The sequence below is a fragment of the Mesorhizobium sp. M1050 genome (assembly GCF_040318715.1).
GTDB lineage: Bacteria > Pseudomonadota > Alphaproteobacteria > Rhizobiales > Rhizobiaceae > Mesorhizobium.
Map to the genome: position 1 here is coordinate 1 of NZ_JAMYMV010000032.1, position 57,671 is coordinate 57,671.

General features: G+C 59.9%; 44 protein-coding genes and 4 pseudogenes (1 of these 48 running past the window's edge). 27 read left to right on the top strand and 21 right to left on the bottom strand.

Going from position 1 to position 57,671, the window contains the following annotated elements:
- Positions 1–122 (top strand): annotated as a pseudogene (locus NKH57_RS18245) (IS481 family transposase); the annotation flags it as partial.
- Between the two features lie 738 nt (positions 123–860).
- A pseudogene (locus NKH57_RS18250) lies at positions 861–1,531 on the top strand (transposase); the annotation flags it as partial.
- A gap of 175 nt (positions 1,532–1,706) precedes the next feature.
- Here NKH57_RS18250 and NKH57_RS18255 read toward each other — a convergent pair.
- From NKH57_RS18255 to NKH57_RS18275, 5 genes are all read right to left on the bottom strand, one after another.
- On the bottom strand, positions 1,707–3,770 hold the full coding sequence (locus tag NKH57_RS18255) for a carbamoyltransferase family protein (RefSeq protein WP_352735293.1): 2,064 nt from the start codon (positions 3,768–3,770) through the stop codon (positions 1,707–1,709).
- Positions 3,771–4,813: 1,043 nt separating this feature from the next.
- Complete coding sequence (locus tag NKH57_RS18260; RefSeq protein ID WP_352734530.1) at positions 4,814–7,024, bottom strand: xanthine dehydrogenase family protein molybdopterin-binding subunit; 2,211 nt, start codon at positions 7,022–7,024, stop codon at positions 4,814–4,816.
- 3 nt (positions 7,025–7,027) lie between these two features.
- Positions 7,028–7,486 carry a (2Fe-2S)-binding protein gene (locus NKH57_RS18265; RefSeq protein WP_023708041.1) on the bottom strand — a complete coding sequence of 153 codons (459 nt, stop codon included), beginning with the start codon at positions 7,484–7,486 and terminating at the stop codon, positions 7,028–7,030.
- Positions 7,487–8,642: 1,156 nt separating this feature from the next.
- Entirely contained in the window at positions 8,643–9,542 is a 900-nt protein-coding gene (locus tag NKH57_RS18270; RefSeq protein WP_352945882.1) for a dihydrodipicolinate synthase family protein, read from the bottom strand.
- 52 nt (positions 9,543–9,594) lie between these two features.
- Positions 9,595–10,827, bottom strand: coding sequence for a trans-sulfuration enzyme family protein (locus NKH57_RS18275; RefSeq protein ID WP_352734536.1), 1,233 nt, complete (start codon positions 10,825–10,827; stop codon positions 9,595–9,597).
- 83 nt (positions 10,828–10,910) lie between these two features.
- Between NKH57_RS18275 and pdxR the strand changes: the two genes are divergently transcribed.
- The 4 genes from pdxR to NKH57_RS18295 all read left to right on the top strand — a co-directional run bounded on the left by pdxR (position 10,911) and on the right by NKH57_RS18295 (position 16,464).
- On the top strand, positions 10,911–12,407 hold the full coding sequence (gene pdxR, locus NKH57_RS18280; protein WP_502907302.1) for a MocR-like pyridoxine biosynthesis transcription factor PdxR: 1,497 nt from the start codon (positions 10,911–10,913) through the stop codon (positions 12,405–12,407).
- A gap of 160 nt (positions 12,408–12,567) precedes the next feature.
- Positions 12,568–13,059, top strand: coding sequence for an MOSC domain-containing protein (locus NKH57_RS18285; protein WP_352734540.1), 492 nt, complete (start codon positions 12,568–12,570; stop codon positions 13,057–13,059).
- Between the two features lie 6 nt (positions 13,060–13,065).
- Complete coding sequence (locus tag NKH57_RS18290; protein ID WP_023697831.1) at positions 13,066–14,016, top strand: PDR/VanB family oxidoreductase; 951 nt, start codon at positions 13,066–13,068, stop codon at positions 14,014–14,016.
- Positions 14,017–14,067: 51 nt separating this feature from the next.
- Entirely contained in the window at positions 14,068–16,464 is a 2,397-nt protein-coding gene (locus tag NKH57_RS18295; protein ID WP_352945886.1) for a thiamine pyrophosphate-binding protein, read from the top strand.
- Positions 16,465–16,632: 168 nt separating this feature from the next.
- Here NKH57_RS18295 and NKH57_RS18300 read toward each other — a convergent pair whose 3' ends face one another.
- From NKH57_RS18300 to gmd, 3 genes are all read right to left on the bottom strand, one after another.
- Entirely contained in the window at positions 16,633–18,054 is a 1,422-nt protein-coding gene (locus tag NKH57_RS18300; RefSeq protein ID WP_352945888.1) for a phosphomannomutase, read from the bottom strand.
- Between the two features lie 352 nt (positions 18,055–18,406).
- On the bottom strand, positions 18,407–19,351 hold the full coding sequence (fcl, locus tag NKH57_RS18305) for a GDP-L-fucose synthase (protein WP_023689384.1): 945 nt from the start codon (positions 19,349–19,351) through the stop codon (positions 18,407–18,409).
- Positions 19,351–20,421, bottom strand: coding sequence for a GDP-mannose 4,6-dehydratase (gmd, locus tag NKH57_RS18310; protein WP_352734548.1), 1,071 nt, complete (start codon positions 20,419–20,421; stop codon positions 19,351–19,353). Before gmd ends, fcl begins: the two co-directional genes overlap by 1 nt.
- A gap of 972 nt (positions 20,422–21,393) precedes the next feature.
- On the opposite strand from gmd, the gene NKH57_RS18315 reads away from it, so the two are divergent.
- Both NKH57_RS18315 and NKH57_RS18320 read left to right on the top strand, forming a co-directional pair.
- The gene (locus NKH57_RS18315; RefSeq protein WP_352945890.1) at positions 21,394–22,380 is read left to right on the top strand and encodes a nodulation protein NodZ; all 987 of its coding nucleotides are present in this window, start codon (positions 21,394–21,396) and stop codon (positions 22,378–22,380) included.
- 239 nt (positions 22,381–22,619) lie between these two features.
- Complete coding sequence (locus tag NKH57_RS18320; protein WP_352945972.1) at positions 22,620–24,035, top strand: mannose-1-phosphate guanylyltransferase/mannose-6-phosphate isomerase; 1,416 nt, start codon at positions 22,620–22,622, stop codon at positions 24,033–24,035.
- Between the two features lie 201 nt (positions 24,036–24,236).
- On the opposite strand, the gene NKH57_RS18325 is transcribed toward NKH57_RS18320, so the two are convergent.
- Positions 24,237–24,617, bottom strand: coding sequence for a hypothetical protein (locus tag NKH57_RS18325; protein ID WP_352945892.1), 381 nt, complete (start codon positions 24,615–24,617; stop codon positions 24,237–24,239).
- A gap of 178 nt (positions 24,618–24,795) precedes the next feature.
- On the opposite strand from NKH57_RS18325, the gene NKH57_RS18330 reads away from it, so the two are divergent.
- A complete protein-coding gene (locus NKH57_RS18330) occupies positions 24,796–26,352 on the top strand; it encodes an ISL3 family transposase (protein WP_352945894.1) in 1,557 nt (518 codons plus the stop codon).
- Between the two features lie 81 nt (positions 26,353–26,433).
- Here NKH57_RS18330 and NKH57_RS18335 read toward each other — a convergent pair whose 3' ends face one another.
- Positions 26,434–26,964 carry a hypothetical protein gene (locus NKH57_RS18335; RefSeq protein ID WP_352945896.1) on the bottom strand — a complete coding sequence of 177 codons (531 nt, stop codon included), beginning with the start codon at positions 26,962–26,964 and terminating at the stop codon, positions 26,434–26,436.
- A 20-nt stretch (positions 26,965–26,984) separates the two neighbouring features.
- Between NKH57_RS18335 and NKH57_RS18340 the strand changes: the two genes are divergently transcribed.
- From NKH57_RS18340 to NKH57_RS18370, 7 genes and pseudogenes are all read left to right on the top strand, one after another.
- Complete coding sequence (locus NKH57_RS18340) at positions 26,985–27,524, top strand: hypothetical protein (RefSeq protein WP_352945898.1); 540 nt, start codon at positions 26,985–26,987, stop codon at positions 27,522–27,524.
- A 278-nt stretch (positions 27,525–27,802) separates the two neighbouring features.
- Positions 27,803–28,320, top strand: a pseudogene (locus tag NKH57_RS18345) (tyrosine-type recombinase/integrase); the annotation flags it as partial.
- Between the two features lie 80 nt (positions 28,321–28,400).
- On the top strand, positions 28,401–28,874 hold the full coding sequence (tnpA, locus tag NKH57_RS18350) for an IS66-like element accessory protein TnpA (RefSeq protein ID WP_352945900.1): 474 nt from the start codon (positions 28,401–28,403) through the stop codon (positions 28,872–28,874).
- Positions 28,855–29,208 carry an IS66 family insertion sequence element accessory protein TnpB gene (gene tnpB, locus NKH57_RS18355; RefSeq protein WP_023762979.1) on the top strand — a complete coding sequence of 118 codons (354 nt, stop codon included), beginning with the start codon at positions 28,855–28,857 and terminating at the stop codon, positions 29,206–29,208. Before tnpA ends, tnpB begins: the two co-directional genes overlap by 20 nt.
- A 54-nt stretch (positions 29,209–29,262) precedes the next feature.
- Positions 29,263–30,834 carry an IS66 family transposase gene (gene tnpC / locus NKH57_RS18360; protein WP_352945903.1) on the top strand — a complete coding sequence of 524 codons (1,572 nt, stop codon included), beginning with the start codon at positions 29,263–29,265 and terminating at the stop codon, positions 30,832–30,834.
- A 71-nt stretch (positions 30,835–30,905) separates the two neighbouring features.
- Positions 30,906–31,019, top strand: a pseudogene (locus NKH57_RS18365) (integrase); the annotation flags it as partial.
- A gap of 277 nt (positions 31,020–31,296) precedes the next feature.
- Positions 31,297–32,040, top strand: a complete 744-nt coding sequence (locus NKH57_RS18370) for a hypothetical protein (protein WP_352945906.1) — start codon at positions 31,297–31,299, stop codon at positions 32,038–32,040.
- Positions 32,041–32,314: 274 nt separating this feature from the next.
- Here NKH57_RS18370 and NKH57_RS18375 read toward each other — a convergent pair whose 3' ends face one another.
- The 4 genes from NKH57_RS18375 to NKH57_RS18390 all read right to left on the bottom strand — a co-directional run bounded on the left by NKH57_RS18375 (position 32,315) and on the right by NKH57_RS18390 (position 34,530).
- Positions 32,315–32,515 carry a hypothetical protein gene (locus NKH57_RS18375; protein ID WP_352945909.1) on the bottom strand — a complete coding sequence of 67 codons (201 nt, stop codon included), beginning with the start codon at positions 32,513–32,515 and terminating at the stop codon, positions 32,315–32,317.
- Positions 32,505–32,858: an SLATT domain-containing protein gene (locus NKH57_RS18380; RefSeq protein ID WP_352945912.1), complete on the bottom strand. Its 354-nt coding sequence runs from the start codon at positions 32,856–32,858 to the stop codon at positions 32,505–32,507. The genes NKH57_RS18375 and NKH57_RS18380 overlap by 11 nt, the downstream gene beginning before the upstream one ends.
- A 25-nt stretch (positions 32,859–32,883) precedes the next feature.
- Positions 32,884–33,765: an SMODS domain-containing nucleotidyltransferase gene (locus NKH57_RS18385; protein ID WP_352945915.1), complete on the bottom strand. Its 882-nt coding sequence runs from the start codon at positions 33,763–33,765 to the stop codon at positions 32,884–32,886.
- A 489-nt stretch (positions 33,766–34,254) separates the two neighbouring features.
- Positions 34,255–34,530, bottom strand: a complete 276-nt coding sequence (locus tag NKH57_RS18390; RefSeq protein WP_502897181.1) for a sunset domain-containing protein — start codon at positions 34,528–34,530, stop codon at positions 34,255–34,257.
- Positions 34,531–34,761: 231 nt separating this feature from the next.
- Between NKH57_RS18390 and NKH57_RS18395 the strand changes: the two genes are divergently transcribed.
- Positions 34,762–36,492 (top strand): DNA methyltransferase, encoded by a 1,731-nt coding sequence (locus NKH57_RS18395; RefSeq protein ID WP_352945918.1) that lies wholly within the window; start codon positions 34,762–34,764, stop codon positions 36,490–36,492.
- Positions 36,493–37,015: 523 nt separating this feature from the next.
- On the opposite strand, the gene NKH57_RS18400 is transcribed toward NKH57_RS18395, so the two are convergent.
- From NKH57_RS18400 to NKH57_RS18415, 4 genes are all read right to left on the bottom strand, one after another.
- Positions 37,016–38,209 (bottom strand): IS91 family transposase, encoded by a 1,194-nt coding sequence (locus tag NKH57_RS18400; RefSeq protein ID WP_352945921.1) that lies wholly within the window; start codon positions 38,207–38,209, stop codon positions 37,016–37,018.
- A 2-nt stretch (positions 38,210–38,211) separates the two neighbouring features.
- Complete coding sequence (locus NKH57_RS18405) at positions 38,212–39,120, bottom strand: tyrosine-type recombinase/integrase (protein WP_352945924.1); 909 nt, start codon at positions 39,118–39,120, stop codon at positions 38,212–38,214.
- Between the two features lie 394 nt (positions 39,121–39,514).
- Positions 39,515–39,973 carry a hypothetical protein gene (locus tag NKH57_RS18410; protein WP_352514708.1) on the bottom strand — a complete coding sequence of 153 codons (459 nt, stop codon included), beginning with the start codon at positions 39,971–39,973 and terminating at the stop codon, positions 39,515–39,517.
- The gene (locus NKH57_RS18415) at positions 39,970–40,812 is read right to left on the bottom strand and encodes a hypothetical protein (RefSeq protein WP_352945927.1); all 843 of its coding nucleotides are present in this window, start codon (positions 40,810–40,812) and stop codon (positions 39,970–39,972) included. Before NKH57_RS18415 ends, NKH57_RS18410 begins: the two co-directional genes overlap by 4 nt.
- Positions 40,813–41,161: 349 nt before the next feature.
- Here NKH57_RS18415 and NKH57_RS18420 point away from each other — a divergent pair, with 349 nt between their 5' ends.
- Positions 41,162–42,505 (top strand): DUF4365 domain-containing protein, encoded by a 1,344-nt coding sequence (locus NKH57_RS18420; protein WP_352514706.1) that lies wholly within the window; start codon positions 41,162–41,164, stop codon positions 42,503–42,505.
- Positions 42,502–43,950 carry an argonaute/piwi family protein gene (locus NKH57_RS18425; RefSeq protein ID WP_352514705.1) on the top strand — a complete coding sequence of 483 codons (1,449 nt, stop codon included), beginning with the start codon at positions 42,502–42,504 and terminating at the stop codon, positions 43,948–43,950. Before NKH57_RS18420 ends, NKH57_RS18425 begins: the two co-directional genes overlap by 4 nt.
- A 100-nt stretch (positions 43,951–44,050) precedes the next feature.
- Here NKH57_RS18425 and NKH57_RS18430 read toward each other — a convergent pair whose 3' ends face one another.
- The 3 genes from NKH57_RS18430 to NKH57_RS18440 all read right to left on the bottom strand — a co-directional run bounded on the left by NKH57_RS18430 (position 44,051) and on the right by NKH57_RS18440 (position 49,193).
- Positions 44,051–46,570, bottom strand: coding sequence for a DEAD/DEAH box helicase family protein (locus tag NKH57_RS18430; RefSeq protein ID WP_352945932.1), 2,520 nt, complete (start codon positions 46,568–46,570; stop codon positions 44,051–44,053).
- A gap of 518 nt (positions 46,571–47,088) precedes the next feature.
- Positions 47,089–48,282 carry an IS91 family transposase gene (locus tag NKH57_RS18435; protein WP_352945921.1) on the bottom strand — a complete coding sequence of 398 codons (1,194 nt, stop codon included), beginning with the start codon at positions 48,280–48,282 and terminating at the stop codon, positions 47,089–47,091.
- A gap of 2 nt (positions 48,283–48,284) precedes the next feature.
- On the bottom strand, positions 48,285–49,193 hold the full coding sequence (locus tag NKH57_RS18440; RefSeq protein WP_352945924.1) for a tyrosine-type recombinase/integrase: 909 nt from the start codon (positions 49,191–49,193) through the stop codon (positions 48,285–48,287).
- A 308-nt stretch (positions 49,194–49,501) separates the two neighbouring features.
- Between NKH57_RS18440 and NKH57_RS18445 the strand changes: the two genes are divergently transcribed.
- The 8 genes from NKH57_RS18445 to trbL form a co-directional block, all read left to right on the top strand.
- Positions 49,502–51,532 carry a conjugal transfer protein TraG gene (locus NKH57_RS18445; RefSeq protein ID WP_352945935.1) on the top strand — a complete coding sequence of 677 codons (2,031 nt, stop codon included), beginning with the start codon at positions 49,502–49,504 and terminating at the stop codon, positions 51,530–51,532.
- A gap of 119 nt (positions 51,533–51,651) precedes the next feature.
- A complete protein-coding gene (locus NKH57_RS18450) occupies positions 51,652–52,065 on the top strand; it encodes a CopG family transcriptional regulator (RefSeq protein WP_023692456.1) in 414 nt (137 codons plus the stop codon).
- Positions 52,062–53,030: a P-type conjugative transfer ATPase TrbB gene (gene trbB, locus NKH57_RS18455; protein ID WP_023692455.1), complete on the top strand. Its 969-nt coding sequence runs from the start codon at positions 52,062–52,064 to the stop codon at positions 53,028–53,030. Before NKH57_RS18450 ends, trbB begins: the two co-directional genes overlap by 4 nt.
- 11 nt (positions 53,031–53,041) lie before the next feature.
- Positions 53,042–53,350 (top strand): TrbC/VirB2 family type IV secretion system protein, encoded by a 309-nt coding sequence (locus NKH57_RS18460; protein ID WP_023689362.1) that lies wholly within the window; start codon positions 53,042–53,044, stop codon positions 53,348–53,350.
- A complete protein-coding gene (locus NKH57_RS18465; protein WP_023689361.1) occupies positions 53,350–53,622 on the top strand; it encodes a VirB3 family type IV secretion system protein in 273 nt (90 codons plus the stop codon). The genes NKH57_RS18460 and NKH57_RS18465 overlap by 1 nt, the downstream gene beginning before the upstream one ends.
- Positions 53,616–56,066, top strand: a complete 2,451-nt coding sequence (trbE, locus tag NKH57_RS18470) for a conjugal transfer protein TrbE (protein ID WP_352945939.1) — start codon at positions 53,616–53,618, stop codon at positions 56,064–56,066. The genes NKH57_RS18465 and trbE overlap by 7 nt, the downstream gene beginning before the upstream one ends.
- Complete coding sequence (gene trbJ / locus NKH57_RS18475; protein ID WP_352945942.1) at positions 56,063–56,788, top strand: P-type conjugative transfer protein TrbJ; 726 nt, start codon at positions 56,063–56,065, stop codon at positions 56,786–56,788. Before trbE ends, trbJ begins: the two co-directional genes overlap by 4 nt.
- Positions 56,789–56,824: 36 nt before the next feature.
- Positions 56,825–57,671: the 5' portion of a P-type conjugative transfer protein TrbL gene (gene trbL / locus NKH57_RS18480; protein WP_352945945.1), read on the top strand. 479 nt of this gene lie beyond the right edge of the window; 847 of the gene's 1,326 nt are visible here — the first part of the coding sequence; its start codon is at positions 56,825–56,827; the stop codon falls past the right edge of the window.

Here is a 57,671-nt window from a genome sequence, read left to right on the forward strand (position 1 = left end):
CCGAACTGCCGGTCTGGCTGCACAGATATAATTGGCATCGCCCCCACGGCAGCCTAAAGTCAAAACCGCCCATCAGTCGCCTCGCCTTAACCGAGGACAACCTGTTGAGGCTCCACACCTAGCCCGCCTTGACGCACGGCAATAGCTTTTGACGGCCTGAAGCGACGCTGTGGTCACCGTTGTGATACTTTTCCACGCGCCTGGTCAGGCGGCAGGATTGCTCCGTCGTGACCGACGGGTTCGTTTCAGGCGCCTGCGCCCCCTCGTATGTCGGCGACCAGCCGCGCAGCGGTTTTGAATGAGGCGCAATCGCACGCGTTTCGAAGCCACGTACCTTGGGCGGCAAGCTCGACCATGCGCTCGACGCAGCTCCAAGTGCGGCGCCGTCAACGATCTCCTTGAACCTGCGGAACTTGCCCGAAAGCACTTCTCTTACGGGAGATGATTGGCTTTGTCGCCGAACCGACTGATGGAGATGGTGGCGGCGCCGCCGTAGCGATCAGACCCGCCTTGCAGCGCAATGGCTACCCGGGCGCGACTGGGAGATGCGGGCGGGACTGTGGAGCTGCGGAGACGGAGCGGATCGGCACGGAGCCGTGACCGCTTGCGATCTGGCTCTGGAACGAGTTAAGGAAGCGCGGACTTCCGATCGTGTCAAGCGCCGCCCTCTCGATGATGCCGAACAAATCGGGCCGCCACGAGCGGGGATGGTTTAAGCAGGTTCGCACCAAGAGCCACGGCACCTGTGTCGTGCGGGTGCTGCTGTCGGCACGCGACCTTCTCGTCAGCCTAGTAGGCAAAATCGAGAACAGATGCCTGGGCTTCCTAAGGCCTTCGGCGTCATATTCGGCAAGAAGATCGATGCCCAGGTGATCCTACACATGCTCAGGATCCAGGCGACGCAGGTCTACCATGATCCGCTGCGAGCCGGCATCAACGACGTGCAGGAACTGTCGAAGACACATGAAGCGATCGCCAGGGCCAAGACCGAGATCCAGCACCGCATCCTGACACACTACCTGCCGCCGTATTTTCCCGAGATCGATCGCTTCCGGGGGAACAGCCGCAGCGATTGATTCTTTGCCTTCCTCCATGCCTTTCCGACCCCAGCAAGCATCACGGCGCTGACGAAGGAGGAGTTTGTGGCAGCAGCTTGGGATGTCGTCGGCCGCAAAGTCAGCAAGACACATATTCTGATGGATATTTTCGAGACGGCGCGCCCATCGATCGGATTGCCGCTGCACTTGATGCGCCTGCCATTCGCATGTTCCGGATGGTCATTGACGAAGCACGCAGCCTGATCCGGCAACGCAATGAGATCGAAGCACAGGCCGACGATCTGCTGCGGCACAGCCAGGATTATCAGCTCCTGCGACAAATCCCGGGCATCGGACCGATCAAGGCATTGACCGTCATTGCCGAAGCCGGCGATCTTCGCCGCTTAGGTCATCATCGCCAGTTTCTAAAGTTCTGCGGGCTGGACCTCTCGACACAGAAGTCCGGTCAATATCGAGGCCAGACCCGCCTTTCCAACCCAGTCTCCCCGGTTCGGTCCGAATGGACAACCTCCCGAAAACTCACGGCAAGCACACGACCCATTCAATAGCATTCCTAAGCATACTGACCAGGGCGACCTCGACCCCCCTAATCACAGCGGTGAGCTCGCAGGCGGGGTCGATGAAGGCCGAGCTTGAGCGGCATCTCTATCACATTGATAGCCTATTAGGCTGGTCCGGCGTTTGATCGGACCCATGATCCATCCGAGCAGCTTGTGAGGGATGCAGCCGAACCAGGCGCTGCTCCCACAGTCTTCGCAGGTCCTCCATCAGAGCTTCATGCTCAGCCTGATCCGGCGCAATTATATTGAGGTGATCGCTTAACACGGCTTCGCCCTCAATCCGCATCAGCAGATTAAACAGGTCGTTTGAAATTCGCACACTGTCAATGCTGAAGTGGTTCGGAATAATCTCGCAGACAGTCTCCTGATGATCTCGCGCTGTGTAAGCACGGGTTTGATGGAGGGAGACTGAGGGAGGCAATGAAATCGCAAGCGCAGTCCAATCCTGCAGCGTTGCAGCCCGTTTTTTTACCAGGAAGGGCCCGACCACAAGTCCATCCAGCTCTGTCGTCAAAAATGTGGCAATCGCGTCTGCAACCGTATCCACGATCGGTTCAGCATTGTTGTTAAAGGACGTATTGAGCAGAATTGGAGTGCCTGTCCGCTTCTTGAACGCATTGATGACCTCCCAGTAAGCGGGGTTGGCATCGCGCGATACTGTTTGCAGCCGAGCCGTACCGTCGACGTGCGTAATGGCACCCAACAAGGCGCGCTTTGAGTCACGCACGCGAACGACGAAATTCATGAAAGGAAATTCGTGCTTACCGTCCGGGAGGTCGAAAAATTCGCTCGCATCCTCTTCCAGCACAGATGGTGCGAAAGGCCTATAGCCTTCGCGCTTCTTGACCATGGCATTGATCCGGTCCTTGTTTGCAGCGGGCCGAGGGTCGGCAAGAATGCTGCGGTTGCCCAGCGCACGTGGCCCAAACTCCGAACGACCCTGCACCCAGCCGATCACGGCGCCGTTGGCGATCCAGTCGGCTGCACTGCTCGCTACGTCGTCAGAGCGTTCAACCTCGAGATGTCCGGCCCATGCATTCAGTTCCTGTTCCACGGCGCGGTCGCTCCCGAGATCAGGACCCCAATAGACCTCCTGCAGTCGCTCACGCGGCGCGGGGCGGCCCATCTCGTTAGAGACTATCAGCGCAGCTCCCAATGCGCAGCCAGCGTCGTGAGACGCGGGTTGCACGAAGATGTCTTCGAAAAGCCCTGAATACAGCAGCTTGCCGTTCATCGTGCAGTTGTGGGCTACCCCTCCCGCCAGACACAACCGCTTCATGCCGGTGGCCTCACGGTGGTGCCGGAGAATGTGGAACACGATCCGCTCAAGCGCTTCCTGCAGTGACGCACTCACATCTCGATGCTGCTGGGTGAAAGGCATTCCCTTTCGCCTGATCTCGATGTTGCGGAGCAACGCCGGACCGATGCGGTCGAGGTGAACACGGTAGCCACCGTTGGCGGAGAGCTCGTAGAACTGCTCGAAGAGCTCGCGATAGGGAGCGGGGTCGCCATAGGGCGCGAGTCCCATTACCTTATACTCGTCGAACAGGCCGTAGCCGAGACAGCGGATCGTCTCGAGATAAAACAGCCCAAGAGAATTTTCCTCCGGGAAAGCCTCGATTTGCGTAATTTCTGTGCCAGACCCTACCGCCACAAGGCCCGACAGGAAATCACCACAGCCATCAATCGCTAGAATGAGACTTTGTTCGAAGCCCGACATTGCAAAGGCGCTCACGGCGTGCGCCTGATGATGACCTACGAATGAAATACGTGAACTGTCCAACTTAGTGTCGAACTCACGCGCTAACAGGTTCTGCACCAACATTTTAGCATCCAACGGAATGGAGAGAATGTCCGGTTGGGAAGCGGACATACCTTCAAGCATGGCGTTGGCGTAGGTCTCGCTGGCGTAGACCGCGACACGATCAATGTCGCTGAGCTGAACCCCGGCCGTCGAAAGACAGTATTGAATCGAACCACTTGGCAGCTTGTTCGAGTGCTTAATTCGATTGAGGCGTTCCTCTTCTACGGCGGCTATCACCTTTCCGTCTCGGACGAGCACCGCGGCGCCATCGTGCATAAAGGCGTTCGGACGCTCGAATCGGTTTTCATGGACTTGGTCAAGTCCGCCGCTGATTCCTAGACACAGCATTTCTTTCTCCAAATAGTAACGGGGAAGCCAAATTGGCCTACCTCGACTGTTTCCAACTAAATAGGCCGTGTTGTCGCCTGCAGCTGCGACCGCCCGTTCATCCAATCCTGAGCGGCTGCTGACATGTATCCGGCGCTGTCGTTTTCATCGGCAGAACCAACTTGCGATGCCGCCTGTTCTTGGGAAGGGCGGCCGTCGACGAATAACAGTACCGCCCCCGTGAACTGGCCCGATTTCATTCTCCGAAGCGACCATGGTCGCACCGCCCGACATTGTCGGCCAGTTGCAACTCACTTTCTCGGTACGACCTCCACTGCACGTCAGGGCGCATCGAAGATTTTCTCCTTTGGATTATTCCTAAGGCAGCTTTCGTCACGCCATAGAGCAGCGTGTGATTGGTGCGTGAGGCTCTTTTTTGTCCATGCACGATTCCGGAAGAGTGATGAAATCGATTGTTTTGATCAAAGTCATCCACGCTATGAATAGTAGCCGCAGCACATGCGTTTCAAAGCGCTTCAGGCTTCCCGGATGACTACTCCGATGTGAAGCGCATGGCATTCCAAGCGCTCTGTCAACTAAACGATGAGTATCGGCGTCGACCCTCATTGCCTTCGTCTTCGCGACTCCGTGACAGCGGCTGGCATTGTGTTTGTAGGCATCGGGCGAAGATCATGTCGATCGGCCATCTCGCCTGCCTATCGGCAAACCCTTGAACAATGATCCACGCACCAGCGCGATTGTGATCACGAGCGCCTCTGAGCTCGGGAGGTTCGGTTTTCTGAGGGTTCCTGGGTCTCCGAAGCGATGGAGGTAGCTAGCCTTCCTGGTGCTATACGGTTGTGCTCTTCATGGAGTGGACGCATTTGCGTCTCGAAAGCGGTTCTTCAGTGGAACCGGCGCCAAGGCCCGTCTGTGGTCGTTCAGAACACGGGGTGCCGTCTCCAAACCGGATATTGGAGCGGGCAGCCGCCGGAATTTGACCCATGGAGATGAGCGCCTGTCAGGAGGCGTTCGAAAACGGCGCGATCTTCATCGCGGCTGTTTCATGGTGTCATTCCTGACATGTTCTTTATAATCGGCAGCTTGCGGATAGTCTTGCCCGTCGCCGCCCGTAGCGCGTTGGCGACGGCCGGGCCGATCGGCGGCACACCTGGCTCACCAACTCCCGTGGGCGGCTCCTCGGACGGCACAATGTGCACCTCGACTCGCGGCATCTGCTCGATCCTGAGCGGTGTATAGGTATCGTAGTTCTCTTGGTCTACGACACCGCCCTTCAGGGTCAGCTCTTCTTGGAGGATCGCGCCTAGCCCGAAGCCGATACCGCCCTCCATCTGAGCGCGAATCTGGTCAGGATTTATCGCGGTGCCGCAATCTACCGCGCAGACGACGCGGTCGACCTTGAAACCATTTTCATCGTTGAGGGTGATCTCCACCACATCGGCGACATAGGTCGAGAGGCTTTCATGCAGGGCCACGCCGCGGAAACGGCCTTCCGGCAGAGGCTTGTCCCAGCCTGCCTTCTCAGCAGCCACTTTAAGCACGGCGGCATGCCGTGGATGGTGACCGAGCATTGACAAGCGGAAGTCGACCGGATCACGGTTCGCAGCGGCGGCGAGCTCATCGATCAGGGTTTCCACCGCGTAAGCGGTGTGGGTGGAGCCTACCGAACGCCACCACAGCACTGGGATGTTCACGTCCGTGGTGGTCAGCTCGACCTTCAGGTTCGGGATCGCATAGGGCAGGTTGGTGGCGCCCTCTACGGAGGTTGGATCGATGCCGTTCTTGATCATCGCCGCAGAGGTCGAACCGCCCAAGACCGATTGGCCCACGATGTGGTCATGGAGAGCGACGACATTGCCTTTCTTGTCGAGCCCCGCCTTGACTGCGTGCACATAGGCCGGCCGGTACCGCCCACCCCGCATGTCATTCTCGCGGGTCCACTGCACCTTCACTGGCTTGCCGCGTCCCAGTGCACGCGCTGTGGAAACAGCTTCGATAATGAGATCTGCATCCAAGACCGCGCGGCGGCCGAAACTGCCGCCGGTCTTCATCACGTGCAGCCTCACCTTGTCCGGCGTGGTGCCGCCTACCTGAGCGGCAGCCGCCTGATAAAGGTCGGGCATCTGGTGTCCGCCCCAGACGTCGATGGTGCCGTCTTCGTTGATTCGGGCGGCCGCGTTGAGTGGCTCGATCGAAGCATGGACAAGATAGGGGAATTCGTAGTGCCCCTCGATGATTTTCTCAGCACTGGCGAACGCTGCGGGAGTGTTACCGTCGTCGCGCGCGGTGGCCGCGCCCAGATCGTCTGCTGCCTTGTTGTATTCGGCCATGATCTCGGCCGTGCCGCGCCCTTCGGCCTTCTCCTCGTTCCAGGTCACCTCCACGAGGTCGCGGCCCTTGAGCGCCGTCCAGGTGTCCCTGCCAACCACGGCAATGCCTCGCGGCGTCTGGACGACATCGACAATGCCGTCGAGTGCCTTGGCCTTGGTTGCGTCGAAGCTCTCGATCTCGGCGCCGAACTTCGGCGGATGGATCATAACGGCCGTCTGGAGTCCCTCCATCATGAGGTCGATCGTGTAGGTCTGCGCGCCGTTGGTCTTGCCGGCGGAATCGTAGCGCTTGAGGCTGTCCGATCCGATCTGGGCCCACTTGTCGCGCGGCTTTAGCGGCACGTCGTCGGGAACCGGCATTCCCGCTGCGGCTTCAGCCAGGTCACCGTAGCGCGCCTGCATCCCTGAGGCGTGCGACACGACCCCGGAAGCGACTTTGATCTCGCCGGCTGGCACATCCCACCGCTGCGCCGCGGCCGCCACCAGCAAGGCCCGTGCGGCAGCACCCGCCTTGCGGTAGCGTTCCCACGACGAACTCATCGACGTGGAGCCACCAGTTGCCTGCGCGGCCCCGCCCCAGGCGAGATTGCCGTAGAGCGCGTTATTGCCATATCCGCCGACCACGTCCACCTGCGCCCAGTCGCCGTCGAGCTCTTCCATAACCAGGGTGGCGATGCCGAAATAGGAGCCTTGTCCCATCTCGAACTGCGAGGAGTAGATGATGATTCGGTTCTCCTTTGTGATCTCGACATAGGTCTGGAAGGGGTTCGCCTGAACCTTTGCAGTAGTCGTTTGTGCGATGTCGGACGCCGCCAGCACTAGCCGGTAGCCCACGGCGAGGCCAGCGGTGGTGACGCCCGCGCCGACGAGGAACCGGCGGCGCGTGGGCCGCACGGAGTTATGCTTCGAGAGAAACTGCGACATGCCTCAAGTCTCCAGCCGGTTGGCGGTCTCGTGGATGGCCGCGCGGATGCGATGATAGGTGGCGCAGCGGCAGAGATTGCCGCTCATCGCCGAATCAATATCATCGTCCGACGGCTTAGGCGTCTCTGTAAGGAGGGCCACGGCCGACATGATCTGGCCAGACTGGCAATAGCCGCATTGAGGTACGTCGAACTCGGCCCACACGGCCTGGACCGTTTCGCCTATCTTGCCCGACACACCCTCAATGGTGGTGATCGAGGCTCCTTCGATGTCGCCGACTGCGGTCTGGCACGAGCGCGTCGGCATGCCGTTAACGTGAACCGTGCAAGCGCCGCACTGGGCAAGCCCGCAACCGAATTTCGTTCCCGTGAGTCCGATGACGTCACGGACCGCCCAGAGCAGCGGCATCTCTGGATCGACGTCGAGTGTTCGCGCCTCGCCATTGAGGGTAAAAGCGACCATTGCTTGCTCTCCTTGTCCTGAGCTGGCTATCTCGTTGAGCCTCCGCCCGCCTGGCAACCGAGCTCTTGTTGCTGAGGCCTAGCGACCACACCCTAGAAACGCGCAGCTCAAGCAACAAGCCGCTAGGTTGGCGAGTTACGAGATCGTGAAGTGGGTCGTGTCGAAAGGCTGGAGGCAACTGAATGTCATTTTTTGGGCGGACAGGCCGCTTTAGGCTGGGTTACACGAGACTGGACATTCGGGTCGTCGCGAACATCGACCGCTGGTCGGCCGCGTCCGGCAGGGCCCTGATTGGCTACACGAAATGAAATGGGACGACTATCGATGGGGGCCTACCTCGACCCGCAACCTCCACGACTGGACCCTCAGGTTTCCGGCTATCGTCCCGGGCGGTGGCCGAGCTCGGCGCCTCGGACGCGATAATAGACGGTCAGGCGTTCGTCGTTGACCAGAAGGCTTGTCGCGCATTCCCAGTCTTCAGCGGGCTCTTGGCCGCGGCGGGAGACGTCAGGACCATGCTTGCCGGCTTCGACCTGCTCAAGATCGACGGCGAGGGTCTTCGCGATCGGCCACTCGTCGATCGGCGCAAAGCGCTAGTTAACCTGCTGAGACGCCGCCAAACGGCATCGTTCTGAGCGACGAGATCAGCGGCGGCAGCGACATTCTCGCGCAAGTCTCCCAGTTCGGCCTCGAGGGCATCGTCTCCAAGCTGCGTGTCAGTCCATATCGATCCGGCCGGCGCCAAGAATGGGTGAGACAAAATGCGTGCTGAGTGATGAGTTCATCGTCATCGGCTGCGAACCCGGCAACAGTTACGGCGGTCGGGAAGCGTGCTCTGGCGAATGTCGAGGACGGAAATCTGGTGTTCGCCGGCGGCATTGGCACCGGCTTCAATGCGCGCACCGGGCCGGAAGTAAAGCGCCGGCTCGATGCCATTCCAATGGATAAACCACCGATTTTGAAGGCGAACGGTGCGGCATGGGCGGAGTGCCCTGCGCAGTCTGTACCTCCGCAGTCGATTGTCGAGTTTGAAGGGGGTGTGATTGGCGTCGAGACCGCTCCAGCCATGGCTATCAGCACGCCGAGTGCGTTGTTTTCGATCAGTTCTCGAAATGAGCGGGTAAATACCTTTCACTTGCCGAACGGGGTTTGCTGTTCACCGGCTGGCATCCGATGGCAAACCTTTCAACGCGGCGGCGATCTGGCGCTTCGCTGCTGGGGGCAGAGGCAGGATGGGACGCGGGGGGTCGGCGCAAATGTCGAGCAATTCAGCGAGTGCATAGACGACGCGAAGGCTCGAGAACTCCTTGAAGAGGCTCCAGATCGGGACCAGCGCGGCATCGATCCGTCGCGCTTCGGCCGCATCGCCCTGTTGCGCCGCTGTGACGATCGTCATGCAGACCTCGGGCAGGATGCCCGCGAGGACGCTGTACCATGTGTCGGCGCCGGCGATCATGGCCTCGGCGGCGTTCCAGTCGCCGCTGTAGCCAATCGAGAACCCTTCCGGCAGTGTGCGCCTCTGGGCGGTCAGGTGGTTCTTGATCGCATCGCTTTTGTCTGTCGGATTCTTGATGGCGACAATCCCAGCCACCTTTGCCAGGCGGCTGACAAGGGGTGGACTGAAATGGAAATGCGTCGTTCCTGGATTGTCGTAGACGACGATCGGCAGGCCACTTTCGCGCGCCACAGTGGAGAAATGTTCGAACACCTCGTCATCAGTAAGCGGGGTGTAGGAGGCGGCGGCAAGCAAACCCGCAGCTGCTCCAAGGGCCTTGGCGTCTTGCGCGAGCCCCACGGCTTCATCGGTGCGCAGCGCGCCCACACCCACCACGACCGGCATTTGCCCCGCCGTTTGGTCCAAGGTCTCGGAGAGCGCCCGCCGCCGTTGCTCGCGCGACAGATAGATGTATGTGCCGGTGCTGCCGAGAAGACCGATGGAATCGACCTGAGCAATGCCAAGCCGAGCAATCAGCCTGCGCAGGGCAACGCTATCGACGCGGCCGTCACGATTGGTCGGGGTGATGGGGAACGCGGAAAGACCGCTCAGGAATGCCATGGCAAGGCTCCAGATCTATGTGTGAGCGCAGAGGTGGCCGCACGCCAGGTCATTACAAGACGTCCAAAGCCCGCCGCAGATCGGCGATCAGGTCATCAGCGTCTTCAAGCCCCACCGAGAGACGCATGAGATCCTCGCCGACTCCATCGGCCAAATGGGCATCCTTGCGGATCGGCTGCCGAGCACGGGTGAGGCTTGCTGGATGATAGATAAGGCTGTCGGCATCGCCGAGGCTGACGGCGCGAGTGATCAGGTTGAGCCGGTCCATCATCAGGCGCGCTCCTTCGTATCCAGCGTGGAGGCCAAAGGCCAACATGCCCGATCCGTTGGACATCTGTTTTCGCGCCGTCACCTGATCAGGGTGCGAGTCGAGGAACGGATAACTCACAAATGCCACCGCCGGGTGCGCTTCCAGCGCCCGAGCCACCGCAAGGGCCGTGGCGCTGTGCCGTTCCATACGCAGCGTCAGCGTCTTCAGACCGCGCAGGATCAGGAAAGCTGACATGGGCGAGAGCGCTGCGCCGGTGATGTAGCGCAGGCCCGTTTCATGCAGCGTACGGAGCGTTTGGGCGTCGCCGAGAAGCGCCCCGCCAAGGGCATCGCCATGACCATTGATGTACTTGGTCAGCGAATGGAGCACGATGTCCGCCCCGTGCTCAAGCGGTCGCTGGAGCGCGGGCGAGGCGAAGGTGCTGTCGACTGCAACCCTTACACCGCGCGCGTGAGCGCGCTCGCCAATTGCCGCTATGTCGAGGATGCGGCTCAGCGGATTCACCGGCGTCTCGAAGAAAACCAGCCGCGTCCGCTCGGTGATCGCAGCATCGAGATTGTGGGGATTTGACAGATCGACCGCGACGACCTTGATGCCGAAGCGGGGGACCGCCTGTTCGACCATGGCAAGCGTGTTCGCATAAAGCGTCTTGTGGACGATGAGTTCATCGCCCTGGGACAGGAGCGACAGGATCAGAGTGCCGAAGGCCGCCATCCCCGAGGCAACAACCAGCCCCGCCTCGGCTCCTTCCAGATTGGCGAGCCGCTGCTCGAGGATCTCGGTCGTGGGATTGTATTCGCGCGCATAGAGCCGTCCACCAAGGGCGGCGGCGGCATCGTTTGCTGCCACGCTTTCGAACCCATAGGTTGACGTCAGGAACACTGGCGGCTGGACGGCATTGGAAAAGCCGGCCGGATCGTAGCCATGATGGATCGCCCGGGTGGCAAATCCGGGGCTGGTGCGGTTGAGCGACCCCGTGGGAGCATCGGTTTCGGATTGATGGGAGCTGGTCATTCGGCCTCTGCGATCTCTCTTGGGGTTCCGAAAGATTGACGGCAACCTGGCCAATGTGAAATATCCAGTTGGCGATGAAAGAGATGGTCCAGTCTTCAAGTGCCCGGTCTGCAGCGCGCTCGCACGCGATGGGTGCACGCCAGATATACGAAGCCCTTCGCGAGCAAATCCTCGGCGGCGTCTACGAAACCGGCAGTCAGTTGCCATCCTCACGGGCCCTGGCAAATGACCTCGGCGTTTCGCGAACCACGGTGACGGTCGCCTATGAGCAACTGGCTGCGGAGGGTTTCATCGAAGTCCGTCAAGGCGCACGACCTCGCGTTGCGTCTTCGTTGATGGGCCATGGGACGGGGCGCACTCACGCGCAACGGGTCGGCCCGATGCACCTGTCCGCATATGGCGAGCGGCTGCGCGCGACGTCACCCTGGCCAGATTATCTGCCGACTGGGCTGAAGGTCGAGTTCCGCTATGGCGACCTCGCGCCGTCGGATTTCCCTTCATTGGTCTGGAAACGCGCGATGAACGAGGCGATGGGGCAGCGCCCGCTGCGTCTTGCCTATGACGATCCTCGCGGCTCGCGCCGGCTTCGCCAGGCGCTTCAGGGCTATCTCTGGCGCGCCCGGACCCTGAGCTGCGACCTCGACCAGATCATAGTTGTGAACGGTTCGCAGCAGGGCCTTGATCTGTGCGCGCGCCTGCTTCTCGATCCCGCCGACCGTTTCGTCATCGAGGATCCGTGCTACAGGATGGCGCGTCAGGTCTTTGCCAGTACGGGTGCCTCACCCATCCCGGTCATCGTCGACGAAGACGGGATGAGGACCGAGTTGCTGGCGGGGATCGGAGCACGACTGGCTTATGTGACGCCATCGCATCAGTTTCCGCTGGGCGGCGTCATGCCGATCGCGCGCCGCCATCAGCTTCTGAAATGGGCGCGGCACAACAACGCCTATGTGATCGAGGACGACTACGACAGCGAATATCGCTACGACATCAATCCGGTCCCTCCGCTGCACAGTCTCGAGGACCACGGGGCTGTCATCTACCTCGGCACGATCTCCAAAACGCTCTCGCCGATGCTGCGCATCGGCTACCTCGTCGTCCCGCCCGAATTGCAGGAGGTCTTCGCAACCGCCAAACAATTCGCAGACCGGCATTCGCCGGTCGCTGAACAGGAAGCGCTGGCATCGTTGATCGAGAGCGGCGGCTACGAAAGCCATGTGCGCCGTGTGCGCAGGCTGAACGGCGAGCGTCGGGAAACGTTGTTGGGTGCCTTGCAGCACAGCTTCGGGGATCGCATCACTGTCCAGGGAGCAGATGCGGGACTGCACGTCGCGGTTTGGTTCAATGACCTGCCACGATCGCGGGAAACGGCCTTGGTCGAATCCGCCCGCGACGCTGGCCTGGGGCTACACCTGATCTCGCCGCTCTACGAACGGCCATCGGACCAAGGCCGCACCAATCGCGTCGGACTTGTCATGGGCTATGCCGCCTTGAGCATTCGGCAGATCGGGAAGGGCGTTGAGGTCCTGCGAGAGGTTGTCAAGCAGGTGCAAGACGCGATGCCGGCGCGGAACAACTGAGACGGGGCGACGCCGAAAGCTGGCGCTGAAAACGGTCCGAGGGCCCCCCGTATTTCTTTCCAAACAGCCAACTGGACCGGGAAAATGCCATGCAACTGGCGCTGTTGATCAGGCCAGTTTTGCAGCAGGTTTCCACGAGACGAATTTCCGAGAGCGATGCATGATCTGGCGAGGAAAGCTGCTTCACGTCCATATCGCGCCTGCCGCCTCCTATGAAATGGAGGAGCTGGCGCAGGCGCAGCTTATTGCCGGCCAAGGCATTGTCGGAGACCGCTACTACCTGGGGACGGGGACCTATTCCGCGCGTCCTGACGTTCGCGAAGTGACGCTGATCGAAGCTGAAGTCTTGGACGCCATCGCGCAGGGCGAACCCAGAATTCCGGGCTTCAAGGCCAAGCTCGCACCCGAAGATCACCGGCGCAATCTGACGACACGAGGCGTTCCGCTTAGCCATCTTGTCGGCAAACGCTTCCGGGTCGGGGAAACGATTCTCAGGGCCGCCCGGATGAATGTGCCGTGCAAGTATATCGAGGAGTTGCTCGGGCTTCCGGGTCTCTACGAGGGGCTTCTGAACCGCTCCGGCCTGAACTGCACAATCGAGGTCGGGGGCGTGATCCGCCCCGGTGATCTGATCTTGCCCATCGACGAGTGAAACGCCATGGCCTCGCCGCGCATCATCATGAAGCTGACCGTGACCGCCGCCCGCAAGGAGCCGGGCGACGTGCTGGTCATCGACCTGAAACACCCACGCAAACCTGTGCTGCCGGCGTTCGAAGCGGGTTCTCACGTCGACGTCCATCTGCCTGAAGGGAAGGTGCGTCAGTATTCACTTTGCGGCGACCCGACCGAGCTTGGCCGCTACACCATCGCGGTGAAGCGCGAGAATGACGGCCGTGGCGGCTCGGCGTGGATCCACGAAACCATTGCCGTCGGCTCCACACTGCCTGTCTCCGCGCCACGCAACCATTTTGCGCTCAAGCCAGGCGAGGGGCCGACTTTGCTGCTGGCAGGGGGAATCGGGATCACCCCGATTCTGGCCATGGCGCGCGCGCTCACCCGGCAGGCCAAGCCCTTCGAGTTGCACTATTTCACCCGCAGCCGGGCGCTCACGCCACTCTTGGCGGCGATCGGGAGCGATCTTCCTGGCGGCAATGTGCGGATCCATTTCGACGACGAGCCTCAGACCCGGCAGAACATCGCCGCGCTGCTGGCGAACCGTTCGGACGACGCGCAGACATACTACTGCGGACCGCCTGGCTTCATGGCGGTTGTGGGGCGCGCGGCTCAACACTGGCCCGAGGGTACTGTTCATTTCGAAACTTTCCAGCCTCCCGAGTTTGATGGCGCGCCACCGGAACCATTTGTCATAGAACTGGCTGAGGGCAGGGTGGTTGAGGTTTCGGCTGAGACCACGGCACTGGCCGCCTTGCGTGCGGCCGGTGTGCCGTTGATGGCCTCGTGTGAGAACGGGGTGTGCGGGACCTGCGAATGCGCAATGCTGGCGGGACAGCCGATCCATCGGGATGCCGTCCTGTCCAAGGAGGCACGCGGCCACCGCTTCATCCCCTGCGTGTCGCGCGCGACAGGTGTGTTGAAACTCGATCTTTGACCATTTGGGCGGGGGTCCTGTGAGACCGGCAGCTGATTTGCGGGAAACTGAATGACGAGGAAACTGGAATATCTGAACGAGATCGAGCGCTGCGTCTCCTGGCTCGCAGCCTGGACGATCCACCACGCCAACCACCTCCGCGAGGGCGATGAGATCAAGGTCGGGGGGCATCAGGCCTCGTCCGCGTCGCTGAGTACCATCATGACCGCGCTCTACGGTTCGGTCCTGCGCCCGCAGGATCGGGTGGCGGTCAAACCCCATGCGGCGCCGATCTTCCATGCACTTCAGTATCTGGCGGGCAACCAGACCCACGAAAAGCTCATGAACTTCCGCGGCTACAAGGGCGCGCAGAGCTACCCTTCGCGGACGAAGGATGTCGACGATGTCGACTTCTCGACCGGGTCGGTGGGTCTCGGCGTTGCTCAGACGCTGTTCTCGTCGCTGGTGCAGGACTACGTCTCGGGTCACGGCTGGATGAAGGAGCGTGCCGAGGGCCGAATGGTCAGCCTGATCGGCGACGCCGATATGGATGAGGGCAACATCTACGAGGCCCTGATCGAAGGCTGGAAGCACGGGCTCAGGAACTGCTGGTGGGTGGTCGACTACAATCGCCAGTCGCTCGACGCCGTGATCCGGGAGGGCCTCTGGCAGCGTTTCGAGCAGATTTTTCGCAACTTCGGCTGGGACGTGATGGTCCTGCGCCACGGCGCTCTGCAAGAGGCTGCCTTTGCCGAGCCGGGGGGCGAGAAGCTGCTCGAGTGGATAGAGCGCTGTCCGAACCAGCTCTATTCGGCGCTGACCTTCCAAGGGGGTGCTGCCTGGCGCAAGCGGCTGCTCGACGAGATCGGAGACCAAGGGCCGGTCACCACTCTGATCGAACGCCGCTCCGACGACGAGTTACAGGCGTTGATGACGAACCTTGGCGGGCATGACATGCCGAGCCTCCTCGAAGCCTTCGAGGCGGCGTCCAGGCATGACCGTCCCGTCTGTTTCATCTGTTACACCATCAAGGGCTACGGTCTGCCGCTTGCCGGACACAAGGACAACCACGCGGGGCAGATGACGCCCACGCAGATGGAAGACTACCGCCTGCAGATGGGCGTAAAGCGGGGTGAGGAGTGGGACAAATGGGCGGCCGCCACCTTGCCGGAAGCGGAACTTGACGCCTTCTTCGCAAAGGCGCCGTTCTTCAGTGAGGGGCGTAGGAGGCTGTCTGCGCCTTCGGTGCCGTTGCCCGAAACCCTTCCGTCACCGGGGCAGCCCGGCAAGCCGCTCTCGACCCAGATGGGCTTCGGCCAGATCCTGAACGACATCGCACGCGAGCGCAGTCTGCTTGCCGACCGCATTGTGACCACCTCGCCCGATGTGACGGTCTCGACCAATCTCGGTGGCTGGGTCAACCGGCGCGGCCTTTTCGCCCGGGAGACCATGGCGGACACCTTCAAGGCCGAACGCATTCCGTCGACCTTTACCTGGGAATTTGGGCCGAAGGGGCAGCACCTCGAGCTCGGGATCGCCGAGTCGAACCTGATGATCATGCTCGGGGCGCTCGGTCTCTCGCACTCGATCAATGGCGTGCGCCTGCTGCCGATCGGGACAGTCTATGATCCCTTCATCTACCGATCGGCCGACCAGCTAAACTACGCCTGCTATCAGGATGCGCGCTTCATGCTGGTCGCAACGCCCTCGGGCGTGACGCTGGCGCCCGAGGGCGGGGCACACCAGTCGATCGGCACCCCATTGATCGGCATGGCGCAGGATGGGCTTTGCGCCTTCGAACCGGCCTTCGTTGACGAACTGTCCGTGATCATGCGCTTTGCCTTCGATTACATGCAACGTAATGGCGAGGGGGATCCGGATGAGACGACGTGGCTGCGTGATCAGACCGGAGGATCGGTCTATCTTCGCCTGTCAACCCGGCCGCTCGAGCAGCCGCTGCGCGACATGAACCCGGCGCTCGCGCGGGACATCGTCAATGGCGCCTATTGGCTGCGTCCGCCTGGGCCCAACGCGAGTGTCGTCATTGCTTATCAAGGCGTCGTCGCGCCGGAGGCGATTGCCGCGACGGGTCTTCTGGCGGAGGACCGGCGCGATGTCGGGCTGCTCGCGATCACCTCCGCGGACCGGCTTAATGCGGGCTGGCAGGCGGCGGAACGTGCCCGGCAGCGTGGCGCGATTGGCGCCCTGAGTCATATCGAGCGGCTGCTCGCGCCGCTATCGCGTGACTGCGGCATCGTCACCGTGATCGACGGCCACCCGGCGACGCTCGCGTGGCTCGGTGGGGTTAACGGGCATCGCGTGAAGGCGCTCGGGGTCGAGCAGTTCGGCCAGACGGGGACTATTGCGGACCTATACCGTCACCACGGCCTGGACACCAACGCCATCGTACATGCGGCGCAGGCGGTCAGTGCGGGACCGGCTGTTCGCTACCGGAAGGCGCTGCCTTGACCATGAGCTACCGGATGCTCCGTGGCTGGTACGGATCGGCTGTTTCCACGGGCGTTCCGGTTCGCTTCAAAGCGGACAGGGCCGGGACACTGTGGACGTTCTGACCGCGCTTGAGTAGCTTGTGCGACCCCCAGGGTCACCTGGAATACGCAGGGAGGCGGCTTTTATTTAGCCTTGCGTCCAATTACGAATTCGATCCAATCCAGTCCGGAGCAAAAGCTCCGCGTCCTCCCGATTTTCGGCTTCGACGTAGCACCGCATTTCCGGGGCATTTCCGGATGGACGCAAATGCAAGACACGCTTATCCGCGAGAGTGATACGAAGTCCGTCAACATCGCTAACCTTGCTTACCACTCCAATCGACCCGACGAAGGCGGCGATGTTAGTTTCCGCTGTACGAAGGTATGTCATGAGGCGAGTGCTGCTTTCGACGGAAAAATTTTCCAAGCGATCCGCCGCCGCTGCCGGCAATTGAAAGGAACTGCCAATCTCCGACAGTGGCTGCCCACTTGTACTAACAAGGGAAAGTGCCGCAAGGATGGGGAGAAAACTGTCGCGTGTAGGTAGCGCTGGCAGTTTAGTTCCGTTCGGGTCAAAGTCCGTGCCGGTCAACAAACCACCGTTTGCTTCGAAACCAACCACGCGCTCGTGACCCGACGCAACCAAATCGAGCATGGCAGCAATAACAAATGGCGATCCAACCTTGGTACGCACGACTTTAAAAGAACCTGCGGTCTCGATACCAGAGTTTGATGTGACCGGCGTGACGACTGCCTTCGCTTGCAGGAAGTTCGCCGTAATCAGGCCTAACAAATCACCGCGAAGGGGGTCTCCGTGGTCGTCAGCTACCAGTGGGCGGTCACCATCGCCATCTGCCGAGACGACCGCATCAAGCCGATGCTCTTTGGCCCAGAGCTTGAACTGTTGAGCAGTCTCGTCAGAGACCGCTTCAGTGTCGACAGGAATGAAACCTTCCGAACGTCCCAGGGTTACGACCGTCGCACAGTGATATGAGAGAATGTCAACCAAGAGATCGCGCGCGACTGTGCTGTGCTGATATACGCCCACCGTTAAGCCCTTTAGAGCATTAATCTCCATAAGCTTTCGATTGCGCGCCATGAAAAAGGCCTTGCATTCGGCCTCCTGGTGCTGCCGACTTGCAACAGCACCTTCAAGGACGTATCCGCGCTTCTCCAACTGCAAGGCGATGCGCGTTATCTCCCGCTCATCACCCTTGTCGATCTCACCGTCGGGTCGATAGAATTTTATTCCATTACGGTCGGCCGGAATGTGCGAGCCTGTGATCATCAAACAACCACTCTTACGCGCCTGAGCATACAGTGCCAGGGCAGGGGTGGGGACTGCGCCGCAATCGACTACGATGAAGCCGAGCCCGGACAGTGCCGCCGCACAGTGGGCGGCGATGGCCGGACTCGAGGCGCGAAAGTCGCGCCCTATGAGTATCTCGTCGCCAATTCTGGCCAGGCCGGATTCCAGCAGGAATGTCGCGAATGCCGTTGCATATAGGGCAGAGGCGGCTCCTGCCAATTCTGTCGCCAGGCCCCGTAATCCACTTGTTCCGAATTTCATACCAAATCCGACGTTGCTAACCGGGTTTTGAAGGTAACATGCTCAAACTTTGGCTCGTCCGGAATGCCCATCGACAGATCCCTCGGACGAGAACAAGAAGTACATTCGGTTGCCGTAGACGCGTTCGGTTATCGACGGTTACCCTTGTGAGGATTGACGCAGTCGGCGTCGGCGTGGGCAGCGCACCGTGACCTTCACGGCGACGAGGTTGGAGCGGATGGGCTCCGGGTCCGGCAGGGCTCCTCGCGGCTGGCTCACATGAGCGCTATCGCCATCGAGTGATTGTCTCAGTCTACATTAGCTCTGGGTCCCGAAAGCGCGTACAGGCCTGAGACGCAGCAAATCCTCTTATCTATCGCCGTTCGGTGTAGCTCCCGTTCAGAAATGCATGATAGACACTCTCGATGCCTTCCATGAGAGTGATCTTTGCTGCCCATCCCAAAGTGCGCAGCTTGTCGACGCTCATCAGCTTTCGCGGTGTACCGTCAGGTCTAGAGTGATCATGCGCGATCTCCCCAGTAAATCCGACTACACGGCAGATCATTCTAGTCAGCTCTAGGATCGTGATGTCCTGTCCGCAGCCGAGATTGACGTGATCATGGTCAGAGTAGTTCTTCAGAAGGAAGACTAATGCGTCGGCGCAGTCGTCGACGTGCATGAATTCCCGACGTGGTGTGCCCGTGCCCCAGATGGTGATTTGCTTATCACTTATGAGCTTAGCTTCATGCGCTTTCCGGATCAGCGCTGGGATGACGTGGCTTGACTGCAAGTCATAATTGTCGCCTGGCCCGTAGAGATTCGTCGGCATAGCGGAGATGTAGTCGCGGCCATATTGCTGGCGATAGGCTTGAGCCATTTTGATGCCGGTGATCTTGGCGACGGCGTAGCATTCGTTGGTGCGCTCTAGTGGCCCGGTCAAAAGCGCGCTTTCAGGAATGGGCTGTGGTGCCATCTTCGGATAGATGCAAGACGAGCCGAGGAAGAGGACGCGGTCGACATTGTTTTCGTGGGCTGCCGCGAAGATATTGGCCTCGATCATCAGATTGTCGTAAAGAAAGTCGACCGGATAGGTGGCGTTCGCGAGAATACCACCTACCTTTGCCGCCGCCATAATGATAGCGTCCGGTTTCATCACTGCCACGAAGTTTTCAACCTCGGTCTGTCGCTTGAGATCTAGCTCTCCCCGAGGGGCGGCCACAACTTTGCAGTCTTCAGACGCGAGTCGGCGTACAACAGCGCTGCCCACCATACCTTTGTGGCCGGCGACCCACACGGTTTTTCCGTTCAGATCATACATTACGCTTCCTTCATGACTACAGATGTCTGCATGACCTTCAGGTCTTCGCGTACCATTTCCGCAGCAAGCTCGCGCACGGATGTCTCATGCACCCAGCCGAGCTTCTCCTTCGCCTTAGTAGCGTCACCCAGGAGAAGATCGACTTCCGTGGGGCGGAAGTAGCGTGGGTCCACTTGGACTAGGCATCTGCCGCTCGCTACATCATAGCCCTTTTCGCCGACACCCTTGCCACGCCATTCGATCTCGACGCCGATATCTTCGAAAGCCCACTCGACGAATTGGCGGACAGGAGTCGTTTTGCCCGTAGCCAGCACGTAATCATCCGGTTGATCCTGCTGTATCATCATCCACATACCTCGCACGTACTCACGCGCATGGCCCCAATCGCGTTGAGCATCGAGATTGCCGAGATAAAGCTTGTCCTGCTTGCCGAGATAGATAGCAGCGGCAGCGCGGGTGATCTTGCGCGTCACAAAAGTTTCGCCGCGCAGCGGGCTTTCGTGATTAAAGAGAATGCCGTTGGAAGCGTGCATACCATAGCCCTCGCGATAGTTGACCACCATCCAGTAGGCGTAGAGCTTGGCGGCGGCGTAAGGGCTGCGCGGATAAAAGGGCGTCTTTTCGTTCTGCGGTACCGATTGCACGAGGCCGTATAGCTCTGAAGTCGAGGCTTGATAGAAGCGGGTCTTGTCCCTCAGACCGAGGAGGCGAATCGCCTCAAGAAGTCGCAATGTACCGATACCGTCGGCGTTTGCTGTGTATTCCGGCGTTTCGAACGACACCTGGACATGGCTCTGAGCAGCCAAGTTGTAAATTTCGTCTGGCTGAGATTCCTGAACCACGCGGATGAGGTTAGTCGAATCAGTGAGGTCACCGTAATGCAAGATCAGGCGCGGATCGGATTCGTGCGGGTCTTGGTAGAGGTCTTCGATACGACCCGTGTTGAAGGAAGAGGAACGTCGCTTAATCCCATGAACGATGTAGCCTTTTTTGAGAAGAAGACGGGCAAGATAGGCACCATCCTGTCCAGTTATGCCCGTAATAAGAGCAACTTTCCTGCTATCGCCCATTCTATTCCTACTCTATTAAAGTTTAAAGTTTCGGCTCCGGCTCGCCACGCCGACACAATGTGCGGCCAGCCCCGTGCGCTATGGAGCACTTCGACAGATGCGGCGCGAAGCTCGTCATTGACGGTCCGCCAGCCGAGCACACCTCTTGCTTGGAGTCACAGCAAAATAGAGTTGCGCCGCTAACCGTCGGCTTCGTACATGCGGTCTGAGTGCCGCTCAGCTCACGCCGTGAGCGACATGTACTCCCAGCACCTTGCAGCTGATTTGCTCATCCATCAGCGAGTGAGGACGCCTTTCTTTCTTGCTTCAGCGTCTTCTAATGGGAATTGTTTGGATCAGTGAAATCGATTGTTTGGATAAAGTGCATCCACAGAATGGATGGTCTGACCGAGCAGCGGGGGCGCATCGCCGGCCCGGAGTCGTAGGCGCGAGCTTCCGTTCGGGGCGAGGACAAAGTTCGTGGCCGCGAGCCCTCACCACAGCATCCGGCACAGGTCGTGCAGAACTTTGGGAGCAGACTGCAGATTCTGTCGATCAGCTGGTTCCAGGCGCGTCGAGCTGTCGACCTCATCTCGCCCGGTACGGTTGCTGTATGCAGCCTTGCACCCTTGGCGTATGGCGTCGACGGAACGATTTGCTCCGGCAGGCAGTGTCGCAGCGTTCCCCGGCTGTTTCGGCTCTATTGGCCGGGCCCGCGTCAGCCGAGCCCCTTCATCATGGCATCCAACGCATGGATGGCCGGCATCCACTCAATAGATTTTACATATGCCGAGGAGGCCCAGTAGAGAAGGCTGAACCGGAAGCGAGGGCATCGGCTTCAAGCTGTGCGAGCGTCACGGGATTAGTGGGCAGTGCTGAGTGAGCTCTTCTGCCCTATGGCCCGGCCTCTGCCAAGCGCCCGGCGTAGGGTCTACGTGTCGACTAAGGATTCCAAACCGGATGCAACCTCCTCTCTGAACGAGATTTCCGAAAATGCATGTTAGTGGAGTGGAAAAGCGCCGGTTCGTCGTCTCTCGGAGGCGTACGGGGTTCGGTGATTGTCTGTGGTCATTGGCGGCCGCTTGGCGCTACGCGCAGTGGTCGGGACGAACTCTAGCCATCGACTGGCGGGGGGCCTGCTACCTCGACCAACCCTTCACAAATGCGTTTCCGGTGTTCTTCCAGCCGATCAATGACATCGCTGGCGTGCCGGCTATTTCCGACGACCGGATCAACGACCTTTCCTTCCCTGGTCCATTCTTCCCAGAGTGGTGGAACAGGCCGGCGATCGAGTGCCTTTACCGGCCAGATGAGCAGATTTTCCAAGAGCGCGATGAGTTGGGCGAGCTCTTTCAGGCCGAACACGATGTCGAAGCGAACACAGTAGTGTGTGACGCTTGTCTGATGTGGCGGTGCGATGAGGATGCAGAGCGGCAGGTGTTCCAGAGTGTCAAGCCTCGGCCAGAAATTCAAGCCCGCATAGATGCCATTTATCAGGAATGTTTTGAGGGGCACAGCATCATCGGGATTCATGTTCGGCACGGCAACGGTGAAGACATCATGGAGCATGCGCCCTACTGGGCCGATCCGGAGCTCGCCGTTCGGCAAGTGTGCGCTGCAATTGACAAGGCTAAGGCGTTACCGCACCCCAGGCCTGTGCGGCTGTTCTTATGCACGGACAGCGCGCGGATACTGGATCTTCTGTCGGCCAGGTTTCCCGATCTGCTCACTGTCCCGAAGCACTTCGGATCCAATCAAGGTGGACCCTTACACACTGCAGCACTCGGGATTGACGGCGGAATTTCCGCCCTCGTTGAGATGTATCTTCTCGGGCGCTGCGATACCGTAATTCGGTTTCCCCCGACGAGCGCCTTTACACGATATGCACGTCTATTCGCACCACGGGTAATTGAATTCGATCTGAAGGAGCCAAGTCGTTTGACTTTGATAGAAGACAGCCAAGTCTCTGATCTCAGTTAAGACCCGCCACCTGCGCAATTCGGCAGAGGCAACCAACAGGAATAGTTGAATGCGCATTTCTCACCGACGCTAGTGGAGGCGTCGTACATTACCGATAGCGTCGTCATCTGACGCCGCCTGCAACGCACCAGAACTTCGCTGTTACGCGGGGCCGCAGACAAGCCAGAGCGACGGCGATCGTGACGCTGACGCTCGAAACAACGCGGGCGATCACTCCAGAGACGAGATTGAGGTTGGTTATGAAAGTCATTCCCGTGATCATCAGCGGCGGAGCCGGATCGCGGCTATGGCCCGCCTCAAGGCAATCGCACCCCAAACCTTTCCTCAAAGTAGCGGATGGATATTCTCTCATTCAGCACACTGTGCTGCGCGTCGCTTCGATAGAAGGTGTCGTGGAACTCGTCGCTGTGACATCCGGGGAACACCTCTTCCTGACCAAGGACGAATTTGACGAACTGGATTCCGTGGTCCTGCCACGCACCTTTCTGCTCGAGCCCGAACCTCGGGATACGGCCGCCGCCGTGGCTGCAGCCGCGATCCATGCGAGGGCAACGCAAGGCCCTGACGCGATCCTGTGCGTCTTCCCGGCCGATCACCTGATTGGCAACCTGCCTGCGTTTCTAGACGTCATGGGCCTGGCCATGGAACATGCGAAGCTCGGGCGGATCGCCACATTGGGCATCACCCCAACCAGACCGGACACAGCATTCGGCTACATCGAAGCAGATGGTGAGAACGTCGTCCGTTTCGTTGAAAAACCGGATCTGGATACAGCCAAAGCCTATGTCGCGTCTCAACGCTTCTTCTGGAACGCCGGCATCTTCTGCTTCAGTGCGCAAACCATGCTCGACGAGATGGTTTTGCATTGTCCCGAGGTGCTCCAGGCCGTCGCCGACAGCTACGAGAACGGCCGCGCCAGTCAATGCCAAGGCTTTGCCAAAATCGAACTCGCGCCTGAGCATTTCGGTTCCGCGCCGCGAATCTCGCTCGACCACGCTGTCATGGAGAAGACTAACAGACTTGCCGTGATTCCCTGCGACATGGATTGGAACGACATCGGATCTTGGAACGCAATGGCCGATTTGATCGCCCCCGACGAAAGCGGGAACAGGATACGCGGCGATGTGCACATGGTCGACACGACCGGCACCTATGTGAGCTCCGACAAGCGCGTCATCGGCACGGTGGGCGTAAGCGATCTGGTGATCGTGGATTCCCCGGACGCTTTGCTTGTCACATCCCGCGACCGCGTTCAGGACGTTAAGAAGCTCTTCGAGGGCCTCAAGGCTTCGGGACATGAAGCTCATTTGGTCCATAGCACGGTACACCGGCCCTGGGGTACCTATACGGTTCTGGAGGAAGGCGAGCGCTTCAAGATCAAACGCATCGAGGTGAAGCCCGGTCGCCAGTTGAGCCTGCAGATGCACTATCATCGTTCGGAGCACTGGGTCGTGGTCAGCGGCTCCGCCAAAATCGTCAATGGCGAGCAGGAGTTGTTCCTGGGGACAAACGAATCTACTTACATCCCCTGCGGCCATAAGCATCGGCTCGAAAACCCAGGCAGAATTGACCTGGTTATCATTGAAGTGCAGAGCGGCGATTATCTCGCCGAGGATGATATCGTTCGCTTCGACGACGAATATGGTCGAACGTAGATAACAGTACAAAAAACGTTAAACGGCGAGCCGTCGCTCAAGGATCTCTGTCGTGGGTGCTGGGCCTGACATTGGCAAGCAGCGGGCTGAGCGTGTCATAGTATCCGCCCCGCACTCTCATCAGGCACTCGATCGTGGTCCAAAACATCGGTGAGCGCTTGACAGCGCGCCGTCGGCGGCAACGAAGACTTCAGATCTTTCTTAGGCGGACCCGTTGCTCAGCTGTTCAACGGCACAGCCGTATTTCAGCCTGTAGGCGGCAACGAAATCCTCATCGCTGCAGATGCAGCGGCCGCTGGAATCTTTGGCTTGCGGATCATGGAGGTAAGAACCGAGGGGGCGCAGTAGATTCACGCGAGTGCTGGTCGTCGGACTCATCGGAAAACCCGCACTATGCTTGACCAGGTCTGCGGCAAGCATGATCCCGGCAAGCGCTGATTGAAAGGCCATCGGAACCACGGTTCGAAGGAGACGACTTCCATCGCTAAGCTGGAACACCAGGCCGCCGCAGATAACCTGCTGATAAAAGGAACGGAGGGGCTGGCCAACAAACGCGGCGAGCGGCTCAAACGGCACAGCCATCGCCGTAGCCACCCGAGCTACGAACTCATTGGGGACTCCGGTATTGGTCTGCAGGAGCGTTTTTACTGTCAATGATCACGGAATCGGGACCCCATATTTTCGCGCAAAAGGGGGTCTGACTCACATTTGATGATTTTGCATGGCGGCGTGGTGCTGTTTTCTGAGGGGAATCAGCACCATGGTAAGAAATTTGCGTTTGTCGTCCTTGATCCCGGCGGGATTGGTCGTCGAGGCCATCGCTGAGAACGAAGGAGTGATCGTCATTACCGCGCGGTCAGGGACGCCGGCGCGGCCTTGCCCTCTTTGCCGCAGAGTGTCGAGCCGGGTCCACAGCCGCTATGTTCGACGCATGTCCGATCTTCCCTGTAGCGGGACGAAGGTAGAGCTCCGCCTCGTCGCGCGGCGCTTCGTCTGCGATGCAACGTTGTGCCGACGACGAATCTTCGCCGAGCGCTTTGACGACAGTGTTGTCACCGAGCGATCGCGCCTGACCTCGCGATTGGAGTGTATCGTTCATCATCTTGGACTGGCGCTCGGCGGCCGGCCGGCGGCTAGTTTTGCAAAGCGGCTGATGGTTCCGGTCAGCAATGACACATTGCTGCGGGTAGTGCGGCGACGGGCCTGTTTACGAACAGACCCTATCAAGATTGTCGGCATTGACGACTGGGCCTATCGCCGTAACCATCGCTACGGCACGATCGTCTGCGATCTGGAGCGACGGCGGATCGTGACGTTGTTGCCCGACCGAGAAGTTGCCACCGTCGAGGCTTGGCTTGCCGATCACCCTGAGATCGAAACCGTCTCGCGCGACCGCGGCGGCGGCTACGGCGAAGCCACCGCCAAGGCATTGCCGAATGCGGTTCAGGTCCCCGACCGCTGGCATCTCATGGAGAATGCGAGCGCGGCTTTCCTCGACGCCGTTCGCAAGTCGATGCGGACAATCCGAACTGCGATCGGCGCTACGACGATCAATCCCGACTTGCTCACCTACGTAGAGAAGCTGCAATACGAAGGCTATCTACGGCGTGAGGAGACAAACGCGGCAATCATGAAACTTGCCGGCGAAGGCATCCCCATCAAGGAGATCGTGCGCCGCACCGGTCACAGTCGCAAACTCGTACGCCAAGTGATCCGTGGCCAGCGAACCGATATTTTCCGCGTCCGGCAGAGTTCGCTCGAGGCATGGTTGCCGTTCCTGGATGGGCAATGGATATCGGGCTGCCACAATGCAAGCGAGCTCTGGCGGCGGCTGAAGACAAAAGGCTTTCGGGGACGCCTGGGCGTCGTCAGCGAATGGGCAAGGCGACGGCGTCGTGCCGAGCAGGCATCCGATCAGCAACTCCACAAGGTGCCGTCAGCCAGAACGATCGCGCGGCTGATGACGACGGCCCGTGATCATCTGAGCAAAGCCGACACGGTCATGATCGCCGCCATCGAGGCGGGCGTGCCCCTGCTGGTGGAAGCACGCAATCTGATCGCCGGTTTCCATTCCATGATCTGCAAGAAGCTTGCCGATGATCTCGAGCCGTGGATCGCCGACGCCGGCAAAAGCCTCATCGCATCTTTCGCCAAGGGCATCATTCGCGACCATGCCGCCGTCCGCGCCGCGATCACCGAACCATGGTCCAACGGTCAAACAGAGGGACAGATCACCAAGCTCAAGCTTGTGAAACGGCAGATGTATGGACGCGGAAAGCTCGATCTCCTGCAAGCCAGGCTGATCGGTGCCGTATGATCCCGAACTTCATCGAGAGTGCGTCAGACCCCCGTTTGGACGAAAATCACCCCTCAAACAGGGTCCTCATTCCATGAAAAATCACAGTATGGCTCGCGGGTCGTTCCAGTCCTGATAGCGATCGGGCGGAATCGCGCCCTTCTCGAAAAGCTGGATGGCGTGAATGAGCGGCTGGAGAGGTTGGTCGGTTCCGAGCGCAGCCAGCCGAATGGGACGCTGTTCGAGTTGCTCACGGCCGCAGCGTACTGCCGGCAGGGCGCGAAAGTCTCCTTCCGGCCTGAGAAGCGTGGTGTTGCACGCTCCCGGGACCTCGATGTTGAACTCGGGGGTCGACAGTACGCGGTCGAATGCAAACGCATGGAGACGAGCGAGTACGGGGACCGAGAGCGAACCCGAATGCGCGAGCTCTGGGGACCGGCGGCTCACCTGTTGGCTGAGCAGGAGATCAGCACCTTCTGTAACGTCGATTTCAAGGTCCCGACGAGCGAGATCCCCGCCGACCATTTCATAGGCACGATCGTTGAATGGCTGTCGACAAAGCGCCCCTCGCTGCTGTGGAAAGATGATATCTCCGAGGGTGTAATCGGGGAGATGGACCTCGGCCCATTGCAAGGCGTGTTGGAAACAGCGTGTTGGAAACAGATGACGTGCTGTCAGCGGGTACGAGGCTGCACGAGCTCCTGACGGGACGCTATATCCGGCACGCCAATTATAATCAGGTCATCCGATTCCAACCCGGGAATTCACCCCGGTTCATCGGCGAATGCGACCTTGCAATCCTTCTTCGCTGGCAGAACAGCTCAAGAATCTCAATCCGGGCGAAAGCCCGCGACGTGATGCGTAAGCTTGCGGAGGCGCATGACCAGCTTCCTGCCGACAGAGAATCGATCGTCCATATCGGGTTCGAGGCCGTGGAAGGCGATGAGGTGGAAAAGGCGCGTTACGAGAAGATCCTGGCGAGCACAGGTCGGTTCGACGCAAAGGGAAAACCGCTGCGCTTTGTCTACTGCCACTATTTCGTTCCCGAGAGCCCGCCCGACGAGGCATGGGCCTTTGACGAGACCGTGCAATGGCGGCGCATCACCGGGTCAAACCAGCGGCCGCTCGCCGAGCCATTTCTGGTCCTCCCGGAGGGTGGCCGTGTGCTGTCCGGGGTTCATTGGGATCCTTGAGAGAGAGGGCGGAAGAGGATGCTCGAGATCATTGTCGAATCGTCATTGGTTCGGCCGGCCAGCTGGGATGACATGTCCCGCTAAGCTTAGTCAGGGCTCGCGACATCAGGTGGTCGCCATGCGACACCGCACCGGCGAGCTAAGTTGACCGGCTACAGGAACGAACGGCAGCTTCCCGTCTCAAATGTCCGAAAGCTGCAATTCTGCCACCGGCCCCCAAGCCGAGATGCTGGCAGCTCCGTTTCTCCTATGGCCAATCAAGGCCGAGGAGAAGTCATATGGGTCACTCTGAATACGACGACGCTGGCCGGCAGCGCGCAGCTTGGAACGCAGGCAAACAGGTAGGAATGAAGCGTCCGCTTACGCAGAAGCAGATCTGGGCAATCCGCTTCTTCCTTGATCGCGAGAGACGCTTCCGGGACCGAGCCTTGTTCGATCTCGCGATCGACAGCAAGCTTCGACGCTGCGACCTAGTCAAGATTAGAATCCGCGATGTCGTAGCAGGTCCGGAGGTCAGGACTCGCGCCATCGTCGTCCAGCAAAAGACAGGAAGGCCCGTCCAGTTCGAAATTACTAGCGACGTTCGAGCGAGCCTGTTGGCTTGCGCGGCGGCTCTGTCGAGAACTATGTCTTTCCAAGCCGGATCGATCACACGAACCATATGAGCACAAGGCACTACGCCCGCCTAGTCGGTGAGTGGGCGGCTGCGATCGGCCTGCGTCCAGAAGAGTATGGCACTCACTCACTCCGGCGCACAAAAGCGTCGATGATCTACAAGGCGACAGGCAACATTCGTAAGCGCGAATTTCCCCGCACCTTTTGCTCTTGAGTGCTCTGATGCATGAGGTGTCCACCAAAATAGGTGGACACCTTGTGATGGAAGAAGATGAGCAGAAACTGCGGGTGAGGCTTGTCGGTCGGGACGGGCGACGCCCATACGACCCGGCATCGAAGGACCGTCTTGTCTCGGCCTGCCTTGAGCCTGGCGTGTCGGTATCGAGGCTCGCGCTCCAACATGGGGTCAATGCGAACCTTCTTCGGAAGTGGATAAAGAAGCGGGCGGAGACCCAGTCCCTCCCACAGCCCCCACCATCGGCGTTCATTCCGGTTCAGATTGAAAGCACTTCCGATCGGGCCTTGCTGCGACAGAGCAGCATGGCTGCGGTGGATTTGCCGGGGACTTGCGATGGGGCACGTAGGTCGGCATCGAAAAGGACAGCGCCTTTTTCCTCTCCAGCCAAGGTGAGCGCGTCGCTGCCGAACGGCGTGACGTTGACGCTGGAATGCGGTGATCTGGATGCGTTGACTGCGACCATCGGAGCACTGGGTCATGTTCAGACTGGGCGCTGACCTGAAAGTCTACCTGCACCGCGAACCGATCGACTTCCGGGCCGGCATCAACAGCCTTGCGGTTCTGGTCCAGGAGACGATGGCGCTCGATCCGTTTGCTCCGGCGGTTTTTGCGTTCTGCAATCGCCGTCGCGACCGGATGAAGCTCCTGTTCTTCGATCGCTCGGGCTTTGTGCTGGTCCTGAAGCGGCTGACCGAGGACAGGTTCAGGTGGCCGCGCCGGGAGGCAGCGGTTGTCACGCTTACGACCGAGCAATTGCACTGGATCCTCGACGGCATCGACATCGATGCGATGGTCCGCCATCCGGCGCGGCAATATCAGGTTGCGGGTTGAGGGCTCTCGAATTGAGCGGTTGACGCGCCGGCATGCTTTCGATTCAAGAATCTGATGAATCGACCCGGCGAACCGACTGTTGAAGAGTTGATGGCGCGTATTGCTGCGCTGCAGGCGCAGAACCGTCACCTCGCCGAACGCGTCGTCAAACTCGAGGAAGAGCTGGCGCTTGCACGACTGCATCGTTTTGCGCCGAAGAGCGAAAAGCACATTGACCGCCTCTTCAATGAAGCCGAACAGGCTGCGGATGAGGACGCCGCCGACGGCGAAGATGGCGATGTCGTTGTCCTGCCGGACACGGGCTTGCCGGCGAGCGAAGGGGCGACGGGAAAGAAGCGCGGCCGCAAGGCCTTGCCGGAAAACCTGCCGCGCGAGCGTGTCGAGTATGACCTTCCCGACGACCAGAAGGCTTGTCCTTGCTGCCGTCACCAGATGCATCGCATGGGCGAGGCCGTTACCGAGCAACTTCATATCGAGGTGAAGGCGAAGGTTCTGCAGAATGTGCGGTTCAAATATGCTTGCCGCCATTGTGAGCGTACCGGCATCAACACGCCGGTCGTGACCGCGCCGATGCCCGCGCAACCCTTGCCGGGCAGCATCGCCACGGCTTCGACGCTGGCGTTCGCGCTCGTTCACAAATACGTCGACGGCACACCGCTCTACCGCCTGGCGCAGGCCTTCGAGCGCGCGGGTGTTCCTGTCAGCCGTGGCGCTCTGGGCCACTGGGTGATCGGCTCGAGCGAAAAGCATCTCGCCCGCATCTATGACGTGCTGAAGCTGCGGCTCAGATCGCAGCCCCTTATCCATGGCGACGAGACCACGGTCCAGGTGCTGAAGGAAACGGACAGAGAGGCCACCAGCACCTCGTACATGTGGGCATACCGGAGCGGCCACGACAGTGACGAGCCGATCGTGCTGCTCGATTATCAGCCGGGTCGCGGCCAGATACACCCGCAGACCTTCCTCGGCGATTACCGCGGCATAGTGATGAGTGACGGTTATTCCGCCTGGCGCACGCTGGAAGGGGCAACGCATCTTGGCTGCATGGCCCATTCGAGGCGGCGCTTCGTCGATGCCCTAAAGGCGAGGAAGAAAGGCGGCGGCCCGCCGGAACAGGCACTCCGGTTCTTCAAACAGCTCTATCGGGTTGAAAGGCAGGCGCGGAACGAAATCCCCGATGACGGCGAAACGCGAGATGACCGCATTCGCCGCTTCCGCCAGCAACATAGTGTCCCCATCCTCCATGCTCTCAAGGCATGGCTCGACGACATCGCCCCAAAAGTCTTGCCGGACAGCAAGCTCGGCGACGCCGTCTCCTACACCCTGAACCAATGGGGATATCTGACTCGTTACACCGAGGACGGCAGCATGCCGATCGACAACAATCTTCTCGAGCGTGACATCAGGATTTTTGCAACTGGCAGGAAGAGTTGGTTGTTCAGTGATACTGTCGACGGAGCCAAGGCCAGCGCCGTCATCTACAGCTTGGTGTTGACCTGCCGCGCCTGTGGCGTCGAGCCGTTAGCGTGGCTGCGCCGCGTCCTCACTGAACTACCTCAGCGCCCCGAGAACGCAGCCATCGAGGACCTGCTGCCCTTCAACTTCCTCAAAGCCGCCGCAGCCTGACCCGACGCGTCCGTCTGAAAGCGATCAGTTGTTGCAAGGGCCGTCAATGTGCGGGGAAATGAGCGCTTACCAACATTCGCGCCATCCAGATACTGCTCGGTCATTCCAAGATTGAGAACACTGTCCGATATCTTGGTGTCGACGTCGAGGACGCTCTGCTTTTAGCGGAGCGGACCGAAATCTGACGTTGAGCGGTCATCCGCGTTGCACTGGATGACCGCTTCGACGGATGATAAATCTCGTTGACCCTGACGATCATTAGGTGGGAAGCCGACTGGCAGGTTTTGGGCGATTACGCTGCGAAAGCTGACTTTCACTTAGTGAATGAGCTTCGGCTGCCACGCGCCGCCTATTTCTGCCCTTTAGACAAAGCATCGGCATCTCAGAAGCGGACCTTCTGGTCTGCGGTGATTAGCCCGAGTAAGATGGGAACAATTTTGGTCGGTGGATTATGAGGGTGTAATGGAAGTCGACGAAACAAGACATACGGGCCTTTGGCCCTTCAACATTCTACCCGCCAACCTCGGAGGTCGCCGACGCGATCCAAGTGTGGCGCAGACTCAAGTGTTCGATCCTGTCGCGCTCGCCTTCTCAGCTAGTTCTAAATTCACCGACGCCGGTTGGATCGGTCTCGACGTGATGCCGTCCTCCTTCCTGTATAGGGTGATGGACGCTGAGAGAGCGGGAGGGGACGTGCCCGCGCTTATCTCCGCCTGGATCGAGGAGAAGAAGGCAACGATAGCTGATGAATACGAGCGTCGCCTGCAAACATATTCCTTCGATGATCTCGCTCGTCGTGCCTTGCATGAAGCTCTTCTTCCATATCGTTCTGGCAGCTATTTGTCTGTGGTGCGGACGCTAATGCCAGAATTCGAGCGCTTTGGTCGCATGGTTGTGTTGGCCGATGGTTCCAGCCCACGGAATCAGAAGCAAGCAGTTGCCGCGATCCAGGATTACATCTCTGCGCTACCGGCAGGCTTCTATCCGCCCATCGAATCTGTTGCCGCGTTCAGTCTGATATCAGAGGACCTGTTCGCGAGTTGTTTCACCGAGGCGGATGCGCTGGCTTTGAGTAACCCAAATCGGCATGCCGAGATGCATGGCCTTAACTCATATGGTGATCTGCGTGGGGCAACAAAGGTCTTGAGCGCTGCCGATTTCTTGGTGAGCGCGGTGAATACCGCCATCGCCCAAAGCGCCAAATAGTAAAGGGCGCGTTCGTCGTCGGGGCATTTGGGGCAAGAGAAACCAGGTAGGCTCCATTCGTCTCGAAGGTGGCCGCGGCCATGATGTTAAGTCAGCTACAACGTGACGAAGCCCGAGCGCCATCGTTCTGTTTGCTACGCCAACTTTGCTGTTTGGCAGAACTAAACTAGCGTCAGGTTTCCGGCGGCAGTGCAAGCACTACGAACGGCGGCAAAGGGGTCGGCAGCAGAACGGCAGCTTGTCGCTACAAGCAGCCGGTCGGCAACGCGCCTCACTAGGCCCTGCCCGACCGCCTTAACGTAGTGGGAAGCATGTCGTCGATTTCCTTGTCGGAGAACATAAGCTCCTCGTTGTCCTTCAAGGAATCCTGTGCCCTCTTGTAAGCCTTTCCGTCCGTAAAGGGTGCAGCCCGATAGATTTCGTGGAGGTCGGTCTGCAGGCCATCCCGCTGCGCCCGAAGGTCGTCAATTGGCACGCCCCGAATTGAGCGCGTCAGTTATCAGGCTCAGGTAAGATTCTCGGACATTCCAGATGTCGGACGCGGTTTCCCTATGACGCTGTGCGAGCGCACCGGGGTCTAGGTCCTTCTGGTAGGCGTTGTAGATCAGGCTGAGAATGGACAGCACGACGGTCGCGTATTCCGCATATTGGAGAAGCCCCGTCTGCGCTCTGAAAACGGTCGTCACCGCGCCGCCAGCGATGAGAGCGGACAGGATGATGTTGAACCACTTCGCATACCATTGATGGTCGGCAAGCCGCTCGGCCATCTTCTCGTGGATCTTGTGGGTGTAGGCGCAACGGCCGTAACATTCACGCACTTGGCTCTCGAGTTGGAACCGCGGATCAAATTGGGAAGGTTGTGCCAAAGACGGTCCTCCATTTCGCGCGGCGCTGTGCGGCCTTGTCGTCGGTCTGCATGTTGCAGGCCTCGACGGCGATATTGTAATCCGTGAGCGCCTTCAACCAGAACACTCCCGTCTTGTAGACGTACGAGCCGCTTCCCGGCATACGCCAGTAAGTTTTCTCTCGGTCCAGATCGTAGAGATACTTCAGGAAATCCCGCGCCATGTAGTCATGATAGCCGTAGGATTTATCGCGATTCCCCCACGTTTCGATGAATTGGTAGGCGAGCGCGTCGATCAGGGCTCCGGTCATCGGAACGCTATTGTGGTCTTTCCACACCCGCATCATGCGGCAGAGGGCTTTTAGGTTGCCGTTGACGGCCGTATTGCGTATCTGGACGGCATTCATCTCTGCCCGGGGATTGCACTCTCGCCAGGTACCTCCCCCGTTGGAATCGGCAAAAGTCCAGGAACCGTCCGTGTTGTTGAAATAGGGGAGGATTTCGAACGTAATCCCATCCGTGAAAGAGATGACGACAACCTGACCGTCGCCACCGACTTTGCTGGAGCCGTAGCTTTTGAGCAGGGAGTTTTTCACGGCCTGGAGAAGCGCGGACTGACCGTTGCCCTGATATGCGTTGTATTTGACGTATTCCGCATAGGGGATCTGGAAGCCGATATCGAGGTCGCTGATTCCGCGCGCGGCGGTGTCGCGACCGTAAGAGCCGACGTAAAGGCTGTGGGCGGAGCTGGAATCCGTGCTCCAGAAGTCTGTATTGAGGCGCGTGGTGATGCGCCGACACCGTTGTCCGATCGAGCTGATCAGGTCGGTGCCGATATTGTAATTATTTCGGAAATTGTAGAACTCGTCAGATACGCCCATCCCCATCCACCCGACGGTAACTTCTTCGGGAGATGCGAATTTTAAGCTTTCGGCGCAATAGCCTCGGTATTCGTTCAACAAGAATATTACGCGGCGGGCATAACCTTATGCTTACCAGCTGCGGCGAGCACTCAGGACATATCCTTCCCCCAAATGGATATCCAGCTCGCGCAGAATTCGGAGTGGACCATGAGCACGATGGTGACACTGCTAGAGCCGGAAGTCTTCGCGCGATCACGTCAAAATGGCCAGGTCCACAATGCAGTCGGTTGCCTCGAAGGCTCGCCCCTTCGCTCGGCGGTCACAGAAGCTCCTGACCTGAACTTCAAACGGCCGAAGGGCATCTCCGTTTGTCTGAAGGACAGGTACGCACCCGACCGGTCGCCTGAAACACCGGCCGAGCGCAGGCATCCAGCGCTTGCGGTGAAAGATTCCGTCATTCTGAAGCAAAATCTCATTCAACGATGTGTTGGCCGTCTATGGAGATATCTATCGCTTAGCCTTACGCCAACCGGCCGCTACGGCTTCCGCCTCGCTGCAAAACCAGCGCTCGCCATATTGCGGGCTGATCTTCGTTTCCCAATAATGCTCTTGACCCGGCACGTGATAAATCCGCTCACCAGTATTGATTGAAATGTTGCCTTTGATGTTGCAGCTCGCGCCGGTTGTGCCGATCAAACCGGCAGGGGTCACGGCCAGCTTATCCAAGAAAGACGGGAACAAAGTCACGCCGACGGCCAAAGGGACTATGACTAGCGGAAGCAGATAGATAAGCACTCGCCATGGGCTACAGCCGCTTCCGGAGGCCTTTTCGCCAACGGTCAGCTTGGTTTGCTCCTTGATGACTTTGGACTTTGCCCACGCCCCTCTCTCCCCCGCCGAGAGAATGCAACTGCTACGAAATAGAGTCCAGGGGCACGGCTTATTTCGTAAATAAATAGCTAATTCTCAAATACTTAACCAGAACCTGCAACTCTGTTGGCGGGGAGCTTCGCTATGAACGAACTTCATTTCGGCGACAATTTGGATGTGCTGCGGGCTATGCCGGCAGAGTCGGTTGATTTGATCTATCTCGATCCACCGTTCAATTCGAATGCAAATTACAATGTGCTCTACGGGACCGTGCGAGGGGGCGCGTCAAAGGCTCAGTCTCATACATTCGAAGATACTTGGAGGTGGGGTAGAGACGCGCAACGTGCGTTAGACGAAACGGCGAGCCGCCACCTAGAGGCGGGCGCTTTGTTGGACGCCTTCTACAAGGTTTTCTCGGGCAGCGATATGATGGCGTATTTGTCCATGATGTCAGTGCGCCTGATAGAAATGCGCCGTGTGCTGAAATCCACCGGTTCGCTATATCTTCACTGCGACCCCACCGCGAGCCACTACCTGAAAATTCTACTCGACACGATTTTCGGGACAAGCAGTTACATCAATGAGATCAGTTGGCGGCGAACCACCGCGAAAGCCGACTATGTCCAGGGCGCAACTCACTTCCCAAGAGTGCGCGATATAATTCTTAGATACGCCAAAGACCCGAAACAGCGACAGATCTTCAATCAGCAGTTCGCGGAATACGACAAAGAATACATAGCTTCCAAATATCGCCACCTTGACAAAGAAGGGCGCCTCTATCGGCTCGACAATCTCACGGGGCCCGGGGGAGCGGCGAAAGGCAATGCCCGCTACGAAGTCATGGGGGTCACACGGTATTGGCGCTATTCGAAACAAAAAATGGCGCAGCTAATTGCCGAAGGCCGTATCATTCAAACAAAACCCGGCACCGTGCCCCAATTCAAGCGCTACCTCGACGAAATGCCCGGCGTTCCCATCAGCGACGACTGGGACAATATTCGTCCGATCAACTCTCAGGCGCAGGAGCGCCTTGGTTACTCGACGCAGAAGCCCCTGGCTTTATTGAAGCGAATAATTCAGTCTTCGTCTAATCCGGGAGATATTATTCTCGACCCATTCTGCGGCTGCGGTACCGCTATCGAAGCTGCTCAAGACCTGAAACGCCAATGGATCGGAATCGATGTCACATACCTTGCCATTCATGTGATTGAGGGACGATTGCTGAAGTCGTTCGGACCATCGATTAAAGGAACCTACAAGCTATACGGTCGACCAAAGGACGCTGCTGACGCTAGGGCGCTAGCGGCTCGTGATTGGCTGGAATTTCAAAAGTGGGCGGTCTTCACGCTTGGGGGACTCCCCAAAGATCGCCCCGGCGCGGACGGCGGTATTGATGGCATTGTGCGCTATCACCGGGTTGGCATCGAACAGCCCAATAGGGCAGTGGTATCGGTTAAGGGCGGTCTTCACGTCGGCGTGGATGCCATTCACAAGCTAAAATCAGTGGTTCAGCGCGAAGGGGCCGAGGTTGGCGTCCTTGTCTGCCTATACTCGCCGACTGCACCTATGGTTCGAGAGGCGGCGTCAGAGGGTGAGGTGGGCCCGTCCTCGAAGAGAGTCTCGAAAATTCAGATAGTCACGGTCGAGCAGTTGTTCCAGTACTCCCCTGTCCATCTCCCAGGCATGTTAGACCCGCCTGAAGCAATGGCGCCACCACCATCACCCGCGAAACGCGGTCGCAAGCGGATTGAAGGTCAGACAGAGATGCTTTTCCCAATCGACGGGGCAAGCGAAGAACCCAAGCGCAAAGGCAATCGACCGATTCGAGCGGTTGACATTGAAGTCACTAGGTCGGCGTATACCCGCAAGAAATAGGGTCTTAAGGCGCGGCGGCGCTGTCGGACGTCACAAACCGCCTCGAAGAATCGAAGGAACTCCGCAAAAGCCTAGTCGACAGACGCTGAGGGTATCGTGAGAGATGCCTGACCCCAATCGGTGGGCTGTATTGGCGTCACGTTGCTGCTGGCGACGGAAAGGGGGTTTGATGCGGAAAAGGCGGCTATCCGCCACGGCGCCCCAAAAAGCGGACCGTCGGGTCACGTGAAGAGTTTCGGGCGCCGGCAGGCGTACGAAAGTCCCCGAGGAAGGAACCCGCGGGCCACAGGCGATGGCTATGGGGATTTCGATTTTCGGCAGATGTCGGCGATGGCGCGACCGCCGCCGCGAAGCGGCGGGTTTGATGCGGACGGACCGCTTCGTTGCGCCTCCGCGCGGTGTTGTCGGAACGGTGGGCGGCTCAACTCGGCTCTGTCGGCCTCGATGATCTCCATGGACGCGCGTCGATCCGTTGCCGGAGGCTGAGTGCCTGCGGCTGAAGGCTGGACCATACCATGCCGGGTCATGGACAGCTCCCCCGGTCCGGTCCCGGTGCGTTCGGCGGTCCGCGCGGCTGCCTCCACCGTTCGAACACCTCGATGACGATCATGCGGCCGCCGCAGCATGGGCATGGCGGACGGAAGTTATCTGGTTCCGCCGATGGATCGTTCGTGGCGGGAGGCGCGGCCGCGAGCAGTTGGCGGGCGAGTGCGAGGCAGTCCTTGCGGGAGCCGCCGGCAAGCAGGCCGTAGTGGCGGATGCGGTGGAAGCCGCGCGGCAGGACATGGAGCAGGAATCGGCGAATGAACTCGTCTATGGCGAGCGTCATGACCTGCTGCCGGTCGGCGCCGTTGCGACGGTAGTCCTTGTAGTGGAAGGTGACGCCGTCCTCGTCGAAACGGATGAGGCGGCGGTTCGAGATGGCGACCCGGTGCGTGTAGCGCGACAGATAGGCGAGCACTGCCTCCGGCCCGGCGAACGGCGCCTTGGCGTAGACCACCCAGCGCTTCTTCCGGACCAGTGACAGGTGGCGCAGGAATGCCCGCCGTTCCGCGAGATGAGCAATTGCGCCGAAGAAGGCGAGCCGGCCAGCGTCGTGCAGCGCGACCAACCGGGAGAGGAACAGGCGGCGGAACAGCTTGCCGAGCACGCGCACCGGCAGCAGGAAGGCCGGACGCGACGACATCCACCGGCTTCCGTCCGGCGCGATGCCACCGCCCGGCACGATCATGTGCACGTGCGGATGGTGTGCCATCGCCGAGCCCCAGGTATGGAGCACTGCGGTGATGCCGATGCGCGCCCCGAGATGCTTCGGATCTGCCGCGATCGTCAGCATCGTCTCCGATGCCGCACGGAACAGCAGGTCGTAGACCGCCGCCTTGTTGTGGAAGGCGATGTCGGCGACCTCGGCCGGGAGCGTGAAGACAACGTGGAAGTAGCCGACCGGCAGCAGGTCGGCCTCGCGCTCGGCAAGCCATGTCCGCGCCGTGGCACCCTGGCACTTCGGACAGTGCCGGTTGCGGCAGGAGTTGTAGGCGATGCGCCACTGGCCGCAGTCCTCGCAGGCCTCGACGTGACCGCCAAGGGCCGCGGTGCGGCAGTGCTCGATCGCCGACATGACCTTGAGCTGGGCGAGGCTCAGGTGCCCGGTATGGGCGGCCCGGTAGGCGGGCCCGGCAGCACGGAAGATGTCGGCGACCTCGATCGAGGCGCGCACGCTCAGCCGTCGGGTGAGATCTCTTCCGGCTTGAACAGGCCAAGCTTGTCGAGCGGGCTCGTGACGGTGCGCACCGTGCGGGTTGCAACCTTGGTGTAGAAGGCGGTGTTGTTGAGCTTGGCATGCCCGAGCAGGACCTGGATGATCCGGATGTCGGTGCCGTCCTCCAGCAGGTGGGTGGCGAAGCTGTGGCGCAGCGTGTGCGGCCCGACCCGCTTGGCGATGTCGGCCGCCTGCGCTGCCTCGACGACCACGCGATAGAGCTGGCGGGTGCTGATGGGCTTCATCGCATGCTGCCCAGGAAACAGCCAGCCGTCGCGATGCATCACGCCCTGCTGGCGTCCGACCTTCCACCACTGGCGCAGCAACAAGAGCAGGTCTTGCGACAGCATGGCGTTGCGGTATCGCCCGCCCTTGCCGCGCTCGACGCGCAGCAGCATGCGCTCGCTGTCGACGTCGGCGACCTTCAGCGTCGACACCTCCGCCACGCGCAGGCCCGCGCCATAAGCGACCGACAGCGCGGCCTGGTGCTTGAGGCAGGTGGTGGCGTTGAGCAGCCGGGCGACCTCGTCGCGGCTCAGCACCACCGGCAGTTTGCGCGGGTGCGCCAGACGAACGAGCTTGCGCGCCAGATCGGGACGATCGACCGTATGCGTGAAGAAGAAGCGCAGCGCCGACACGATGCTGTTCATCGTCGGCACGGGAACACCGTCGTCCTGCTGCTCGATCTGGAACCGGCGCAGGTCGTCAGTGGTCGCTGTGTCTGGTGAACGCCCGAGGAACGTCGCCAGGCGTCCGATGTCGCGGAGATAGTTGCGCTGAGTCTCCTGTGAGAAACGCCGCATGTTCATGTCGTCGATCAGCCGCTGACGAAGTGGACTGATAGGTGCATCAAGAACAGGATAGGGCATGGTCAGGCTCCTTGTTGAAGAAGCCTGTGATGCTCTGCCCCTGCCGAACCCCGCTCAACGCAGGCGCAACGACCGGTTCTTGATCTCAACCTCAACCGCGGGCGCCCATCCCGCGCAGCGGGTTCGTTCTGCGGTCCCATTGCTGCCTGTCTAGAATGCGCCTCATGGTGGTCGTTTCCGCAAACTTGCTTTGACCTAAAAGCCGACGTTCCGCGGAGGGGCTTGGACGGAGGCTTAACCCTACACTTCAGGATTACGCAGACCAGGAGACCAGGCCAACTGCCTGGCGCATCGATCCACATTTGCTGTGTTCCGCGGCCCCGCGTCTTGCAGGCAGGATTTGTCAACGAAACTAAACGCCTGCCACTCAGCGCGGTGCTGGATGGCGACGTAGCTACGATCGGAGCGAATTTATCGCCGTTTGAAGGTCCGCAACCACGGTGGGGATGCTAAACACCTTTGCTGTTATGCCCTCATGCGCCAGATCATTGCGAACGGCATAGTAGTCGGCGATCTTGGTGAAGTTTTGCGATCGCATATCGAGCAGCACGCGCACTCTATTCAAAAATGAGGTTTGTAGCTTTGTCCCGTTTAAGAGCGTCTCCCATGCTCGCCTATGGCGAAAGAGCGGCTTCCCGGTTCTGGCTTTTACGGCCGTATCTGCGCGGTCGGTGATGTATCGCTCAAATGTCCCGAAGATGATGAGAAAGTATGCGCCATCGTTGATACGGCGAAGTTCGGTGTATCGCGCTATGGCGTGCTGGTGATTGCGTGCCGTCGAGCGGAACAGTTTGCTCGCATAGTCTGTATCAAGCTGCGCATGCAGTTGACTTGCGAGAATTAGCTCTCTCATTTGATGGCTGCGATAAGCTGCTGTTGGTCAAGCCTCACCGCCTTCGAGCTTGGTGAGGAGTAAATCATCCAGATTGGGTCATTTGGCGTGTCGCTGGCGTTTATGATCGTCGCCCCGCCGCTGTGCGTGAGCACGTCGACTCTGCCGTTCGCGCCAATAACCCACAGACCAACAGGAAAAATTGTTGCAGCGACACGCGTCCCCTTTCGTATCCGCAACATGGGAAGCTTCACGGCGGCCACTGCAAAGCGCTGCATCATCTCTTCGTTCATCGAAACAGTCTGCGTCCGGTCGACCGAGTAACCGTGCGGTTCCACCCACTCCTCGATCTGGGTGAAGAGCGCTTCAACCTGCTCGACCCATCGGGCTACGCGCTCCTCCACCCTCGCGCTATCAAACTTCTGCGACGATCGCCGGTTGGAAATGTCCGGATTAACTCCGGTCTCGACCACGTCGGCCAAGCCAAATTGAGCGTCAGGCTCGTTCCTGCCCGCTGACCAGATTTGCAGCGTGAGACTGGCTCGGTCCAAAAGCCAGAGTTCCGTTCGATCGAACGGGTACCCCCGGTCGGACGGAAAGCGAGCCCACTTCTCCAGGGTTTTCCCCGGGCCGCTGCCGGTCTTGGTCGCGCTGCCCAGCTTGACCTGCACTGCCACGAACTGTCCGTCCGGGTCATTGTAAGCGAAGTCATAACCCGGATCATTGGTTTGCTCTTCCCTTTGATCGGGCATTTTTAAGTGCCCTTCATCGCCGCCAGACAGGATGTCGGATTCACGGAGATTGGGCAAAGTGCGGCGGGAACCGCCAGGCTCAAAAACCAGCTTGCGGTGATCCTTCAACAATAATCGAGGTTGTAACAATTGGCACCCCCAAGCACCACGTTAGCGCAAACTCGTCCCCCCGCGAAGATAGGACTCAATACATTCGGAGTGCCAGCTTGTCCGAGACGAACACCGCCAGCGTGCACCCTGGCGAGTCCGGTGATGTCGAAGCGTTCAAGATCGCGCTCGCCCCGCGCTGATGGTTCGTCTCCAAAAGATATTTGGCTCCAGTGACGGGGCTCACAGCGTCGATAATTCGCTCGTCAGGAGCGTTCGCCCGCGAAATTGATGAACTTCCAAGGTCGTCGTATCGTCTTGTAGACGACTCCTGTTGATTCTCTCGGCTCAGGAAGTCTTGGGGGAGTTCATGTCGAAGAAGATTGGGCGAGCGGATATTATCGGCGAGAAAGGCATCGCCCATATCCGCCAGATCGTATTGAGCATGGGTTTTATGTTCTACGAGACCGGCGGTGTCGAGGCTGGAATTGACGGTTACGTGGAGTTGCGTGACGACACTACCGGGGTGGTCAGCAATCTGAGTCTTCAGGTTCAAGGCAAGGCGACCGAGCGCAGCCGGTTGCAGGCGGAAACGGATTCTTCCTTTGAGTTTCCCGTTACGGATTCTGATATTCAGTACTGGATGCACGGAACGGCACCCGTCCTGCTGATCGTCGTCAAATTGCAGGATGGAAAGGCGTATTGGAAATCCATCAAGGATTGGTTTGGCAATGCTGAGAACCTCTCGTCCAAGAAAGTCGTCTTTGACAAACAGCAAGATGCATTCAACGTCGATGCTAAGAACGCGCTCGTTTCAGTAGCAGCCTCTGTCCGTCCAGGCTCAACAGGTCCTAGCGTACGCCTTCAGGAATCCTTGCTACTGAATCTGCTGGAGGTGGACTTCGCCAACACGATCTACTGGGCACCGACGGACCACGGCTCCGACAAATCATTCGGTGCGGCTCTGCGCAGTCTCGATGCCAAAGCACCCTCTGAGTGGATTGTGAGAGAAAACGCGGTCCTATCCTTCCATGACTTAGACAAGTGGCCCTGGAACAAGGTGTGCGACACCACCGCGCTCGAGGAGTTCGACACGTCCGAGTGGTCGGATAGTGATGACGACGATCGCGTTCGGGATTTCACCGCACTCTTGAACCGCACACTCGGAGAATTCACTCGACCAAACTTGTACAGGGATCGAGACTCAAATGTCCTTTTCTTCACGAAGCCCAAGAACCGCGAGAAACTGAACTACCCGTATCGGAGCCTACAAAACACCACCACTCGGCGCGTCGTCGGCCCATACGGCCGGCAGCGGTCGAACCCAGCCAAACCAGCATATTTCCGTCACTCAGGTTTCCGTGCGCAGTTCGTTTGTTACGCTAAAAAGTGGTTCGCAGAGGTCACTCCCACATATCACTTCACCAGAGATGGGTTTGAGCCTGACCTGCTGTCGGGAGAACACCTCAAAAAAATCAAGGAGCTTGAGAACAACGCGGCTGTGATGGGACAGTTTGTTATGTGGCGCGCGTTCCTGACCACCCACAGGGCCGGCGGAGATCTGCTTACAGAAGCTTATCCGTTCCTTCGCTTCCGTGAAACCGCCCCGATGGAACTGGAGGTAGGAGTGCCCGATAGGTTGTGGGCATCGCAAGAACCCAATTCCGCCTCGCCGCTCTTCGACTTCGACAAAATGCAGGAAGGGGTCGAATGAGACTATCTCACCTAGCAGAGCCAGAGTTGGAATTCGGAGGCGGGCTACGACACACCGATATTCGCTTCGGTGTTATGGACTACGGTCCGTTCGACTTGAATGCACAGAATGCACCCAAGCGCATCAAACTGGGAATCATCGGAAGCGCCGAAACGTTGGAAGGAACCGCGAAGTGGGTGCAGTCCTGCTCTGAAGGTTTCGAGGCCAAGCCGAGCAGACAGCCCAACCTCTTTCCAGCGTTTCCCGGTCTTCGAAACGATGAAACCTTTCACTGCGACTTCTTCACATCGAGTGAACTCCAGCGAAGCCTTCCTTCAAAAGAAATCGGAAGGTTGGCCGCGATCCCCGGGCAGAGAGAGGTCACCCGGGCTGTGGTGGAATCCATGGTCGAGGAGATCTCCGTTCTGGCCGAGCAGACGGTAAAGCCAGATGTGATATTGATAGCGCTGCCGGTAGATATCATCGAGAGAACGGTGAACGCGAGGGAGACCCTTGACGAGGACAAGGATGAGACTGAAGCGGGAGGAGACCTAGACTTCCGCGGCATGCTGAAAGCGGCCGCGATGCAGTTCCGTATCCCGATACAGCTGATCTGGCCTACGACGTACGATCCGTCGTACCGCATCTCGAGAAAGCTCAAGGAAAGTAGCCAACGGCGTACGCAGGATGCGGCAACCATCGCTTGGAACCTCGTGACTGCGATCTACTACAAGGCAGGCGGATTGCCCTGGCGCCTTGCGCGTGATGCACGTGAACGTAGGACGTCGTTCGTTGGATTGAGCTTTTACAGGTCTGTCGATGGCGACTACGTCCATACCAGCACAGCGCAGATGTTCGACGAACGAGGCGAGGGCCTCATCCTCCGCGGTGGCCGAATGGTGGAAAGCGAAGAAGATCGCTCACCCCACCTAACCGCGGAGGACGCGTATACCCTTCTCCGGGACTCTCTGAAGGTGTTCCGCAAACAGCATGATCACTACCCGGCGCGGGTGGTCCTTCACAAGACATCGAAGTTTGACCGCAACGAACTGGATGGCTTTCACAAAGCAATAGACGAGCGAGATATCGACTACGCAGACTTTATTTGGATTCGGAAGTCGATGACCCGTCTCTACCGACTCGGCGTTTATCCGCCGCTCAGGGGTAGCTTACTGCGGATCGATAAAGACCAGGCGCTGCTCTATACTAAAGGCAGTGTCGAGTTTTTCCGAACGTACCCTGGAATGTACATCCCAAGGCCGCTTCTACTTCGCTGTCAGGTTCTCGGCCAGCCTCTCCAGCACATAGCCCACGAGACCCTGGCACTGACAAAAATGAACTGGAACAACACTCAGTTCGACAACGGGCTCCCCATCACGATCGCAGCCGCCCGGCAAGTGGGGGAAGTTCTGAAATACGTCGGTGAAGATCAGGAGATAGCACCCCGGTACAGTTTCTACATGTAACTTGCCGATCCCAAAGCACGGCAACGTGCATGCGGACTAGCTAACGAGACGATCACTCGTCCAGAGTGGTACCGCCTCGGCCGTAGCACACTCCCTCGGATCATTTCATGTCTTTGAGCTTGCGGGAGTAGTTAGAGAGAAGGTTGGGAACCGACAATCCGTGGGCGTCGAGGACCTTTTGGATATGGGTCGCGGTGAGATCGTCGAGGTTCTGGTTTTCGAACGACTTGAAGAACTCGCGCGTGGCTTTGACCAGGTTCTTGAGGTCCGACTCCCGGACGCCTTCCACGTAATGGGTGAACGCCGCAGCGCTTTCGATCTTTCCGGCCGGATGGACAATGAGACGCTTGACCTTCATATCCTTGTAATGCTTGTCGAACCATGCGCTCGACCGGTTCATCTGCTCGGCTTCCCGCTTGTTTATGTCGGCGCGGGTCACGCCGACTTCGCTTTTGCATTCGAACAAGATGTACTGGCTGTCGTCCAACGCCCAGAGGTTGTCGGGGCCCTCTTTCCACTCTGTGTCCGGCCGCTCTCCGACGAAACCGAGAGCGAAGCTCAACTCGTTAAGCGCGGCCTCGAACTTGTCTGCCTTCGTTCCGAAAACCAGTCTGCCCAGCATGTCGGTGACCCCGACATTGAGGTCTGCATAATCGTTGTGGTTTCCGATCCATTTCTTGACGCGCTCTGCGCGGCCCTGGCTCACCACGGTGAGTTTAGTGACAGTGACACCCGACGCAGGTTTAAGCAGGAGCCGGTTGCGCTTGTGGGCAGCGATCTGCAGAACATCCGCTTCGGCGCGATTGGACAAGAAGTTGTAACGGGCCTGGGTTTGCAGATGCCAACCCTTCTCGTCGTCGTCAAGGGCGCCCATATCGATGATGGCCTGAACCATCTTAACGGCACCGGCGTAGTCGCCCCTTATATGTGCCAGTTCGGCATCCAACTCAGATTTATAGAGCTTCAAAGCCGTTTGATCGGAGCCGGCCACTGAAACCTTCTCCATTTGCTCGGCGTAGAACGCCTTCCAGTCGTCGTCGCGCTTGAGACATTTGCTCGCGAGATCGACAAAGGCCTGCAAAGGCTCTATGCCGTCCTCGATATCCTGCTTGGCCATATCGGTGATTTCCAGGCCGATCTCGATCTGCGTTGCCATTTGCGACGACAGAAACCGACGCGAAGACTTATCCCGAAGCAGTCTGACGAGGTCTGATCCGATGACGACGACGACCGAGTAATCCTTCTCGCCGCGCACGCTTCTACCCATGCCCTGCTCAACGGTGCGCACTGCACGCATTAGGGTCGCGGCGCTATGCGGACGGCATTGCTCTTCGTAGAGGTCTGTGAGGCTCTCGGCGTAAGGTTTTGAGTCGAAGACGAGGACGCGGCACGTCTTGTCCGGTAGATCAATCCCGTCATAGCGGTTCACGAGGACGACGGTGTCTTCGAATTCGCCTCGAGAAAGCGCGTCGATCACGGCGCCGATAGTCTCAGTCTTCGGGACTACGGCGCCACCGCTTTCCCAAGGCTTCGCCTTTTCGAAGCTGGGCACGAGCGCCACTCGTCCGTAAGTTCGCTTCTTCCCGCTCTTGGCAAATTTCTCGACGATCAAGCCGTGGTCCAGATCCTCGTGGATGAGCGACGGCAACAACACCATCTTTTCGCCCGACCACTTTTCCCCGTCGTACGTCAGCGGTTTGGCTATCGTTTCTGGCGAAAGCCGTAAGCCTTTGACGAGGAATGCGTCGTCGGTGACGGTGGCGGACATAAAGATGCGATGCCTGGCTTTGTCGAAAGAACCGAAAGCGTCGAGCGGCGCGATGTATGGCTCGATCTCGACGGCATTTCCTGAAATGACGCATTGGCAATGAGTTAGAATGTTTCTGAGCAAGGGCCAGGCGAACTTGATCGACTTGCGGTCAGAATATTTCGAAAGGATGCCGGCCACCTCGGCTTCCCGTGGAATCCACGCCCAGTAAGGCACCGGCAGGAACGCGTCTCGCTTCTCGTTCTCTATGTCGGCGTAGGTGCCCATGCCCTGTTGTTCTAGATCGGCGGAAAACAGCGCCTTCAAAAGGCTGTAGGCCTCCTCTTCGCGGGGGATGTGAATTCGGCACTGGTTGCGGATCGTGTCCGAACAGGCATGCGCGTCGTCCATCAACATCGTGTCGACTGGTACCGACTGCTTGTTGAGTCCGAACTTAGTCAGGCCGTTGAAGACCTTCTGCACTGACGTGACTAAGATGGACCGGCCGTCGATGAAATCCTCTGGCAGATCGCCTTCCGAAGTACACGTCCGTATTCCGAATTGGCGTGCCTGCTCGCATGTCTGGTCGACCAAGAAGTTGTTTGGGCAAATATAAATCACTGGTCCATGGCCGGCGTTCAAACGCGATTGCAGCATCAGGAGGCCGATCAGCGTCTTGCCCTGGCCCGTATGCAGCTTAACGATCGAGTCGCGCTTGTCAGCGTCGATCTCGAACCATTTCGTGAGCACAGCAATCTGGGCCGGACGCAAGGGGCCTTTGTCCGCCTCGCGATCCAAAGTGTCGTAAAGCTTGACGGGATCCGTCTGTTTCTCGACGACTTTACCGCCAAGCTTTTTCTTGAAGTCGACCATTTGCAATCACAAAAAAGAGGAGACACATCAACATCCATGTCGGGATTACACGCGCCAAGCACGATCGTAAACAGCCTATCCGAATTCTGTAGCCAGAGTAATTTCTGACTCGGGCGTCCGCTTGGGAAATCGGCCGGCTTGGTCTGAACGACCACAATGAGGTCGGACGCTGAACGGCAGCTTCTTGGGAAAACCAGCCGATACCTGACGGTCCGCTGACGTGAAGAGTTTCGGGCGCCGGCAGGCGTACGAAAGTCCCCGAGGAAGGAACCCGCGGGCCACAGGCGATGGCTATGGGGATTTCGATTTTCGGCAGATGTCGGCGATGGCGCGACCGCCGCCGCGAAGCGGCGGGTTTGATGCGGACGGACCGCTTCGTTGCGCCTCCGCGCGGTGTTGTCGGAACGGTGGGCGGCTCAACTCGGCTCTGTCGGCCTCGATGATCTCCATGGACGCGCGTCGATCCGTTGCCGGAGGCTGAGTGCCTGCGGCTGAAGGCTGGACCATACCATGCCGGGTCATGGACAGCTCCCCCGGTCCGGTCCCGGTGCGTTCGGCGGTCCGCGCGGCTGCCTCCACCGTTCGAACACCTCGATGACGATCATGCGGCCGCCGCAGCATGGGCATGGCGGACGGAAGTTATCTGGTTCCGCCGATGGATCGTTCGTGGCGGGAGGCGCGGCCGCGAGCAGTTGGCGGGCGAGTGCGAGGCAGTCCTTGCGGGAGCCGCCGGCAAGCAGGCCGTAGTGGCGGATGCGGTGGAAGCCGCGCGGCAGGACATGGAGCAGGAATCGGCGAATGAACTCGTCTATGGCGAGCGTCATGACCTGCTGCCGGTCGGCGCCGTTGCGACGGTAGTCCTTGTAGTGGAAGGTGACGCCGTCCTCGTCGAAACGGATGAGGCGGCGGTTCGAGATGGCGACCCGGTGCGTGTAGCGCGACAGATAGGCGAGCACTGCCTCCGGCCCGGCGAACGGCGCCTTGGCGTAGACCACCCAGCGCTTCTTCCGGACCAGTGACAGGTGGCGCAGGAATGCCCGCCGTTCCGCGAGATGAGCAATTGCGCCGAAGAAGGCGAGCCGGCCAGCGTCGTGCAGCGCGACCAACCGGGAGAGGAACAGGCGGCGGAACAGCTTGCCGAGCACGCGCACCGGCAGCAGGAAGGCCGGACGCGACGACATCCACCGGCTTCCGTCCGGCGCGATGCCACCGCCCGGCACGATCATGTGCACGTGCGGATGGTGTGCCATCGCCGAGCCCCAGGTATGGAGCACTGCGGTGATGCCGATGCGCGCCCCGAGATGCTTCGGATCTGCCGCGATCGTCAGCATCGTCTCCGATGCCGCACGGAACAGCAGGTCGTAGACCGCCGCCTTGTTGTGGAAGGCGATGTCGGCGACCTCGGCCGGGAGCGTGAAGACAACGTGGAAGTAGCCGACCGGCAGCAGGTCGGCCTCGCGCTCGGCAAGCCATGTCCGCGCCGTGGCACCCTGGCACTTCGGACAGTGCCGGTTGCGGCAGGAGTTGTAGGCGATGCGCCACTGGCCGCAGTCCTCGCAGGCCTCGACGTGACCGCCAAGGGCCGCGGTGCGGCAGTGCTCGATCGCCGACATGACCTTGAGCTGGGCGAGGCTCAGGTGCCCGGTATGGGCGGCCCGGTAGGCGGGCCCGGCAGCACGGAAGATGTCGGCGACCTCGATCGAGGCGCGCACGCTCAGCCGTCGGGTGAGATCTCTTCCGGCTTGAACAGGCCAAGCTTGTCGAGCGGGCTCGTGACGGTGCGCACCGTGCGGGTTGCAACCTTGGTGTAGAAGGCGGTGTTGTTGAGCTTGGCATGCCCGAGCAGGACCTGGATGATCCGGATGTCGGTGCCGTCCTCCAGCAGGTGGGTGGCGAAGCTGTGGCGCAGCGTGTGCGGCCCGACCCGCTTGGCGATGTCGGCCGCCTGCGCTGCCTCGACGACCACGCGATAGAGCTGGCGGGTGCTGATGGGCTTCATCGCATGCTGCCCAGGAAACAGCCAGCCGTCGCGATGCATCACGCCCTGCTGGCGTCCGACCTTCCACCACTGGCGCAGCAACAAGAGCAGGTCTTGCGACAGCATGGCGTTGCGGTATCGCCCGCCCTTGCCGCGCTCGACGCGCAGCAGCATGCGCTCGCTGTCGACGTCGGCGACCTTCAGCGTCGACACCTCCGCCACGCGCAGGCCCGCGCCATAAGCGACCGACAGCGCGGCCTGGTGCTTGAGGCAGGTGGTGGCGTTGAGCAGCCGGGCGACCTCGTCGCGGCTCAGCACCACCGGCAGTTTGCGCGGGTGCGCCAGACGAACGAGCTTGCGCGCCAGATCGGGACGATCGACCGTATGCGTGAAGAAGAAGCGCAGCGCCGACACGATGCTGTTCATCGTCGGCACGGGAACACCGTCGTCCTGCTGCTCGATCTGGAACCGGCGCAGGTCGTCAGTGGTCGCTGTGTCTGGTGAACGCCCGAGGAACGTCGCCAGGCGTCCGATGTCGCGGAGATAGTTGCGCTGAGTCTCCTGTGAGAAACGCCGCATGTTCATGTCGTCGATCAGCCGCTGACGAAGTGGACTGATAGGTGCATCAAGAACAGGATAGGGCATGGTCAGGCTCCTTGTTGAAGAAGCCTGTGATGCTCTGCCCCTGCCGAACCCCGCTCAACGCAGGCGCAACGACCGGTTCTTGATCTCAACCTCAACCGCGGGCGCCCATCCCGCGCAGCGGGTTCGTTCTCCGGCCCCATACAAGTCATTCGCTCGTCGCCCTTCGCGATGACACTTCTTGGCGCCCCAGTCTTCCAAGCCTGCAACGTTCACTGCATCGCACGGGCGCGTATATTGGGTATCTTCGATATTCTGAAACGTCACGTCATGCTGCTTCCATCTACTACTAAACAGTGGAGGCTGTGCCCGTGACACCGACGAAGCTCCTTGTCGGCCAGATCGTAGTTGTGTTCGCCATCGTCATCGTTGGCGTATGGGCGGCAACGCAATGGTGCGCCCACATGCTGGACTATCAGCCGCAGCTTGGCGCGCCATGGTTTGCCGCGGCGGCCCGGCCGATCTACAAGCCGTGGAAACTGTTCGAATGGTGGTTTCACTTCGACGCCTATGCGCCTGAGGTCTTCGACAAGGCCGGCATGCTTGCCGGAGCCAGCGGATTCTTGGGGTGTGCGGCCGCAATAGCTGGCTCCCTCTGGCGCGCGCGGCAGAGGGGGTTGGTCACCACCTACGGTTCCTCACGATGGGCCGCGGCTCGGGAAATCGAGAAGGCAGGCCTGTTTGAGCCGGCCGGCGTTTTCCTTGGCAAACTGAAGGATCACTATCTGCGACATGACGGGCCGGAACATGTCATGGCCTTTGCGCCGACACGTTCGGGCAAGGGCGTGGGATTGGTCGTTCCAACGCTTCTTTCCTGGACCGGCTCGGCCGTCATTCACGACATCAAAGGCGAGAACTGGCAGCTGACTTCCGGCTGGCGGTCGAAGTTCTCTTTCTGCCTCCTGTTCAATCCGACCGACTCGAGATCGGCGCGCTATAACCCGCTGCTGGAAGTGCGCAGGGGTTCAGATGAGGTCCGCGACGTTCAGAACATCGCGGACATTCTCGTCGATCCGGAAGGCGCGCTGGAGCGGCGGAATCATTGGGAGAAGACTAGTCATTCACTCTTGGTCGGGGCCATCTTGCACGTGCTCTACGCGGAAGAAGAAAAGACGCTCGCCCGCGTCGCCACTTTCCTGTCGGATCCGCAACGCTCGTCTGCCACGACACTGCTGCGGATGATGACCACCAACCACCTCGGCACGGCGGACAAACCTCGGGTCCATCCCGTCGTGGCCTCAGCGGCTCGCGAGGTGCTTAACAAATCAGAGAACGAGCGCTCAGGCGTTCTCTCGACCGCCATGTCGTTTCTCGGTCTCTATCGTGATCCGACCGTGGCCGCGGCAACATCGGCCTGCGACTGGCGCATTGCCGACCTCATGGATGCGGAACGACCGATGTCGCTCTATCTAGTGGTGCCGCCATCGGATATCTCGCGCACCAAGCCACTGGTGCGACTGGTGCTCAATCAGATCGGCAGGCGACTGACGGAGCGGCTGGAAGGTGACCCGAAGAAGAGCCGCAAGTACCAACTGCTCATGATGCTGGACGAATTTCCGGCTCTTGGCCGCCTCGACTTCTTCGAGACCGCGCTCGCCTTCATGGCGGGTTACGGCATCCGCGCCTATCTGATCGCGCAATCCTTGAACCAGATCTCCAAAGCCTATGGCGAGAACAACGCCATTCTCGACAATTGCCATGTGCGCATTGCCTTTTCCTCCAACGACGAGCGCACGGCCAAACGCATCTCGGATGCGCTCGGTACGGCGACGGAACTCAGGTCCATGCGCAACTACGCCGGCCACCGGCTGGCGCCCTGGCTCTCGCACGTCATGGTCAGTCGCCAGGAGACCGCTCGCCCGCTGCTGACGCCTGGCGAGGTGCTGCAGTTGCCGCAAGCTGACGAATTAATCCTTGTTTCGGGGTTGCCGCCGATCCGCGCCCAGAAGTTGCGTTATTATCAGGATCCGAATTTCACCGAACGGGTGCTGCCGGCGCCGGTGTTGCGCGACGGTCTGTACGCGGACTGTCCTGCGTCGCGCCCCGACGATTGGAGCGGACTAGTCCGCAGTGTTGACCGCCGTCTCGCTGCCGATGACGAAAACGCCGGCGAGGCAATCGAAGAAGAGGGCGGCGTGCAACAGCAGCGTCATCCAGGCCTGCCTGAAGAACACGTCGTCGTCTCTCAGGAGCCTGATCAAGACGACCTCTTCAATCTGGCGGACGATGACGCCGAGGCACTCGCAGACAAGCGCGTCATGGACCGGGTTTCCACCGCAGCCACCGCCTACGGTATCAACGAGGGAAGGGGCGACGACAAGGACATCATCCCCGGCTTCTAAGCGCTTTCGCAGCTCAGGCGTATCTCAGCGTAGATAACGCCCATAAGCGATTTTTCAGATATCGGCGATGTTCGTTCGCACCGCCGGCGCATCAGCGCCGGCCAGTCGGAACGAGCCCCATGAAGCCCCATCGCATTCGCCACCAGTTTCTGCTCGAACCCGAATTGAGCGAGAAGCTGGAAACGCTCAGCCGCAACCCGTCGACCACAAAATCGGCGATCGTCGCGAAAGCGGTCGAGGCCTTCATCGAGCGGCGTGGCGAGAACGAACTCGACAATCGTTATGGCAGGCGGCTCGACCGTCTTTCCCGCGACCTCGACCATATCCGAACCGATGTCGAGGTGATCCTGGAGAGCCTCGCACTCTTCATACGCTTTTCGATCACGCTTCATTCCCACACGCCGGTCCCGGATCGGGCCACACAGGCGATTGCCCAAGAGCGCTTTGACAAATTCGTCGAGCAGGTCGGTCGCCAGATCGCCTCCGGGAAGCGCTCGCTTGGCAACGGCAATGGCAATGGAGGCGAAGGATGAGCTCTCATCCCGCAGCCGACCACCGCCGCCGAGCCATGCTGCGCACAGCCATGGGCGCCGCGATCACCGAGGCCCTTTCCGATTCGACCGTCATCGAGGTGATGGTCAATCCCGACGGCGCGCTGAGGCTCGACCGGTTGGGAGAAGGCCGGGTCGATACAGGCGTGCATATGCATCCTTCCGAGGCGGAACGCATCATCCGGCTCGTCGCCTCCCATGTACGCGCCGAGGCGCATGCAGATAGTCCGATTGTCAGTGCCGAATTGCCATCAGGCGAGCGCTTCGAGGGTCTGCTACCGCCGGTCGTGCTGGCGCCATGCTTTGCCATCCGCAAGCCGGCAGCAAAACTCTACACGCTGGCCAACTATGTCGCCGATCGCATCATCCTCCCGCTGCAGGCTGATGCCCTGAGGAAGGCAGTGCGTGAGCGGCGCAACATCCTGGTCGCCGGCGGCACGTCGTCGGGCAAGACCACGCTTGCGAATGCGCTGTTGGCAGAAGTCGCCGAATGCGATGAGCGGGTGATCCTGATTGAGGACACCCGCGAGCTGCAATGCGCAGCCGAGGACTGTGTTGCCTTGAGGACGAGGCGGGGGTCGGTCACGCTTGGTGATCTCGTGCGCTCGACGCTGCGACTTAGACCCGACCGCATCATCGTCGGCGAAGTGCGGGGCGCGGAAGCCCTCGACATGCTGAAGGCATGGAACACCGGACATCCCGGCGGCATTGCCACGGTTCACGCCAATTCGGCACGCTCCGCACTCTATCGTATTGAGCAGCTCGCCCAGGAAGCCGTTGTCACCGTTCCCCGCCGGCTGATCGCCGATGCCGTCGACTTGGTCATCTTTATTGCCGGAAGAGGACCCGCGCGCCGCGTTGACGCGATCGCCGAGGTCACGGGTCTCGACGGCAGCGGCGATTACGCCGTCACCCCGCTCACACTTCCGCAACTCCAGCAGCTCTGAAAGGTCACCTCATGCGCAAGAAGCTTCGCTTTCTTTCGTTCGCCGCCGTCGCGCTTCTTCTCACGGCCCAGGCCCACGCTGCCGGCTCCGGCATGCCGTGGGAACAGCCGCTGCAGCAGATTCTGGAATCGGTGCAGGGGCCCGTCGCCAAGATCATCGCGGTGATCATCATCATCACCACCGGCCTGACCCTTGCCTTCGGCGACACGGCGGGCGGTTTCCGCCGGCTGATCCAGATCGTCTTCGGCCTGTCGATCGCCTTCGCGGCCTCGAGCTTCTTTCTTTCCTTCTTCTCCTTTGGCGGCGGGGCAGTCGTCTGATGAGCACCGGAGAGCAGCATATCGAAGGCTTCGAGGTTCTGGTCCATCGGGCGCTCACTGAGCCGATCCTGCTCGGCGGCGCGCCGCGGGCGGTGGCGATCCTCAATGGCACGGTGGCCGCGGCCATCGGCCTAGGCCTGCAGCAGTGGATTGCCGGTCTGATCCTCTGGATCGCCGGCCACACGCTCGCGGTCTTTGCCGCACGGCGTGATCCGGATTTTGCCAGCGTGCTTGTCCGTCATCTTCGTCAAAAGGGCTGGCTTGCATGCTGAAGCTTTCCGAATACCGCGGCAAAGCCGACCGGCTTGCCGACCATCTGCCGTGGGCAGCACTCGTCGCGCCCGGCATCGTGCTCAACAAGGATGGCAGCTCCCAGCGGACATTGCGGTTTCGTGGCCCCGACCTTGAAAGCGCGACCGAGGCCGAACTTATCGGCATATGCGCGCGGGCAAACAATGCGCTGAGAAGGCTCGGCTCCGGCTGGGCATTATTCTTCGAGGCCGAGCGCAGCGAAGCGCTGGGCTATCCGAGCTCGGCGCTTCCCGATGCTGCCTCATGGCTGATCGATGAGGAACGGCGCGCGGCCTTCGAGGGCAAGGTCGCGCATTTCGAGAGCATCTATCATCTGACCTTGGTCTTCATGCCTGGGCCCGATGGCCAAGCGCGCGCGGAAAGTGCTCTCGTCGACTCGCATGACTTGGGAGGGGAAAGAGACTGGCGCCAGGAGCTTGCCCGGTTCCGAGACGAGACTGACCGTGTTCTCGATCTTCTTTCGGGCTTCGTGCCCGAGGTGCGCGCGCTCGACGATGCCGAGACCCTGACGTACCTGCACGGCACGATCTCGACACGCCGTCATCCGGTCGCCGTGCCGGAAACGCCAATGTATCTCGACGGCGTCCTGGTTGACGCGCCGCTGACCGGCGGCCTAGAGCCGATGCTGGGTGACCAGCATCTGCGCACGCTCACAATCCTCGGTTTTCCGAACGTCACCCGGCCAGGAATCCTTGATGCGCTCAATAACCAGGATTTCGCCTATCGCTGGGTGACGCGCTTCATTCCACTCGACAAGGCGGAAGCCACGAAGACGCTGACTCGGCTCCGCCGGCAGTGGTTTGCCAAGCGCAAATCGATCGCGGCTATTCTGCGCGAGGTGGTGACCAACGAACCTGTGCCTCTCGTCGACAGCGACGCCGACAACAAGGCGCTCGATGCCGATGCAGCACTGCAGGCATTGGGCGGCGATCATGTCGGCTTCGGCTATCTCACCACAACGGTGACGGTGTGGGATCAGAACCGTAAAGCCGCCGCGGAAAAGCTTCGCGCCGTCGAGCGGATCGTCAACGGGCTCGGCTTCACCACCATTCGCGAAAGCATCAATGCCGTCGAAGCGTGGCTTGGTTCATTGCCGGGTCATGTCTACGCCAACGTTCGCCAGCCGCTCGTTCACACGCTAAACCTTGCCCATCTCGTGCCGCTGTCGTCCGTGTGGGCAGGTCCAGCGGAGAACGAGCACCTTGCCGAGGTCACCGGCGATTACGCTCCGCCGCTTCTTTTCGCCGAAACCAGCGGCTCGACGCCGTTTCGGCTTTCGACCCATATCGGCGATGTCGGCCACATGCTGATTGTCGGGCCGACCGGTGCCGGCAAGTCGGTTCTGCTTGCCCTGATCGCTTTGCAGTTCCGACGCTACGCTGGCGCGCAAATCTATGTCTTCGACAAAGGCAATTCGGCCCGCGCCGCCACGCTTGCCATGGGCGGCGACCACCATGCGTTGGGTGCGAATGGTGCGCTTGCTTTCCAGCCGCTGCGCCACATCAACGACCCGGCCACACAGAGCTGGGCGGCCGAATGGATCGCCGGCCTCATTGCCCACGAGAATGTCACCGTCACCCCGGAGGTGAAGGAGGCAATCTGGTCGGCGCTCACCAGCCTCGCCACCGCGCCGGCGCAGGAACGCACGCTGACTGGCCTGTCGGTCCTGCTTCAGTCCAATGCGCTCAAATCGGCGTTGATGCCCTACACGCTCGACGGTCCATTCGGCCGGCTGCTCGATGCCGATGACGACCGGCTGGCCATCTCGGATTTGCAGTGTTTCGAGACCCAGGAGCTGATGCACAGCCAAGGCGCTGTGCTGCCTGTGCTCACCTATCTGTTCCATCGTCTTGAGGACCGGTTTGACGGGCGGCCGACGCTGCTCATGCTCGACGAGGCCTGGGTCTATCTCGACAACCCGCTCTTTGCCGCCCGCATCCGCGAATGGCTTAAGGTGCTGCGTAAGAAAAACGTCTCCGTCATCTTCGCGACGCAGTCGCTTGCCGACATCGCCGGCTCTTCTATCGCACCCGCAATCATCGAGAGCTGCCCGCAGCGCATTTTTCTCCCCAATGATCGTGCGGTGGAGCCGCAGGCACGGGCAGCCTATGAGCGCTTCGGTCTTAATGAGCGACAGATCGAATTGGTCGCCCGCGCCATGCCGAAGCGCCACTACTATCTGCAGTCGCGCCGCGGCAATCGCCTCTTCGAGCTCGGGCTAGGCCCGATCGCTCTTGCGCTTTGCGGCGCCTCCGACCCGGCCGCGCAGACCCTGATCGACAATATTCTTTCCGAAGAAGGGCAGGGCAGCTTTGCCGCCCGTTTCTTCAGTGCGCGCGGCCTGGATTGGGCTGCCGAGCTTCTCCAGCAATTTCCTCAACCTAACAAGGAGCAATCGTCATGATCGGACGCCGCCTTTTTACTAGCCTGGTCACCGTTTCCCTGATCGCCAAACCGATGGCTGACTACGTCCAGCCGGCCTATGCGCTCATCGTGTTTGACCCGTCCAACTATACGCAGAATGTGCTGTCGGCAGCACGCGCATTGGAGCAGATCAACAACCAAATCCAGTCGCTTCAGAACCAGGCGACCATGCTGCAGAACATGGCGCGCAACCTTCAGCGCCTGGATTTCTCTTCCGTGGGCCAGCTTACCGGCTCGCTCCAACGGATTGACGGTCTGATGACCCAGGCGAGCGGCCTGAGCTTCGATCTCGACAAGCTGCAGGACCAGTGGCGCCAGCAATATCCGGAAAGCTACGACGCCACTATCAAGGTCAGCGATGTGGCGAGCGCCGCGCGCGAGCGCTGGCAGAGCGCCATCCAGGCGTTCCGCCAGACCATGAGCGCGCAGTCGCAGATCGTCGAGAACGTGCAGGCCGATGGCGACCTGCTTACCGATCTCGTCAATCGCAGTCAGGGCGCGGCAGGTGCCCTCGAGGCAAGCCAGGCTACGAATCAGCTGATCGCGCTTTCGACCAAGCAGCAGATGCAGATCCAGACGCTGCTTGCGACCCAGTTCCGGGCCGAGGCCGAGGATGCGGCGCGCAAGGCGCAGTCTGAGGAAGCCGCTCGCGAGACGACGAAGCGTTTCCTGGGCACCGGCACGGCTTATCCCGGCAACTGAGCGGCAGTTCTTCAAGACAACGAGGAAGGCGGCGACATGAACGACCTCGGAGTCATCGATCGCTTCATGGAGACCTTTACCCGCTACATTGACAGTGGGTTCGGTCTGCTTTCGGGCGACGTCGCCTTTCTCACCACCATTCTGATCGGCATTGACATCACGCTCGCGGGCTTGGTCTGGGCGTTCGGCGGCGAGCCCAACATTCTTGGCCGGCTTGTTCGCAAAGTGCTCTATGTCGGCGCCTTCGCCTTCGTCCTGAACAATTTCAAGAACCTCGCCGACATAATTTACCGCTCCTTTGCCGGTCTCGGCATCAACGCATCGCCCGGCAACCTGTCCGCCGACAGTCTCCTGCGGCCAGGCCGCATTGCCGCGGCCGGCTTCGAGGGCGCCTGGCCGCTCCTCAATCAAGCGAGCCAGCTAGTAGGCTTCCCCGAGATCTTCGGTAACGCGCTCACCATCTTCGTGCTGCTTCTGGCCTGGTTCCTGGTCCTCATCGCCTTCTTCATTCTTTCCATCCAGCTCTTCATCACCATCCTCGAGTTCAAGCTCACCACGCTGGCCGGCTTCGTCCTGGTGCCCTTCGCGCTCTGGAACCGCTCGGCGTTTCTGGCCGAGCGCGTGCTCGGCAATGTGATTTCGTCGGGTATCAAGGTGATGGTGCTTGCCGTCATCGTCGGCATCGGCTCCACGCTCTTTGGCGAGTTCGCTTCCGCCCTGCAGGGCCAGGAGCCGGACCTGGCGGCGGCCATGTCTCAGGTACTGGGTGCGCTGGCGCTGCTTGGGCTCGGCATTTTCGGCCCCGGGATTGCCTCGGGTCTTGTCTCCGGCGCGCCGCAGCTTGGCGCGGGCGCAGCACTTGGAACAACGGCGGCCGCAGCCG

What these genes read in the sequence shown, in the direction of transcription:
- NKH57_RS18255 (WP_352735293.1), bottom strand. Translation starts at nt 3,770, where the DNA reads ATGCTGTGTCTAGGAATCAGCGGCGGACTTGACCAAGTCCATGAAAAC.
- NKH57_RS18260 (WP_352734530.1), bottom strand. Translation starts at nt 7,024, where the DNA reads ATGTCGCAGTTTCTCTCGAAGCATAACTCCGTGCGGCCCACGCGCCGC.
- NKH57_RS18265 (WP_023708041.1), bottom strand. Translation starts at nt 7,486, where the DNA reads ATGGTCGCTTTTACCCTCAATGGCGAGGCGCGAACACTCGACGTCGAT.
- NKH57_RS18270 (WP_352945882.1), bottom strand. Translation starts at nt 9,542, where the DNA reads ATGGCATTCCTGAGCGGTCTTTCCGCGTTCCCCATCACCCCGACCAAT.
- NKH57_RS18275 (WP_352734536.1), bottom strand. Translation starts at nt 10,827, where the DNA reads ATGACCAGCTCCCATCAATCCGAAACCGATGCTCCCACGGGGTCGCTC.
- pdxR (WP_502907302.1), top strand. Translation starts at nt 10,911, where the DNA reads ATGGTCCAGTCTTCAAGTGCCCGGTCTGCAGCGCGCTCGCACGCGATG.
- NKH57_RS18285 (WP_352734540.1), top strand. Translation starts at nt 12,568, where the DNA reads ATGATCTGGCGAGGAAAGCTGCTTCACGTCCATATCGCGCCTGCCGCC.
- NKH57_RS18290 (WP_023697831.1), top strand. Translation starts at nt 13,066, where the DNA reads ATGGCCTCGCCGCGCATCATCATGAAGCTGACCGTGACCGCCGCCCGC.
- NKH57_RS18295 (WP_352945886.1), top strand. Translation starts at nt 14,068, where the DNA reads ATGACGAGGAAACTGGAATATCTGAACGAGATCGAGCGCTGCGTCTCC.
- NKH57_RS18300 (WP_352945888.1), bottom strand. Translation starts at nt 18,054, where the DNA reads ATGAAATTCGGAACAAGTGGATTACGGGGCCTGGCGACAGAATTGGCA.
- fcl (WP_023689384.1), bottom strand. Translation starts at nt 19,351, where the DNA reads ATGTATGATCTGAACGGAAAAACCGTGTGGGTCGCCGGCCACAAAGGT.
- gmd (WP_352734548.1), bottom strand. Translation starts at nt 20,421, where the DNA reads ATGGGCGATAGCAGGAAAGTTGCTCTTATTACGGGCATAACTGGACAG.
- NKH57_RS18315 (WP_352945890.1), top strand. Translation starts at nt 21,394, where the DNA reads ATGCATGTTAGTGGAGTGGAAAAGCGCCGGTTCGTCGTCTCTCGGAGG.
- NKH57_RS18320 (WP_352945972.1), top strand. Translation starts at nt 22,620, where the DNA reads ATGAAAGTCATTCCCGTGATCATCAGCGGCGGAGCCGGATCGCGGCTA.
- NKH57_RS18325 (WP_352945892.1), bottom strand. Translation starts at nt 24,617, where the DNA reads ATGGCTGTGCCGTTTGAGCCGCTCGCCGCGTTTGTTGGCCAGCCCCTC.
- NKH57_RS18330 (WP_352945894.1), top strand. Translation starts at nt 24,796, where the DNA reads ATGGTAAGAAATTTGCGTTTGTCGTCCTTGATCCCGGCGGGATTGGTC.
- tnpA (WP_352945900.1), top strand. Translation starts at nt 28,401, where the DNA reads ATGGAAGAAGATGAGCAGAAACTGCGGGTGAGGCTTGTCGGTCGGGAC.
- tnpB (WP_023762979.1), top strand. Translation starts at nt 28,855, where the DNA reads ATGTTCAGACTGGGCGCTGACCTGAAAGTCTACCTGCACCGCGAACCG.
- tnpC (WP_352945903.1), top strand. Translation starts at nt 29,263, where the DNA reads ATGAATCGACCCGGCGAACCGACTGTTGAAGAGTTGATGGCGCGTATT.
- NKH57_RS18370 (WP_352945906.1), top strand. Translation starts at nt 31,297, where the DNA reads ATGGAAGTCGACGAAACAAGACATACGGGCCTTTGGCCCTTCAACATT.
- NKH57_RS18385 (WP_352945915.1), bottom strand. Translation starts at nt 33,765, where the DNA reads ATGGGCGTATCTGACGAGTTCTACAATTTCCGAAATAATTACAATATC.
- NKH57_RS18395 (WP_352945918.1), top strand. Translation starts at nt 34,762, where the DNA reads ATGAACGAACTTCATTTCGGCGACAATTTGGATGTGCTGCGGGCTATG.
- NKH57_RS18405 (WP_352945924.1), bottom strand. Translation starts at nt 39,120, where the DNA reads ATGCCCTATCCTGTTCTTGATGCACCTATCAGTCCACTTCGTCAGCGG.
- NKH57_RS18410 (WP_352514708.1), bottom strand. Translation starts at nt 39,973, where the DNA reads ATGAGAGAGCTAATTCTCGCAAGTCAACTGCATGCGCAGCTTGATACA.
- NKH57_RS18420 (WP_352514706.1), top strand. Translation starts at nt 41,162, where the DNA reads ATGTCGAAGAAGATTGGGCGAGCGGATATTATCGGCGAGAAAGGCATC.
- NKH57_RS18425 (WP_352514705.1), top strand. Translation starts at nt 42,502, where the DNA reads ATGAGACTATCTCACCTAGCAGAGCCAGAGTTGGAATTCGGAGGCGGG.
- NKH57_RS18430 (WP_352945932.1), bottom strand. Translation starts at nt 46,570, where the DNA reads ATGGTCGACTTCAAGAAAAAGCTTGGCGGTAAAGTCGTCGAGAAACAG.
- NKH57_RS18440 (WP_352945924.1), bottom strand. Translation starts at nt 49,193, where the DNA reads ATGCCCTATCCTGTTCTTGATGCACCTATCAGTCCACTTCGTCAGCGG.
- NKH57_RS18450 (WP_023692456.1), top strand. Translation starts at nt 51,652, where the DNA reads ATGAAGCCCCATCGCATTCGCCACCAGTTTCTGCTCGAACCCGAATTG.
- trbB (WP_023692455.1), top strand. Translation starts at nt 52,062, where the DNA reads ATGAGCTCTCATCCCGCAGCCGACCACCGCCGCCGAGCCATGCTGCGC.
- NKH57_RS18460 (WP_023689362.1), top strand. Translation starts at nt 53,042, where the DNA reads ATGCGCAAGAAGCTTCGCTTTCTTTCGTTCGCCGCCGTCGCGCTTCTT.
- NKH57_RS18465 (WP_023689361.1), top strand. Translation starts at nt 53,350, where the DNA reads ATGAGCACCGGAGAGCAGCATATCGAAGGCTTCGAGGTTCTGGTCCAT.
- trbE (WP_352945939.1), top strand. Translation starts at nt 53,616, where the DNA reads ATGCTGAAGCTTTCCGAATACCGCGGCAAAGCCGACCGGCTTGCCGAC.
- trbJ (WP_352945942.1), top strand. Translation starts at nt 56,063, where the DNA reads ATGATCGGACGCCGCCTTTTTACTAGCCTGGTCACCGTTTCCCTGATC.